Source organism: Citrobacter sp. wls711 (genome assembly GCF_005281055.1).
Lineage (GTDB): Bacteria > Pseudomonadota > Gammaproteobacteria > Enterobacterales > Enterobacteriaceae > Citrobacter > Citrobacter gillenii.
In genome coordinates this window covers 230,180-287,505 of the sequence record NZ_SZXC01000027.1, presented here as the reverse complement: position 1 = coordinate 287,505, position 57,326 = coordinate 230,180, and the positions used below count along the sequence as shown (strand labels likewise).

Annotated in this window: 56 protein-coding genes, 1 pseudogene and 1 other annotated feature (1 of these 58 cut by a window edge); of the genes and pseudogenes, 28 read left to right on the top strand and 29 right to left on the bottom strand. The window is 51.8% G+C overall.

Going from position 1 to position 57,326, the window contains the following annotated elements; translation table 11 throughout:
* Positions 1–45 precede the first annotated feature (45 nt).
* The 7 genes from FDW98_RS13880 (at position 46) to FDW98_RS13850 (ending at position 7,963) form a co-directional block, all read left to right on the top strand.
* A complete protein-coding gene (locus FDW98_RS13880) occupies positions 46–693 on the top strand; it encodes a YchE family NAAT transporter (protein WP_096759382.1) in 648 nt (215 codons plus the stop codon).
* A 760-nt stretch (positions 694–1,453) separates the two neighbouring features.
* Complete coding sequence (oppA, locus tag FDW98_RS13875) at positions 1,454–3,085, top strand: oligopeptide ABC transporter substrate-binding protein OppA (RefSeq protein WP_096756797.1); 1,632 nt, start codon at positions 1,454–1,456, stop codon at positions 3,083–3,085.
* 121 nt (positions 3,086–3,206) lie between these two features.
* Complete coding sequence (oppB, locus tag FDW98_RS13870) at positions 3,207–4,127, top strand: oligopeptide ABC transporter permease OppB (protein WP_096756798.1); 921 nt, start codon at positions 3,207–3,209, stop codon at positions 4,125–4,127.
* Between the two features lie 18 nt (positions 4,128–4,145).
* Positions 4,146–5,054: an oligopeptide ABC transporter permease OppC gene (oppC, locus tag FDW98_RS13865; protein WP_096756799.1), complete on the top strand. Its 909-nt coding sequence runs from the start codon at positions 4,146–4,148 to the stop codon at positions 5,052–5,054.
* Positions 5,055–5,065: 11 nt separating this feature from the next.
* Positions 5,066–6,079, top strand: coding sequence for a murein tripeptide/oligopeptide ABC transporter ATP-binding protein OppD (gene oppD, locus FDW98_RS13860; RefSeq protein ID WP_096756800.1), 1,014 nt, complete (start codon positions 5,066–5,068; stop codon positions 6,077–6,079).
* Positions 6,076–7,080: a murein tripeptide/oligopeptide ABC transporter ATP-binding protein OppF gene (gene oppF / locus FDW98_RS13855; protein WP_096756801.1), complete on the top strand. Its 1,005-nt coding sequence runs from the start codon at positions 6,076–6,078 to the stop codon at positions 7,078–7,080. Before oppD ends, oppF begins: the two co-directional genes overlap by 4 nt.
* Before the next feature lie 46 nt (positions 7,081–7,126).
* Positions 7,127–7,963 (top strand): ion transporter, encoded by an 837-nt coding sequence (locus FDW98_RS13850; RefSeq protein WP_096756802.1) that lies wholly within the window; start codon positions 7,127–7,129, stop codon positions 7,961–7,963.
* A 35-nt stretch (positions 7,964–7,998) separates the two neighbouring features.
* On the opposite strand, the gene FDW98_RS13845 is transcribed toward FDW98_RS13850, so the two are convergent.
* Complete coding sequence (locus tag FDW98_RS13845; protein WP_096756803.1) at positions 7,999–8,328, bottom strand: HI1450 family dsDNA-mimic protein; 330 nt, start codon at positions 8,326–8,328, stop codon at positions 7,999–8,001.
* Between the two features lie 34 nt (positions 8,329–8,362).
* On the bottom strand, positions 8,363–9,823 hold the full coding sequence (gene cls, locus FDW98_RS13840; protein ID WP_096756804.1) for a cardiolipin synthase: 1,461 nt from the start codon (positions 9,821–9,823) through the stop codon (positions 8,363–8,365).
* A 142-nt stretch (positions 9,824–9,965) separates the two neighbouring features.
* Between cls and FDW98_RS13835 the strand changes: the two genes are divergently transcribed.
* Positions 9,966–10,139 carry a YciY family protein gene (locus tag FDW98_RS13835; protein ID WP_096756805.1) on the top strand — a complete coding sequence of 58 codons (174 nt, stop codon included), beginning with the start codon at positions 9,966–9,968 and terminating at the stop codon, positions 10,137–10,139.
* A 207-nt stretch (positions 10,140–10,346) separates the two neighbouring features.
* Positions 10,347–10,508 carry a hypothetical protein gene (locus FDW98_RS23430; protein ID WP_170975216.1) on the top strand — a complete coding sequence of 54 codons (162 nt, stop codon included), beginning with the start codon at positions 10,347–10,349 and terminating at the stop codon, positions 10,506–10,508.
* Positions 10,509–10,953: 445 nt separating this feature from the next.
* On the opposite strand, the gene FDW98_RS13830 is transcribed toward FDW98_RS23430, so the two are convergent.
* Positions 10,954–11,250 (bottom strand): YciI family protein, encoded by a 297-nt coding sequence (locus FDW98_RS13830; protein WP_003020675.1) that lies wholly within the window; start codon positions 11,248–11,250, stop codon positions 10,954–10,956.
* Positions 11,251–11,465: 215 nt separating this feature from the next.
* Between FDW98_RS13830 and tonB the strand changes: the two genes are divergently transcribed.
* Positions 11,466–12,191, top strand: a complete 726-nt coding sequence (gene tonB / locus FDW98_RS13825; RefSeq protein ID WP_197737703.1) for a TonB system transport protein TonB — start codon at positions 11,466–11,468, stop codon at positions 12,189–12,191.
* Between the two features lie 80 nt (positions 12,192–12,271).
* Here the strand turns inward: tonB and yciA are convergent, their stop codons facing one another.
* From yciA to FDW98_RS23660, 4 genes and pseudogenes are all read right to left on the bottom strand, one after another.
* Positions 12,272–12,673 carry an acyl-CoA thioester hydrolase YciA gene (gene yciA, locus FDW98_RS13820; protein WP_096756806.1) on the bottom strand — a complete coding sequence of 134 codons (402 nt, stop codon included), beginning with the start codon at positions 12,671–12,673 and terminating at the stop codon, positions 12,272–12,274.
* Positions 12,674–12,828: 155 nt separating this feature from the next.
* A complete protein-coding gene (locus FDW98_RS13815) occupies positions 12,829–13,368 on the bottom strand; it encodes a septation protein A (protein WP_096756807.1) in 540 nt (179 codons plus the stop codon).
* A 55-nt stretch (positions 13,369–13,423) separates the two neighbouring features.
* Positions 13,424–14,167 (bottom strand): YciC family protein, encoded by a 744-nt coding sequence (locus FDW98_RS13810; RefSeq protein ID WP_096756808.1) that lies wholly within the window; start codon positions 14,165–14,167, stop codon positions 13,424–13,426.
* Between the two features lie 28 nt (positions 14,168–14,195).
* Positions 14,196–14,282, bottom strand: a pseudogene (locus FDW98_RS23660) (YkgJ family cysteine cluster protein); the annotation flags it as partial.
* 281 nt (positions 14,283–14,563) lie between these two features.
* Between FDW98_RS23660 and ompW the strand changes: the two are divergent.
* The 3 genes from ompW (at position 14,564) to FDW98_RS13795 (ending at position 17,183) form a co-directional block, all read left to right on the top strand.
* Positions 14,564–15,202 carry an outer membrane protein OmpW gene (ompW, locus tag FDW98_RS13805; RefSeq protein WP_096756809.1) on the top strand — a complete coding sequence of 213 codons (639 nt, stop codon included), beginning with the start codon at positions 14,564–14,566 and terminating at the stop codon, positions 15,200–15,202.
* Between the two features lie 131 nt (positions 15,203–15,333).
* Positions 15,334–15,609 (top strand): hypothetical protein, encoded by a 276-nt coding sequence (locus FDW98_RS13800; protein WP_096756810.1) that lies wholly within the window; start codon positions 15,334–15,336, stop codon positions 15,607–15,609.
* A 101-nt stretch (positions 15,610–15,710) separates the two neighbouring features.
* Complete coding sequence (locus FDW98_RS13795; protein ID WP_096756811.1) at positions 15,711–17,183, top strand: GGDEF domain-containing protein; 1,473 nt, start codon at positions 15,711–15,713, stop codon at positions 17,181–17,183.
* A 33-nt stretch (positions 17,184–17,216) separates the two neighbouring features.
* Here the strand turns inward: FDW98_RS13795 and trpA are convergent, their stop codons facing one another.
* Genes trpA through FDW98_RS13770 form a run of 5 tightly spaced genes read right to left on the bottom strand, consistent with a single transcriptional unit; the run spans position 17,217 to position 23,746 of the window.
* Entirely contained in the window at positions 17,217–18,023 is an 807-nt protein-coding gene (gene trpA / locus FDW98_RS13790) for a tryptophan synthase subunit alpha (RefSeq protein ID WP_096756812.1), read from the bottom strand.
* Complete coding sequence (gene trpB / locus FDW98_RS13785) at positions 18,023–19,216, bottom strand: tryptophan synthase subunit beta (protein WP_096756813.1); 1,194 nt, start codon at positions 19,214–19,216, stop codon at positions 18,023–18,025. The genes trpA and trpB overlap by 1 nt, the downstream gene beginning before the upstream one ends.
* Before the next feature lie 10 nt (positions 19,217–19,226).
* A complete protein-coding gene (trpCF, locus tag FDW98_RS13780) occupies positions 19,227–20,588 on the bottom strand; it encodes a bifunctional indole-3-glycerol-phosphate synthase TrpC/phosphoribosylanthranilate isomerase TrpF (RefSeq protein WP_226794623.1) in 1,362 nt (453 codons plus the stop codon).
* The gene (gene trpD, locus FDW98_RS13775) at positions 20,589–22,184 is read right to left on the bottom strand and encodes a bifunctional anthranilate synthase glutamate amidotransferase component TrpG/anthranilate phosphoribosyltransferase TrpD (RefSeq protein WP_096756814.1); all 1,596 of its coding nucleotides are present in this window, start codon (positions 22,182–22,184) and stop codon (positions 20,589–20,591) included.
* The gene (locus tag FDW98_RS13770; protein ID WP_096756815.1) at positions 22,184–23,746 is read right to left on the bottom strand and encodes an anthranilate synthase component 1; all 1,563 of its coding nucleotides are present in this window, start codon (positions 23,744–23,746) and stop codon (positions 22,184–22,186) included. Before FDW98_RS13770 ends, trpD begins: the two co-directional genes overlap by 1 nt.
* Positions 23,747–23,769: 23 nt before the next feature.
* Positions 23,770–23,864: a sequence feature (Trp leader region), on the bottom strand.
* Between the two features lie 160 nt (positions 23,865–24,024).
* Here FDW98_RS13770 and rnm point away from each other — a divergent pair.
* From rnm to rluB, 3 genes are all read left to right on the top strand, one after another.
* Positions 24,025–24,903 (top strand): RNase AM, encoded by an 879-nt coding sequence (rnm, locus tag FDW98_RS13765; protein WP_096756816.1) that lies wholly within the window; start codon positions 24,025–24,027, stop codon positions 24,901–24,903.
* A complete protein-coding gene (locus FDW98_RS13760) occupies positions 24,900–25,520 on the top strand; it encodes an L-threonylcarbamoyladenylate synthase (protein WP_096756817.1) in 621 nt (206 codons plus the stop codon). Before rnm ends, FDW98_RS13760 begins: the two co-directional genes overlap by 4 nt.
* A gap of 100 nt (positions 25,521–25,620) precedes the next feature.
* On the top strand, positions 25,621–26,496 hold the full coding sequence (gene rluB, locus FDW98_RS13755; protein WP_096756818.1) for a 23S rRNA pseudouridine(2605) synthase RluB: 876 nt from the start codon (positions 25,621–25,623) through the stop codon (positions 26,494–26,496).
* Positions 26,497–26,579: 83 nt separating this feature from the next.
* Here rluB and cobO read toward each other — a convergent pair whose 3' ends face one another.
* On the bottom strand, positions 26,580–27,170 hold the full coding sequence (gene cobO, locus FDW98_RS13750) for a cob(I)yrinic acid a,c-diamide adenosyltransferase (RefSeq protein ID WP_096756819.1): 591 nt from the start codon (positions 27,168–27,170) through the stop codon (positions 26,580–26,582).
* The gene (locus FDW98_RS13745; protein ID WP_096756820.1) at positions 27,167–27,928 is read right to left on the bottom strand and encodes a YciK family oxidoreductase; all 762 of its coding nucleotides are present in this window, start codon (positions 27,926–27,928) and stop codon (positions 27,167–27,169) included. The genes cobO and FDW98_RS13745 overlap by 4 nt, the downstream gene beginning before the upstream one ends.
* A gap of 221 nt (positions 27,929–28,149) precedes the next feature.
* On the opposite strand from FDW98_RS13745, the gene sohB reads away from it, so the two are divergent.
* A complete protein-coding gene (gene sohB / locus FDW98_RS13740; RefSeq protein WP_096756821.1) occupies positions 28,150–29,196 on the top strand; it encodes a protease SohB in 1,047 nt (348 codons plus the stop codon).
* Between the two features lie 108 nt (positions 29,197–29,304).
* Here sohB and FDW98_RS13735 read toward each other — a convergent pair whose 3' ends face one another.
* Positions 29,305–29,556, bottom strand: coding sequence for a YciN family protein (locus tag FDW98_RS13735; RefSeq protein ID WP_003020616.1), 252 nt, complete (start codon positions 29,554–29,556; stop codon positions 29,305–29,307).
* A gap of 399 nt (positions 29,557–29,955) precedes the next feature.
* Between FDW98_RS13735 and topA the strand changes: the two genes are divergently transcribed.
* From topA to acnA, 5 genes are all read left to right on the top strand, one after another.
* Positions 29,956–32,553, top strand: a complete 2,598-nt coding sequence (gene topA, locus FDW98_RS13730) for a type I DNA topoisomerase (RefSeq protein WP_096756822.1) — start codon at positions 29,956–29,958, stop codon at positions 32,551–32,553.
* Between the two features lie 195 nt (positions 32,554–32,748).
* Entirely contained in the window at positions 32,749–33,723 is a 975-nt protein-coding gene (gene cysB, locus FDW98_RS13725; RefSeq protein WP_115258322.1) for an HTH-type transcriptional regulator CysB, read from the top strand.
* Between the two features lie 296 nt (positions 33,724–34,019).
* Positions 34,020–34,160 (top strand): YmiA family putative membrane protein, encoded by a 141-nt coding sequence (locus FDW98_RS13720; RefSeq protein ID WP_213083822.1) that lies wholly within the window; start codon positions 34,020–34,022, stop codon positions 34,158–34,160.
* A 2-nt stretch (positions 34,161–34,162) separates the two neighbouring features.
* Positions 34,163–34,333, top strand: a complete 171-nt coding sequence (locus FDW98_RS23425; RefSeq protein ID WP_170974142.1) for a hypothetical protein — start codon at positions 34,163–34,165, stop codon at positions 34,331–34,333.
* Positions 34,334–34,676: 343 nt separating this feature from the next.
* Positions 34,677–37,352, top strand: coding sequence for an aconitate hydratase AcnA (acnA, locus tag FDW98_RS13715; protein ID WP_096756825.1), 2,676 nt, complete (start codon positions 34,677–34,679; stop codon positions 37,350–37,352).
* A 457-nt stretch (positions 37,353–37,809) separates the two neighbouring features.
* On the opposite strand, the gene ribA is transcribed toward acnA, so the two are convergent.
* The gene (gene ribA / locus FDW98_RS13705) at positions 37,810–38,400 is read right to left on the bottom strand and encodes a GTP cyclohydrolase II (RefSeq protein ID WP_096756827.1); all 591 of its coding nucleotides are present in this window, start codon (positions 38,398–38,400) and stop codon (positions 37,810–37,812) included.
* 197 nt (positions 38,401–38,597) lie between these two features.
* On the opposite strand from ribA, the gene pgpB reads away from it, so the two are divergent.
* The 5 genes from pgpB to yciH all read left to right on the top strand — a co-directional run bounded on the left by pgpB (position 38,598) and on the right by yciH (position 42,247).
* Positions 38,598–39,362 (top strand): phosphatidylglycerophosphatase B, encoded by a 765-nt coding sequence (pgpB, locus tag FDW98_RS13700; protein ID WP_096756828.1) that lies wholly within the window; start codon positions 38,598–38,600, stop codon positions 39,360–39,362.
* Positions 39,363–39,511: 149 nt separating this feature from the next.
* The gene (locus FDW98_RS13695) at positions 39,512–39,820 is read left to right on the top strand and encodes a LapA family protein (RefSeq protein WP_096756830.1); all 309 of its coding nucleotides are present in this window, start codon (positions 39,512–39,514) and stop codon (positions 39,818–39,820) included.
* A 6-nt stretch (positions 39,821–39,826) separates the two neighbouring features.
* Positions 39,827–40,996 carry a lipopolysaccharide assembly protein LapB gene (gene lapB, locus FDW98_RS13690; protein WP_096756831.1) on the top strand — a complete coding sequence of 390 codons (1,170 nt, stop codon included), beginning with the start codon at positions 39,827–39,829 and terminating at the stop codon, positions 40,994–40,996.
* Positions 40,997–41,182: 186 nt separating this feature from the next.
* Positions 41,183–41,920, top strand: coding sequence for an orotidine-5'-phosphate decarboxylase (pyrF, locus tag FDW98_RS13685; protein ID WP_096756832.1), 738 nt, complete (start codon positions 41,183–41,185; stop codon positions 41,918–41,920).
* The gene (gene yciH, locus FDW98_RS13680) at positions 41,921–42,247 is read left to right on the top strand and encodes a stress response translation initiation inhibitor YciH (RefSeq protein ID WP_096756833.1); all 327 of its coding nucleotides are present in this window, start codon (positions 41,921–41,923) and stop codon (positions 42,245–42,247) included.
* Between the two features lie 103 nt (positions 42,248–42,350).
* On the opposite strand, the gene osmB is transcribed toward yciH, so the two are convergent.
* From osmB to fabI, 7 genes are all read right to left on the bottom strand, one after another.
* A complete protein-coding gene (gene osmB, locus FDW98_RS13675; RefSeq protein WP_096756834.1) occupies positions 42,351–42,569 on the bottom strand; it encodes an osmotically-inducible lipoprotein OsmB in 219 nt (72 codons plus the stop codon).
* 267 nt (positions 42,570–42,836) lie between these two features.
* Complete coding sequence (locus FDW98_RS13670; protein WP_096756835.1) at positions 42,837–43,589, bottom strand: DNA-binding transcriptional regulator YciT; 753 nt, start codon at positions 43,587–43,589, stop codon at positions 42,837–42,839.
* A gap of 96 nt (positions 43,590–43,685) precedes the next feature.
* The gene (locus tag FDW98_RS13665) at positions 43,686–43,868 is read right to left on the bottom strand and encodes a hypothetical protein (protein ID WP_096756836.1); all 183 of its coding nucleotides are present in this window, start codon (positions 43,866–43,868) and stop codon (positions 43,686–43,688) included.
* Positions 43,869–44,051: 183 nt separating this feature from the next.
* Positions 44,052–46,043: a cyclic di-GMP phosphodiesterase gene (gene pdeR / locus FDW98_RS13655; RefSeq protein ID WP_096756837.1), complete on the bottom strand. Its 1,992-nt coding sequence runs from the start codon at positions 46,041–46,043 to the stop codon at positions 44,052–44,054.
* A 261-nt stretch (positions 46,044–46,304) separates the two neighbouring features.
* Positions 46,305–48,239 carry an exoribonuclease II gene (locus FDW98_RS13650; RefSeq protein ID WP_096756838.1) on the bottom strand — a complete coding sequence of 645 codons (1,935 nt, stop codon included), beginning with the start codon at positions 48,237–48,239 and terminating at the stop codon, positions 46,305–46,307.
* An 89-nt stretch (positions 48,240–48,328) separates the two neighbouring features.
* Positions 48,329–49,486, bottom strand: a complete 1,158-nt coding sequence (locus FDW98_RS13645; protein WP_096756839.1) for a carboxymuconolactone decarboxylase family protein — start codon at positions 49,484–49,486, stop codon at positions 48,329–48,331.
* 217 nt (positions 49,487–49,703) lie between these two features.
* Positions 49,704–50,492 carry an enoyl-ACP reductase FabI gene (gene fabI, locus FDW98_RS13640; RefSeq protein WP_096756840.1) on the bottom strand — a complete coding sequence of 263 codons (789 nt, stop codon included), beginning with the start codon at positions 50,490–50,492 and terminating at the stop codon, positions 49,704–49,706.
* A 509-nt stretch (positions 50,493–51,001) separates the two neighbouring features.
* Between fabI and FDW98_RS13635 the strand changes: the two genes are divergently transcribed.
* Positions 51,002–51,691 (top strand): EAL domain-containing protein, encoded by a 690-nt coding sequence (locus tag FDW98_RS13635; RefSeq protein WP_096756841.1) that lies wholly within the window; start codon positions 51,002–51,004, stop codon positions 51,689–51,691.
* A gap of 43 nt (positions 51,692–51,734) precedes the next feature.
* On the opposite strand, the gene sapF is transcribed toward FDW98_RS13635, so the two are convergent.
* From sapF to pspF, 6 genes are all read right to left on the bottom strand, one after another.
* Positions 51,735–52,541 (bottom strand): peptide ABC transporter ATP-binding protein SapF, encoded by an 807-nt coding sequence (sapF, locus tag FDW98_RS13630; protein ID WP_096756842.1) that lies wholly within the window; start codon positions 52,539–52,541, stop codon positions 51,735–51,737.
* A 1-nt stretch (position 52,542) separates the two neighbouring features.
* Positions 52,543–53,535 carry a peptide ABC transporter ATP-binding protein SapD gene (gene sapD / locus FDW98_RS13625; RefSeq protein ID WP_096756843.1) on the bottom strand — a complete coding sequence of 331 codons (993 nt, stop codon included), beginning with the start codon at positions 53,533–53,535 and terminating at the stop codon, positions 52,543–52,545.
* Positions 53,535–54,425, bottom strand: a complete 891-nt coding sequence (gene sapC / locus FDW98_RS13620) for a peptide ABC transporter permease SapC (RefSeq protein WP_096756844.1) — start codon at positions 54,423–54,425, stop codon at positions 53,535–53,537. The genes sapD and sapC overlap by 1 nt, the downstream gene beginning before the upstream one ends.
* A complete protein-coding gene (sapB, locus tag FDW98_RS13615; protein WP_096756886.1) occupies positions 54,412–55,377 on the bottom strand; it encodes a peptide ABC transporter permease SapB in 966 nt (321 codons plus the stop codon). Before sapB ends, sapC begins: the two co-directional genes overlap by 14 nt.
* On the bottom strand, positions 55,374–57,017 hold the full coding sequence (gene sapA / locus FDW98_RS13610; protein ID WP_096756887.1) for an ABC transporter substrate-binding protein SapA: 1,644 nt from the start codon (positions 57,015–57,017) through the stop codon (positions 55,374–55,376). The genes sapB and sapA overlap by 4 nt, the downstream gene beginning before the upstream one ends.
* 112 nt (positions 57,018–57,129) lie before the next feature.
* Positions 57,130–57,326, bottom strand: partial view of a phage shock protein operon transcriptional activator gene (gene pspF, locus FDW98_RS13605; protein ID WP_096756888.1) — the end only. Its footprint extends 778 nt past the window's final position; the window shows 197 of its 975 coding nt (coding positions 779–975); its start codon lies off the right edge, out of view; the stop codon is at positions 57,130–57,132.

Genomic DNA, 57,326 nt, shown 5'->3' with positions numbered 1-57,326 from the left:
ATTTTTTATGACTCATTTTATCCGGCTAACGCTTCGGAGCTAACCGTGATCCAAACGCTATTTGATTTTTCTCTTTACTTTAAGTTTTTCATTGGGTTATTTGCGTTGGTCAACCCCGTCGGGATCATCCCGGTCTTTATCAGTATGACCAGCTACCAAACCGCAGCGGCGCGTAACAAAACCAATCTGACGGCAAACCTGTCGGTGGCGATTATTTTGTGGACCTCGTTGTTTCTTGGTGATGCGATCCTGCAACTCTTCGGTATCTCGATTGATTCGTTCAGAATTGCCGGCGGGATTCTGGTGGTAACCATTGCAATGTCGATGATCAGTGGGAAACTCGGGGAAGATAAACAAAACAAACAGGAAAAGTCAGAGACTGCCATACGCGAGAATGTTGGTGTTGTTCCGTTGGCATTGCCGTTGATGGCGGGGCCGGGGGCGATAAGTTCAACCATCGTCTGGGGGACTCGCTATCACAGCGCATTTAACCTGTTCGGATTCTTTGTGGCGATTGCACTGTTTGCCTTATGCTGTTGGGGACTGTTTCGTATGGCTCCTTGGCTGGTACGCCTGTTGGGGCAAACGGGTATTAACGTTATTACGCGTATTATGGGCTTACTGCTCATGGCGTTGGGGATTGAATTCATCGTCACCGGCATCAAATCTATTTTCCCGGGCTTACTGGCCTGACGGGACTGTTTTCAGTAAACGGAGCTGGCCCTCAGCTCCGTTCTTTTCATTATCAGTAAAACGTCTCACTAAAGTTGAAAATTAGCATTGAAATTGTAAAACATGCTGATTGCCAATCCATCTGTTAGGTATTGATTTAAAAGATAATAATTTTTATGGCTACGTTCCTGAATAGGGGGCTTACTGTTATTTTTCTAACATTATACTCTGGGGCTTGCTGAAGGATTATCGAAATGTTATTAGTTATTTCAGTGTCTATTTTAGAGTAATGTGCTAATTAATAACCAATTGTTAATTTTATGTAAATTATATCGGCATATTGCTACCGGACAGGGTAATCAACCGCTCAATGGGTTTAACTCGTTATCTATCATGGTCTTATGGTTATGATCTCTCTTTTTGAGGACCATTAGTGTGCGATTTTTTTTCGATAAAAGCGAATTGGTTAACAAATCTGTAAAATGTATTGGCGGTTAAGAAAGGCATTTGATACTTTCCGACCAGGTATTTTGCAGAAGATTTTACGTTGATGAGAACTGTTTTCAGTTAGTTTCTCTCAATAGAGTAACCGCGTGTTTCCGACAGGGGAGACACGTAGAAAATCGACGCAAGGCGGTCGCTCGAATCGCCAGAATAAATAAAGTCGGTGATAGCAAGCAGTAAAACAATAAATCACCTGACGGCAGAAAATCTCCGGTGCCGTACAGGATTAACAGTCTGGTTAAAAAACCAGCCATAATAATGAGGGAGTACAAACACAATGACTAACATCACTAAGAAAAGTTTAGTAGCGGCGGGGATTCTATCTGCGCTTATCGCAGGAAATGTTGCCACGGCGGCAGAAGTACCTGCCGGTGTTCAACTTGCTGAGAAACAAACGCTGGTACGCAATAATGGTTCAGAAGTTCAGTCTCTCGATCCGCACAAGATCGAAGGTGTACCAGAATCCAACATTAACCGTGACCTGTTTGAAGGTTTATTAATCAGCGATGTTGATGGCAAGCCATCACCGGGCGTGGCGGAAAAATGGGAAAATAAAGATTTTAAAGTCTGGACGTTCCATCTGCGTAAAGACGCGAAATGGTCCGATGGCTCGCCCGTGACCGCGCAAGATTTTGTGTATAGCTGGCAACGTTTGGCGAATCCAAATACCGCTTCACCATACTCCAGCTATTTACAGTATGGGCACATCGTTAATATTGACGACATTATCGCCGGTAAAAAACCGGTCACCGATCTCGGTGTAAAAGCCATTGATGACCATACTTTTGAAGTTACCCTCAGTGAACCCGTTCCGTATTTCTACAAACTGCTTGTTCACTCATCCGTTTCCCCAGTGCCTAAAGCCGTGGTGGAAAAATTTGGTGATAAATGGACCCAGCCCGCGAACATCGTTTCTAACGGCTCCTATAAATTAAAAGATTGGGTCGTCAACGAGCGCATCGTTCTTGAGCGTAATACTAACTACTGGGATAACGCCAAAACGGTGATTAACCAGGTAACTTATCTGCCAATTTCTTCTGAAGTGACTGATGTTAACCGCTACCGCAGTGGTGAAATCGACATGACCTACAACAACATGCCGATTGAGTTATTCCAGAAACTGAAAAAAGAGATCCCGAACGAAGTCCACGTTGACCCGTATCTGTGTACCTACTATTACGAAATTAATAACCAGAAACCACCGTTCAACGATGTGCGTGTACGTACCGCCCTGAAGATGGCACTGGATCGTGACATTATCGTCAACAAAGTGAAGAACCAGGGCGACCTGCCAGCGTATAGCTTCACGCCGCCGTATACCGATGGCGCAAAACTGGTTGAGCCAGAGTGGTTCAAGTGGTCACAGGAAAAACGTAACGAAGAAGCGAAAAAACTGTTGGCTGAGGCTGGCTTTACCGCAGAAAAACCACTGACCTTCGACCTGTTGTATAACACCTCCGATCTGCACAAGAAGCTGGCTATTGCAGCCGCCTCTATCTGGAAGAAAAATCTGGGTGCCAACGTTAAGCTGGAAAACCAGGAGTGGAAGACCTTCCTCGATACCCGTCATCAGGGTAACTATGATGTTTCTCGTGCTGGCTGGTGTGCGGATTACAACGAACCGACCTCTTTCCTTAACATGGTGCTGTCAGACAGCTCTAACAACACCGTTCACTATAAGAGCGCGGCATTTGATAAGTTGATTGCCGATACGCTGAAAGCGACTGACGAAGCGCAGCGCAGCGAGCTGTATTCGAAAGCTGAGCAGCAGTTGGATAAAGACTCTGCGATTGTACCGGTGTATTACTACGTCAACGCCCGTTTGGTGAAACCATGGGTAGGCGGATACTCCGGTAAAGACCCGATGGATAATATCCACGTTAAAGACTTGTATATTATCAAGCATTAATGGCAAGACGTGGGGCGACCATCGTTGCCCCACAGTGTCTTTTTCTTCGAACTATAAATACCTCTCTGGCCCCATAAATGGCTTAAAGAGGTATAAAGGCACACGCCAGAAGGTACGGGCAATGTTAAAATTCATATTACGTCGCTGTCTGGAAGCGATTCCGACGCTATTTATTCTTATTACGATCTCATTCTTTATGATGCGCCTTGCGCCGGGGAGTCCTTTCACCGGTGAGCGCGCGTTACCGCCAGAGGTACTGGCGAATATTGAAGCGAAATACCATCTTAATGACCCTATCACCACGCAGTACTTCAGCTACCTGAAGCAACTGGCGCATGGCGATTTTGGACCTTCCTTTAAATATAAAGACTATACCGTTAACGATCTGGTTGCCTCGAGCTTCCCGGTTTCGGCGAAGCTGGGTGCAGCTGCCTTTATCCTGGCGGTACTCGTTGGCGTCAGTGCTGGCGTCATTGCTGCGTTGAAGCAAAATACGCGCTGGGATTATACGGTGATGGGGGTGGCGATGACCGGGGTGGTTATCCCAAGCTTTGTGGTGGCCCCCTTGTTAGTGATGATATTTGCAATAACGCTGAAATGGTTGCCCGGTGGCGGCTGGAACGGCGGGGCGCTGAAATTTATGATCTTGCCGATGGTGGCGTTGTCGCTGGCTTATATCGCCAGTATCGCCCGTATCACCCGTGGGTCGATGATTGAAGTGCTGCACTCCAACTTTATTCGTACCGCACGGGCGAAAGGTCTGCCAATGCGGCGGATTATTTTCCGTCACGCGTTAAAGCCCGCTTTGCTGCCGGTGTTGTCTTATATGGGCCCGGCGTTCGTCGGCATTATTACCGGTTCGATGGTGATTGAAACTATCTACGGCTTGCCGGGTATTGGTCAACTGTTCGTTAACGGCGCGCTGAACCGCGACTACTCGCTGGTATTGAGCCTGACCATTCTGGTCGGCGCACTGACAATTGTATTTAATGCGATTGTTGATGTGCTGTATGCCGTTATCGATCCGAAAATCCGTTACTGATACTGGAGCTCGCTATCTATGATGTTAAGTAAGAAAAACAGCGAGACGCTGGAGAATTTCAGTGAAAAGCTGGAAGTCGAAGGCCGCAGTTTGTGGCAGGATGCGCGTCGACGCTTTATGCATAACCGCGCGGCGGTAGCCAGTCTGGTTGTGCTGGTGATTATCGCGCTGTTTGTGACCCTTGCGCCGATGCTATCGCAATTTACCTACTTCGATACCGACTGGGGAATGATGTCCAGCGCGCCGGACAGTGAGTCCGGTCACTACTTCGGTACTGATTCTTCGGGGCGTGACCTGCTGGTACGCGTGGCGATTGGTGGACGTATTTCGCTGATGGTCGGGATTGCCGCGGCGCTGGTGGCGGTGATTGTCGGCACGTTGTACGGATCGTTGTCAGGTTACCTGGGCGGCAAAATTGACTCCGTGATGATGCGCCTGCTGGAAATCCTCAACTCCTTCCCGTTCATGTTCTTCGTCATTCTGCTGGTGACCTTTTTTGGGCAAAACATCCTGCTGATCTTTGTGGCGATCGGTATGGTCTCCTGGCTGGATATGGCACGTATCGTGCGTGGCCAGACGCTGAGCCTGAAGCGCAAAGAGTTTATTGAGGCTGCGCAGGTGGGTGGGGTTTCGACCGTGCGCATTGTTATCCGCCATATTGTCCCGAACGTTCTGGGCGTGGTAGTTGTGTACGCATCGCTACTGGTACCGAGCATGATCCTGTTCGAATCCTTCCTGAGCTTCCTTGGCTTAGGGACCCAGGAGCCGTTAAGCAGTTGGGGGGCGTTGTTAAGTGATGGTGCTAACTCAATGGAAGTCTCACCGTGGCTGCTGCTGTTTCCGGCAGGTTTCCTGGTGGTGACGTTGTTCTGTTTCAACTTTATTGGCGATGGCCTGCGTGATGCCCTCGACCCGAAAGACCGTTAAGGAGTGCAGCCATGAGCGTAATTGAAACCTCAACCGCGCCGCTCGCGCAACAACAGGCTAACGCACTGCTGGACGTGAAAGATCTGCGCGTGACGTTTGCCACCCCTGATGGGGATGTCACCGCGGTAAACGATCTGAACTTTTCGCTGCGAGCCGGTGAAACGCTGGGTATTGTCGGTGAATCTGGATCGGGGAAATCGCAAACGGCGTTTGCCCTGATGGGACTGTTGGCGGCCAATGGTCGCATCGGCGGTTCTGCGACGTTCAACGGACGTGAAATTCTTAATTTACCGGAACGCGAGCTGAACAAACTGCGCGCCGAACAAATTTCAATGATCTTTCAGGACCCCATGACCTCCCTGAACCCGTATATGCGGGTCGGAGAGCAGTTAATGGAAGTGCTGATGCTGCATAAAGGCATGAGTAAAGCCGAAGCGTTTGAAGAATCCGTCAGAATGCTGGATGCGGTCAAAATGCCGGAAGCGCGCAAGCGTATGAAGATGTATCCACATGAATTTTCAGGCGGGATGCGCCAGCGTGTGATGATCGCCATGGCGTTACAGTGTCGGCCAAAGTTACTGATCGCCGATGAGCCGACAACCGCGCTCGATGTTACGGTTCAGGCGCAAATTATGACGCTCCTGAATGAACTGAAGAGCGAATTCAATACCGCGATTATTATGATCACCCACGACCTCGGTGTGGTTGCCGGGATATGTGACAAGGTTCTGGTGATGTATGCCGGGCGCACCATGGAATATGGCAGCGCGCGCGATGTCTTTTATAAACCCGTTCATCCGTATTCTATTGGTTTGCTTAACGCGGTGCCGCGTCTGGATGCTGAAGGGGAAGAGATGCTGACCATCCCGGGTAACCCGCCAAACCTGCTGCGTTTGCCAAAAGGATGCCCGTTCCAGCCTCGTTGTCCGCATGCGATGGAAATTTGTAGCAGCGCTCCGCCGCTGGAAGAGTTTAGCCCAGGCCGTCTGCGTGCTTGCTTTAAACCGGTGGAGGAACTGGTATGACAACGGCAACTGAACAACGAAAAGTCTTGCTTGAGATAGCCGATCTTAAAGTCCATTTCGATATCAAAGACGGCAAGCAGTGGTTCTGGCAACCCTCACAAACACTGAAAGCTGTTGATGGCGTGACCCTGCGACTGTACGAAGGTGAAACGTTAGGGGTAGTGGGCGAGTCTGGCTGCGGTAAGTCTACCTTTGCCCGCGCCATTATTGGTCTGGTGAAAGCCACCGATGGCAAAGTGGCCTGGCTGGGTAAAGATTTGCTGGGTATGAAACCCGATGAGTGGCGCGCGGTGCGCAGCGATATTCAGATGATTTTCCAGGATCCGCTGGCTTCATTAAACCCGCGTATGACCATCGGTGAAATTATCGCAGAACCGCTGCGCACTTATCATCCCAGCCTGCCAGGGCAGGAAGTGCGCGATCGCGTGAAGGCAATGATGATGAAAGTCGGGCTGTTGCCAAACTTGATCAACCGCTATCCGCACGAATTTTCAGGCGGACAGTGTCAGCGTATCGGGATTGCTCGCGCGCTGATCCTCGAGCCGAAGTTGATTATTTGCGATGAGCCGGTTTCGGCGCTGGACGTGTCGATTCAGGCGCAGGTAGTGAACCTGTTGCAACAACTGCAGCGTGAAATGGGATTATCGTTAATCTTTATTGCCCATGATCTGGCGGTGGTTAAACATATCTCCGATCGCGTGCTGGTAATGTACCTGGGGCATGCGGTGGAACTGGGCACTTACGACGAGGTGTACCATAACCCGCTGCATCCTTATACCAAAGCGCTGATGTCGGCGGTGCCGATCCCCGATCCCGATCAGGAGAGGAATAAAACCATCCAACTGTTGGAAGGCGAATTACCGTCACCGATCAATCCGCCGTCTGGTTGTGTGTTCCGTACCCGTTGTCCGATTGCCGGACCGGAATGTGCAAAAACTCGACCGGTTCTGGAAGGAAGTTTCCGCCACGCTGTTTCCTGCCTGAAAGTAGACCCGCTATAATCGTGAGGGCTGACAAAGGTCAGCCCTTCTTATAGGTGAGGTGAATGTGTCTGGCTTTGTGTCCTCTGTCCGCCGCGCTGTCTATCGTAAATTATTCGATTTAAACACGCGCTCAGGTCGTCGTTTTGAAGGTCTGTGCGCGCTGTTTGCGTTGCTTAGCGTCATTGTCATCTTCGTTGAGTCGGGCGTCGGTACGCAATATCATTTAACGTATGATGAATGGCGTTCTTTTGTCTGGCTGGAGATCTTTATTACTCTGGTCTTCACCGCCGAATACTTGCTGCGATTATGCTGTTGGGCCAATCCGGCAAAATATGTGTTTAGTTTTTGGGGTATTATCGATTTGGCCACCATTTTGCCGCTGTATGTCATGTGGCTATGGCCAGAAATGAGTCTGAACTATGTGTTTGCCTGGCGAGCGATGCGGGCGATTCGTGTACTGCGGATCCTCAAGTTGCTGCGCTTTATGCCTTCGTTGATGGTGTTTTGGGGCGCCATAAAAAGTGCACGTCACCAGTTGATTCTGTTCTATTCGTTTATCGCCATTTTAATGATTATTTTCGGCGCGCTGATGTATCTCATTGAAGGGCCGAAGTATGGATTTGATACGCTGAATGCGTCGGTGTACTGGGCCATTGTGACGGTAACGACGGTTGGATATGGGGATATCGCGCCGCACACGCCGTTAGGGCGTATGGTGGCGTCAGTGCTTATTCTGATCGGTTATTCAGTAATTGCAATACCCACGGGCTTGATTACTACGCACATGAGCAGCGCGTTTCAGCATCGGCAGAATCAACGTCAATGCCCTCAGTGTCAGCAGCATCAGCACGAGCACAGCGCGCAATTTTGTAACCGCTGTGGAACTAAGCTTCCGAATTAAATAAAAAAAGCTGCCTGGGCAGCTTTTCTTTTGACTCATTCGCGCCAGAGAATATGGCAGAGCTTGTGATCTTTTTCACGGCATAACAAAACGCGTGCGAAAATATCGTTAATCTCGCCATCTTCTGAGTCGGCCAGACCAATCACCACTTCGGCAAAAAAGTCAGGATTCAGGTCAAAGTCGACGTGCTCCTGCCAGTCTTCTGCCGGGTCAAATAACTCTGCGCCGCCGCGTTCTTCAAACTGTAAATTGAAGAGAAGAACGTCAGCGGGGTCGAGATTGTCTGTCGCTAGTTCGAGAAAAATGTCATAAGCCTGCTCAAGCGTTTCGTCTTCAGTCAGGCGATTGTTCAAATCCATATCCATAATGACTACCTGTTTACCGTCTCTTGGGCACGTTTTACAGCAACGGGCTAAAGAAGTAAAACAGTCGCTCGGTGATCCGTTGCCAGAGTGGCCTTTTTAGCCACAAACGCGCATCAAGCAGGCGCGAACGGGAGATGTAATCGTCCTGTACTGCCGCGAGATCGGCACCAAACCCGGCATCGTCAATCACCAGCGTGATCTCAAAATTCAGCCACAAGCTGCGCATATCCAGGTTTACGGTACCCACCAGACTCAGCTCACCATCGACCAGCACGCTCTTGGTGTGCAACAGACCCCCTTCAAACTGGTAAATTTTCACGCCAGCCGCCAGCAGCTCGGTGAAAAAGGCCCGACTTGCCCAGCCAACCAGCATAGAGTCATTTTTGCGGGGAAGAATAATGCTCACATCCACCCCACGCTGCGCCGCCGTACAGATGGCATGCAGCAGATCGTCGCTGGGGACGAAGTAGGGCGTGGTCATGATTAAATATTCACGCGCAGAATATGCCGCGGTCAGTAACGCCTGATGGATCAAATCCTCAGGAAAACCCGGGCCGGAGGCTATGGTATGAATGGTGTGCCCACTGGCCTGCTCAAATGGCATGATATTGGCATCCGGTGGCGGCGGTAAAATGCGCTTACCGGTCTCAATCTCCCAGTCACAGGAATAGACAATCCCCATCGCGGTGGCGACCGGACCTTCCATTCTTGCCATCAGATCAACCCATTGCCCGACGCCAGCATCCTGTTTAAAGAAGCGCGGGTCAACCATGTTCATACTGCCGGTGTAAGCAATATAATTGTCGATCATTATCATCTTACGGTGCTGGCGCAGGTCCATGCGGCGTAAGAAGACACGCATCAAGTTAACCTTCAGTGCCTCAACGACTTCAATACCTGCATTACGCATCATCGCGGCCCACGGGCTGCGGAAGAACGCCACGCTGCCTGCGGAGTCCAGCATCAAGCGACAGTGAATACCGCGTCGTGCCGCGGCCATTAATGATTCTGCGACCTGGTCGGCCATGCCGCCGGGTTGCCAGATATAAAACACCATCTCAATGTTATGCCGCGCCAGTTGAATGTCGCGGATCAACGCCTGCATCACGTCATCGGAACTGGTGAGCAACTGAAGCTGGTTTCCTTTAACGCCGCCGATACCCTGGCGACGTTCGCACAGCTTAAATAAAGACGAGGCGACGCTGCTGTTCTCCTGAGCAAAAATATGGTTACAGGCTTTTAGGTCGTTGAGCCACTTGGCCGTTGAAGGCCACATCGCTCTGGCGCGCTCGGCGCGACGTTTGCCCAAATGAAGTTCACCAAAAGACAGATAAGCAATGATCCCGACCAATGGCAGAATATAGATGATCAAAAGCCAGGCCATTGCAGAGGGCACTGCGCGTCGCTTCATCAGAATGCGTAATGTTACGCCAGCGATGAGTACCCAGTATCCCAGAATGACCAGCCAACTCACCACGGTGTAGAAGGTTGTCATAAATTTAAAAATCCTTTTGAAAGCGTATTGTTAAGAGTTTACGCATCAGGATTCATCTGGCAAATAAAAACACGGGAAAACTGCTGGTCTGCATTCGGTCAGGCGGTATAATGTCCGCTCTGTGACGGTAAGAGTGGTTAACATGAAGCGTAGTAGAACGGAAGTGGGGCGCTGGCGGATGCAGCGTCAGGCCAGTCGCCGTAAAGCGCGTTGGCTTGAAGGACAATCGCGCCGCAATATGCGCATCCATACCATCAGAAAGTGCATTCTCAACCATCAACGTAACTCGTTGTTGTTTGCAATCCACAGCGTCTGATCAAAAAAGGGCATCGCTGGCGGTGCCCAATGACCACAGCACAACCCGCCATCTTTTATCCTCCCGGTTAATATTCTGCGCTATTCAATCAGCCCCCTTATTTATTGATTGCTCGTGTCGGATATGTTTGTAACAATGCGCCGGTAATAACTAATTATATAAATTTTCACCAATATTTTTGTACGGTAATTGAAAAACGGAGTTTAGATGAAGTATTTAATGGCGCTCATGCTGAGTGTGACGTTGTCTGGTTGCACGGCAAGCGACTGGATTGATGCTGCCGGTGGCATCATTCAGGCAACAGATAAAAATCAAAAAGACGCCAGGACTAAGCGAATCAATGCGGCTAATAAAGCTGCTGGATATTAAAGACCCTGTGAGTTAATGCCACTTCTGATGGCGTAATGCAGAAGTGGCATCGGGTGTCTCAGATGGGTGTGGTGATGTATCTTGTTGTTTTAAAAGTGATAAATTAGTGAGTTGGAATTTTATTGTGCTTGATGTATCACTTTTCAGAAGTGAAATACATAATAAATTGATAACGAGAAAAAGTTATTTAATGGGAAAGTGACAGCATCCCTCTACCTTATTATACGGCTATCGAAAAGACCGTCATTATTCATAAAAAGATTCCCTGCATAACATTTTGCCAGATGCTTTAGTTTTCTAACCACTAAGTGTTATATGCCATGGCGAGTATTGAAATAGCAATAATACAGGTGCATTGAATATTATCTATTCAGATGCACCCTTGTGAATATTATAAGCGGGTAGATAATCACTCTGCTTATTAATGTTAGTATGACGTTGTTGCTTAAAATACTTTCTTATACGGTTTTACTGAAACTTGCGCATAAACGCCTGCCGCTACATACGGGTCAGCTTCAGCCCATGCTTGTGCAGCTTCGAGTGATTCAAATTCGGCAATGACGGTTGATCCGGTAAATCCGGCCGCACCCGGGTCGTTGCTATCCACGGCGGGCATAGGACCTGCGGTCAACAGGCGACCTTCGTCATGGAGAAGTTGCAGACGTGCCAGATGTGCCGGGCGCACGGAAAGGCGTTTTTCGAGAGAATCAGCGATATCTTGAGCATAAATAACGTACAGCACGGGAAGAGCTCCTTGATCGGTAAAAGTCGTTAATTACGTTATTGGAAAGGCCTAACAACTGCAACGGAAAGATAACGGATTTGTTAAGCCCCTACTTTAGAAGTGGGTTATTATCATAAAATCGCGTTTTAAATGCCGCTTACCGCCATGGGCTTATTGAATATGATTGCTATTTGCATTTAAAATCAGGGCCTGGTTTTTTAACTGAAACGATTATGACTTCAATGACCCTTGATTTACCTCGTCGCTTTCCCTGGCCGACGTTACTTTCTGTCGGCGTTCATGGTGCTGTAGTGGCAGGACTGCTGTATACCTCGGTACATCAGGTTATTGAACTGCCTGCGCCCGCGCAGCCGATTTCTATCACGATGGTCGCGCCAGCTGACCTCGAACCGCCGCAGGTTGTTCAGCCGCCTCCGGAGCCCGTCGTCGAGCCAGAACCGGAACCCGAACCGATTCCTGAGCCGCCAAAGGAGGCACCGGTCGTTATTGAGAAACCGAAGCCAAAGCCAAAACCGAAGCCAAAACCGGTGAAAAAGGTGCAAGAACAGCCGAAACGTGACGTTAAACCGGTTGAATCACGCCCGGCCGCGCCAGTTGAAAACACCGCGCCTGCGCGCCCGACCACCAGTACCGCCCCGGCCACCAGCAAGCAGACCGTCAGTGCGCCTGCTGGCCCGCGTGCGCTGAGTCGTAATCAGCCACAGTATCCGGCACGTGCGCAGGCGCTGCGTATTGAAGGTCGTGTAAAAGTGAAATTTGACGTGACGTCAGATGGCCGGGTTGAGAACGTGGAGGTGCTTTCCGCACAGCCTGCCAATATGTTTGAGCGTGAAGTGAAGAATGCCATGCGCAAATGGCGCTACGAGGCGGGCAAACCTGGCTCCGGACTGGTGGTGAATATTGTTTTCCGTCTGAACGGTACTGCGCAGATCGAGTAAGAAGTTGGCCGGATGAGGCGCTACGCCATCATCCGGCAACTAGCATAATGCTTGTCTGATTTCGACGTTAACGTGTCGTATCAGGCAGAGGCGGGGATCGGACGGGGTTTCCCGTCTTTATCCACGGCCACGTAGATAAACAACGCTTCGGTGGCTTTGTAGCGTTGCCCAATTGGCTCAGATGCCACTTTCTTAACCCAGACTTCAATATTAATGCTGATGGATGTGGTACCGCGCTTTACACAGCGCGCATAGCAACAGACCACATCACCGACGGCAACCGGGCGTAAAAAACTCATTCCTTCCACTCGCACCGTGACCACACGACCGTGCGCGATTTCCTTGGCCTGAATAGCGCCACCGATATCCATTTGCGACATCAGCCAACCGCCAAAAATATCGCCGTTAGCATTGGTATCGGCTGGCATGGCCAGAGTACGTAAAACCAGCTCACCTTGAGGGGTGTTATTCGTTGTTGTCATTGTAGAACCGACTGTAGAGAAAGATTACAGGCGCGATGCTACTAGAATTTGTGGGCTGAGAACAGAGGGGATGCGGTGTGCAACGCGGTGTTAAAGTGAGAGAAAGGTATAGTGGGTTAAAAATTCGCCAGATCCGCAGATCTGGCGAATGCGCATTATGACTTATCTTCCTGCGGCAGATGACGGTAAATATACACCCCGCTCAGCAGCGTGAAGACCAACGTCAGGGCGGTTAAGCCAAACACTTTGAAGTTAACCCAGATATTTTGCGGCAGCCAAAACGCGATGTAGATATTCGCCAGACCGCACAGGATGAAAAAGACGGCCCAGGCCAGGTTCAGTTTCGACCATACCTGCTGTGGCAGCGTTAGTTCTTTACCTAACATGCGCTGAATCAGCGGTTTTTTCATCACCCACTGGCTGACCAGTAAGGCACCCGCAAACAGCCCATATATCACCGTTACCTTCCACTTAATGAATTCATCGTTGTGGAAGAAAACGGTCAGGCCGCCAAAAACAGCCACCAGAATAAAGGTGATCAACGCCATCTTCTCGACCTTGCGATAGCGAACCCAGCTGTAAATCAACACAATGGCCGTTGCGACAATCAGTGCCGAGGTCGCCGCATAGATGTCATAAAGCTTATAAAAAGCGAAAAAGACCACCAGCGGTAAAAAATCAAGAAACTGCTTCATTCTTCGATTCCGTAATCAAAAAGCATCGACCAAGAGGCCGGGATGCGTTCAGGGTTTATTGGCGAATCAGCATATACAGGCGGAACAAATAGATCAGTAAAACGGCAGAAATCATATTGCTCAGCGTATTCGCCACTACCGCGCCAACATTTGGCGTTAATACAGCAAAAGTGGGGGCGAGCAGCAACAGTGACGTTTTTGCCAGCAGCCAACCGATCACCGCGGGCGCAACCAGTCGCATATTAGACCACGCCAAACGCATACTGTTGCGCATGGCTGCAAAGACACCCATCTTATCCTGAACCATCATCACTGGCGCAAGCGACAGCAGAATGGCCAGCACAATACCGGGTACAACGACCAGCATAATCCCGATTTGCACCAGCAGGGTAGTCAGAAAAATCAGAATAAACAGCTTAGGCAATACCGGTGCACTGGCGCCAATCGCCCGCAACGCGCTGACACGATGGCCTGCTGAAATTAACTGGATCATCAGAATAATACCGCCCGCGAGGATGGCATTGCCGATAAGTCCAGAAAATGTCGATGCCGCTGACGCACGTAGCAGGATTTGCTGCTGTTCTGGTGTCATGTTCTGCACCAGGTCGAACAGTCCCACGCTGTTGGTTATCTGATCCCCTTCACTGAGTTGCGCAATCTGCGCGTCGCTGGGGGAAAAAGCATGCCCGAACACCACTGTGATAAACGCGCACAACAGCGATACCAGCAAGATGGTAATGAATTGATTACGGAAAAAGTTTCCCGTGTCACGGTAAACGGACTTCGCCGTGATTGACATGCACTCTCCTTGAGTTTTGCAGGTGTTCATTTGCGGGCAATTGTACCCTGGATAACTCAACAGTGGCAGCATCGCGAGGTGTATGGAAAAGCATATCTTTGTAAAGCGGCGGTAATTTTTGGCTATGACTTCAGCATTATGCAACAACGCTGTTTGTTCTGTGTACACCATGGCGTCATTACGTCCGTATACCATTGAAGGGAAAAATGCTCACAGGGTGGAAATATATCAAAATTGATCTGAATTAAGTTAACCAGGATTTTGAATGCAAGTTCTAACTTAATCTGGATCAATAAATGTTAAATTACAGGCGTCAATGTGATCTGTGTTAGATCATTTATTACTCCATTGTAGGTATATTCGTTCCGCTTTTATAACCATAACGATGGAGCGGACATGAAAAAATTAACAGTGGCAGCATTGGCATTAACAACTCTACTTTCCGGGAACGCATTTGCGCATGAAGCGGGAGAGTTCTTTATTCGCGCAGGTTCTGCAACCGTAAGACCGACGGAAGGTGCAGGCGGTACGCTGGGAAGTTTAGGCGGTTTTGACGTCAGCAATAACACGCAACTGGGGCTGACATTCACCTATATGGCGACCGACAATATTGGTGTCGAATTACTGGCCGCAACGCCGTTTCGTCATAAAATCGGCACCTCAACTACCGGGGATATCGCGACCGTTCACCATTTACCGCCAACGCTAATGGCGCAGTGGTACTTTGGCGACTCCAGCAGCAAGTTGCGTCCTTACGTTGGCGTCGGCGTTAACTACACCACGTTCTTCGACGAAGGATTTAACGATAACGGCAAAGAAACCGGATTATCTGACCTGAGCCTGAAAGACTCCTGGGGTGCGGCGGGACAGGTGGGGATGGACTACTTAATCAACCGCGACTGGCTGATTAACATGTCGGTCTGGTACATGGATATCGACACCACCGCGAGCTACAAACTGGCTGGCGCACAGCAGCACGACAACGTACGCCTCGATCCGTGGGTGTTTATGTTCTCTGCGGGTTATCGCTTCTAACGCTGTGATTCAAATGTGAAAAGACGGGGCGAGCGTTGTCCCGTCTTTTTGGCCCTGTTTTTTCCCTCCCGCCTTTTCACCCTTCGATCAAATGCTACTCTTTAAGCAAACCTGCTTTGAGGGCATTGACGATGGAATTGTCCCGCCAACAGCTGCAACAAAAAATTTCACTTCTGGAATCATCACCCAACGATGACATAGCAGAATTCGCCCTGTATGCTGCGCGCGCACTGCTGGCGTATATGACTCGGGTGGAGAGCCTTGAACACGCTCTGGCCGTACCGATCAAATTACCTTATTGCAGTGCCAGACCGGTTTGCGAAATTGAAGCGGGCTATGCCGCCGGCGTCAGCGACTGCCGTGAGGCCATTCGCCGGGCGGGCTATCTGCTCGAAGGTGATGATTAGTTTGCTTATTTGTTAATAAATATATGCTTTTTATGGGTAAATCTGTAACTTAGCGCTCAAGTAACTGATTTGGCAATGCGGGTAACTATCAGGGTGGACGCGTGAAGATTGTGCAGGATAAGCTCAGAAACAGGCAGGCGTTGCTGGTCTCTGGTCTCATTACACTGATATTTACATCACTGTTCCTGTTCATCATTTACGAGCAGCGTACGACCACCGCGAGTGAAGGTATCAACCGTCTCCAAACGCGTCTCATGGACATCTTTAACGACAATGAACTGATCGCGGACGCCATCGGTGAGCGTTATCACCACACCATTAATGGTGGACGATGTGGCAGCAAGTCGCGCTTTGTTCCGCGCGAGGAGGGGGAGTGGGGAATCAACGCCGATCGAAAGCGGATACATTCGGCATCTGGAGCCATTATCGCTAAGCAGCCCAGCCAGCAGGCCCTGTGTATGTTTACCGCCGCAGAGTTTATCCGCGGAATGGTGAATGAGCTCAATCCGGGCACTTTCGACGCGCATCGTTATATTATCGCCAAAGACGCAGATTATTTTTACTGGTTTACTCCTGCCGACTCTCACAATTTTTCTTTCGCTGACTCTGAGATGGCGCTCGATATTTCCAATTTTTTCTACCCGCCGGTCGATTTTTATACCCGACTACTGCAAAAAAACGTCAAAAACAAAGCCCTTAGTTCGACCGATTTTTATACCGATAAAATCACCGGAGATAAGGCGTACAGTGTCGTGAGCTATATTTACGATCTGTCAGGCGATGATATCTCCGATCATATCGTGGCGTACCTGGTTTATGACCATTCGAAACCGGAATTGCAAGATGAGTTGGCAAACGCGTTTGAAAACCAGCTTCCGCTGGGTCTTAATGTGGCATTGGTTAATGTACTCAACAACGAGAGTCTCTGTTTAGCGGGGAAATGCGCAAACCTGAACAACGCCCATATCAGGATGTTGTCAGAAAAGTATGCGCTGCACTATTCGATCTCTTTAGGTCGTTTTATGGTACACGATGCGCATGCCGGGATTGTGATTCTTTTGGCGCCGTTCTTCTTTATTATCATTAGCTTTTCGTTGAAATCGTGGCTGAATGAAAGCGATCTAAAGGTGTATATTGATTCGCTGACCGGTTGTTTTAACCGCAGGATCCTCGACATTATTAAACGCCGGGATTTATCCCATTGTTCGGTGGTACTTCTGGACTGTAATAAGTTTAAGGCCGTCAACGACACCTGGGGCCACGCGGCCGGGGATCGCGCACTGCAAACCATTGCCAACAGAATGCTGTCTAATACCCGAACCAGTCACGATCTGGTGATTCGTACCGGCGGGGATGAGTTTATGATCTTGCTGTTTCGCTCTCAGGCGAGTGACGCTATCGCCATCGCTGAGCGTATTAGCGGTCAGGTCAATAATCACGTATTTGTGGTGGAGGGGCACACTGTGCCGCTGTCGGTGTCATGGGGAATTGCGGAAGTGAACGGTGAACTGGATGCGGCTATTCAGAACGCAGATAACGCTATGTACAAAATGAAGCAGACGAAAGAAGGATAAAACCGCCAGATTTAGGCTGGCGGTTGTGGCTTGTTACTGATGCGTGGCGGCTTTCATCGCGCTGACAAAGGCCCTTAGCTCTGTCAGCATCTGTTCTGGTGCGGCGACATTTCTCTCAATAATTTTCACAATCGCCGAGCCCGAAATCGCCCCGGCAGCACCCGCTTCAATCGCCCCCGCGACCTGCTCAGGCGCTGAGATACCGAAGCCTTGCAGCGACGGCGGTGCATTGTATTGTTTCAGCTTCTCGACCAGATGATGCAGCGGTAGCGCGGCACGATTTTCAGCGCCAGTCACGCCAGCACGAGACAACAGATAGGTATAACCGCGACCATGGGACGCAATCTGGCGCAGCAGGTCGTCATCAGCGTTCGGCGGGCAGATGAAAATCGGTGCCACGTTGTGGCGCAGTGCCGCTGTCCGGAATGGCGCAGACTCCTCAACCGGCACATCGGCGACTAACACGGAATCCACGCCGACTTTTTCACACTGGGCGTAAAATTCGTCAATGCCTTTACTGAATACCAGATTGGCGTACATCAGCAGGCCAACAGGAATATTGGGATGTTTTTGACGGATCAACGCCAGCATTTCGAAGCATTGCGACGGCGTGACGCCTGCGGCAAAAGCACGTAAGGTCGCATCCTGAATGGTCGGGCCATCAGCCAGCGGGTCGGAGAAGGGGATCCCGAGTTCGAGCGCATCGGCTCCGGCGTCGATCAGCGTATCAATAATCTTCAGCGACTGCTCAACAGAAGGGTCGCCGAGGGTGACGAAGGGGACAAATGCACCTTCTTTGCGGTCCTTCAGCTGTGCAAACAGGTTTTCATAACGTTCCATCAGATTTCCCCTCGTGCTTTCAGAATATCGTGTACGGTGAAGATGTCTTTGTCGCCGCGACCGGAGAGATTAACCACCAGCAGCTGCTCTTTGTCCGGATCCTCACGCATCATTTTCAACGCGTGCGCCAGGGCATGTGATGACTCCAGGGCCGGAATGATCCCTTCATGCAGGCACAGGGTTTTAAAGGCTTCCAGCGCTTCGTCATCGGTAATCGATACGTAATCGGCACGGCCAATACTGTTCAGGTAAGCATGCTGTGGCCCGACGGACGGGAAATCCAGACCCGCTGAAATCGAATAGGACTCTTCGATTTGCCCCTCTTCGGTTTGCATCATCGGTGATTTCATGCCGAAGTAAATCCCGACGCGACCATGCTTCAACGGCGCGCCGTGTTCACCGGATTCAATCCCGTGACCGCCCGGCTCAACGCCAATCAACCCGACGCTGGTGTCATTAATAAAATCAGCAAACATACCGATAGCATTCGACCCACCACCCACGCAGGCGATAACGGCATCCGGCAGACGACCTTCTTTTTCGAGGATCTGCACTTTGGTTTCTTCGCCGATCATGCGCTGGAACTCACGCACAATAGTCGGGAAAGGATGCGGGCCTGCCGCCGTACCAAGCATATAGTGCGCGGTATCGTAGCTGCCAGACCAGTCGCGCAGCGCTTCATTACAGGCATCTTTCAGCGTTGCGGAGCCGCTGTGTACCGGGATCACCTCGGCGCCCATCAGCCGCATACGGAACACGTTGGGAGACTGACGTTCGATGTCTTTCGCACCCATATAGATGCGACACTTCAGGCCAAGCAAGGCACAGGCGAGCGCGGAAGCTACGCCGTGTTGACCGGCACCTGTTTCAGCGATGATCTCGGTTTTACCCATACGTTTTGCCAGCAGCGCCTGACCCAACACCTGGTTAGTCTTGTGCGCACCGCCGTGCAGCAAGTCTTCACGCTTCAGATACAGGGTGGTGCGAGTACCCGCGGTGATGTTCTGGCATTTGGTCAGCGCGGTAGGGCGGCCTGCATAGTTTTTCAGCAGGTCGGTAAACTGCGCCTGAAACTCAGGATCTTTCTGCGCGCTGACGAAGGCTTCTTCCAGCTGGCGCAGGGCAGGCATCAGAATCTGTGGCACATACATGCCGCCAAATTCACCAAAATAGGGGTTGAGTAATGTTGTCATGTCCTTTTCCTTAATATGCGCGCAGTGTTTGAAAGACCGAGGTCAGCAGACGCGCATCTTTGATGCCCGGCTGCGACTCTACGCCAGAATTGAAATCGAGACCGGCACAGCCGGTTTTAGCCGCGTCGACGCAGTTATCTGCACCGAGTCCGCCAGCCAGTAAAACGTTATCCAGTGATTGCCCACCCAACAGCGACCAGTCAAAGCGCTGTCCGCTGCCGCCCTGGCCGTTGTCGAAAACGTATCTATCAACATGCTGATAGCTGCGGGCTGGCAGTGACTCGCCCACGCTCAGCGCTTTCCAGATTTGCACCTGTTGCGGTAATGCCGCACGCAGCGTATCGATATAAGTCTGATCTTCGTTCCCGTGCAGTTGCACGGCTGTCAGTGATAAATGCCCGACGGTGGAGCACACGTCATCAATATTGCTGTCGCGAAACACGCCAACGTACTGTAGCGGCGCACCGGTCATGACCTCACGCGCCTGATCAACACTGACTGCACGTGGTGACGAAGGAACAAAAATCAGGCCACCATAAATTGCGCCGGATTCATACGCCGTGTGGGCATCCTGCGCGCGCGTCAGGCCGCAGACTTTATTCTCGCCGAGCAAAACGCGACGCACCGCGGCATGCAGGTCCTGATGCGACATCAGCGCGGAGCCAATCAGAAAACCGTTGGCGAAGTGGCTGAGTTCGCGCACCTGGCCGTAGGTATTAATGCCGGACTCGCTGATGACGGTCACGCCGTGGCCCAGTCGTGGTGCCAGTTGGCGGGTGCGATTGAGGTCAATCGACAGGTCACGCAGGTCGCGGTTGTTTATGCCCACGACTTTTGCGCCAAGCGCAATGGCACGTTCCAGCTCTTCTTCGTTGCTGACCTCGGTCAGTACGCCCATTTTCAGGCTGTGCGCCACGGCGGCAAGCTGACGATATTGTTCGTCATCCAGCACGGACAGCATCAGTAAACAAGCGTCAGCCTGGTAGTGACGGGCCAGGTAAATCTGGTAAGGATCGATAATAAAGTCTTTACACAGAATCGGCTGTGGTGCGATGCGGCTGACGATGGGCAGGAAATCAAAGCTTCCCTGGAAATATTTCTCGTCGGTCAGCACAGAAATCGCCGAGGCATAATGTTTATACACACCCGCAATATGTGCCGGGTCAAAGTCATCACGGATCACGCCTTTTGACGGAGAGGCTTTTTTGCACTCCAGAATAAACGCGGTCCGCGCGCCTTGCAGCGCATCATAAAAATGTCGCGAGCTGGGCTGAACATCATTTTGAAAGCTGGCCAGCGGTTGTTGTTGTTTGCGGGCTTCTACCCAAATCGCCTTGTCTGCGACAATTTTCGCTAAAACGGTTTGCATCATTTACCCTCTTGCTGCCAGGGCGGTGACCCGGTCATAGGCCGCACCGCTACGCAGGACATTAATCACGATTTGTGCGTTGGCTTTTAAATCTTCTTCGCCGTGCAGGCGCATTAACATGGCGACATTCGCCGCCACGGCGGCCTCGTGCGCGGCTTCACCTTTACCTTGTAACAAGCGACTGAGAATGTCACGGTTTTCTTCCGGCGTGCCGCCCGCCAGCTGTTCCTGGTGATATGGCGTCAGGCCAAAGTCGTCTGCCGTTAGCTGATAACTCTTGATTTCGCCGTCATGCAATTCGGCCACAATGGTCGGTGCATGCAGCGAAACTTCATCCATTCCGCCGCTGTGCACCACGGCTGCACGCTGATATCCCAGCACGCGCAGGGTTTCGGCAATGGGCAGTACCAGTTCCGGGCTGTAGACGCCGATCAGCGCCAGCGGCGGATGTGCAGGGTTAATCAGCGGCCCGAGCACGTTAAACAGCGTGCGGGTTTTGAGCTGCTGACGAACCGGCATGGCGTGACGAAAACCGGTGTGATATTTCGGTGCAAACAGGAAACATACGCCCAGTTCGTCAAGCGCCAGGCGCGACTTATCGGCATTCATATCCAGGTTGATGCCAAAGGCCGCCAGCAGATCGGACGAGCCTGATTTACTGGAGACGCTACGGTTACCGTGCTTCGCTACCTTTAACCCACAGGCCGCGGCGACAAACGCGCTGGCGGTGGAAATGTTGATGCTGTTGCTGCCGTCACCGCCGGTCCCGACAATGTCGGCAAACAGATAGTCCGGACGTGGGAACGGCGCGGCGTTCTCCAGCAGGGCCGTCGCCGCCCCGGCAATTTCATTCGGATGCTCACCGCGCACTTTCATGCTGACCAGTGCGGCAGCCAGCTGCTCCGGCTTCAATTCACCGCGCACGACTGCAGAGAACAATTGGTGGCTCTCCTGCTGGGACAGCGTCTGGGCCTGATACAGTTTTTCGAGAATAGGCTGCAGCGTGTTGGTTTGTTCAAGCTTCTGCTGTGCCCAGGCCAGCGTTTGCTCCAGCAGACGCGCGCCCTGAGTGGTGAGAATTGATTCCGGATGGAACTGGAATCCGCACACGCGGTCGGTGTCGTGGCGAACCGCCATCACCATGCCGTTGAAGTGGGCGTTAATGGTTAGTCCCGCCGGGACGTTGCTGCCGACCAGTGAATGATAACGCGCCACAGGCAAGGGATTAGCCAGACCGGCGAACATTTCCTGACCGTCGTGTTCAATACTGGAGGCTTTGCCGTGCAGGATTTCTCCCGCCTGACCTACATATCCGCCGTAAGCTTCGACAATCGCCTGATGCCCAAGGCAAATACCGATAATCGGCAATTTGCCGCGCAGGCGAGTCAACAACTCCGGCATGCAGCCGGCTTCGCTTGGCGCGCCCGGACCTGGCGAAAGCATCAGTACCGGGTTTTTCATGGTCGCTAAGCGGTCAATTAAGGTCTGCGCCGGGATATGGTTGCGATAAATCACCACGTTGTGGCCGTTGGTACGCAGCTGATCTGCCAGGTTATAGGTAAAAGAGTCAATGTTATCGAGCAGCAGAATATCAGCCATTAGAAAATCTCCTGTGCGTGGTGTGCTGTGGCGATAGCACGCAGAACCGCACGCGCTTTATTACGGGTTTCATCGGCTTCAGACTGTGGTACAGAGTCCAGAACAATCCCGGCACCCGCCTGCACGGTGGCGATACCGTCTTCTACCAGGGCAGAACGAATCACAATGCACGTGTCCAGATCACCGTGGGCGGTGAAGTAACCGACCGCGCCGCCATAGCTACCGCGGCGGCGACCTTCAGCCTCGGCGATAAGCTGCATGGCGCGCACTTTCGGCGCACCGCTCAGCGTGCCCATGTTCATACAGGCACGGTATGCATGCAGGACGTCCAGGTCATGACGCAGTTCGCCGACCACGCGGGAAACCAGGTGCATCACGAAGGAATACCGGTCAACTTTGGTCAGGTCGGCCACGTAGCGACTGCCCGGGGTACAGATACGTGCCAGGTCATTACGCGCCAGGTCCACCAGCATCAGGTGCTCGGAAAGTTCTTTATGGTCAGTGCGCATTTCCAGCTCAATACGGCTGTCGAGATCGCGGTCCAGCGAGCCGTCAGCACGACGGCCGCGTGGGCGAGTCCCGGCAATGGGGTAGATCTCAATCTGACGGCTGGTGGCGTCGTATTTCAGCGAACTTTCCGGGGAGGCGCCGAACAACGTGAAATCGTTATCCTGCATAAAGAACATGTACGGGCTGGGGTTGCTCTTTTTCAGAACATAATAGGCAGCAAGTGGTGACGGGCAGGGCAGTGAAAAACGGCGGGAAGGCACCACCTGGAAAATCTCACCGGCACGAATAGCTTTTTGCAAACCGCGCACGACGGTACCGAACTCTTCATCGCTCTGATTACACTCGCAGCGCATTTCTGGTACTTCAATAACGGGCAGCGGCGGCGCGGGTTCGGTTAACTGCTGGCTCAAATGCGCCAGTCGGTGGGCCAGACGCTGTTTTTCTTCCTCGCAGGGCGTGAACACGCTGGCCTGAATACGGGTGCTTTTTTTCTGGTGGTCAATGACCATCAGGGTTTCGGCCAGGTAGAAGCAGTAATCAGGGCAGCGGTTGCCGGCGTCAAGCTGGGGTAAATCTTCGAATCCAGCGACCAGATCGTAGGAAAACAGACCGCCGAAGAACATGGCTTCACGCTCCTGCTCCGGCAGATTAACCAGTTCCTGCATTAAACGGAACGTGTCAAAGACCGACAGGGAACATAAGCGGGCATCTTCATCCAGCAGTGGGCTGACGGCCGGAAAACGCAACTGGCGGGCATTCGGCTGTTGTTGGTTTTCAACACCCGTTGGCAAGGCGGCATCCAGCAACGGGAGCAGGGAGGCACCATTCGCCGACAACGCCTGAATGGTAACGGTGTCACCTAAGGCGGTAATACGCAGCGCGCTGTCGACCAACAGCAGACTCTTCAGGTCGTCCTTGCTGTCGATATCGGCGGATTCCAGTAACAATGTCGCCGGGCGCGCGCCGCAGACCTGATGAAACAGCTCGGTCGGGTTGTTACGGTAGGCGGCGTCACAGGCCAGCAGTTCGAGTGTCGGTTTTTGTGTTTGCATCGTTATTCTCATTAATTTTGTTCAAAAAAAAGCCCGCTTAGTTGGCGGGCCGGGTATCTGGTTGCATATTGCAGACGTAAGACACTGCCCGAAATCAGGAAGTGCGCCACCCACCGTGCAGGACATATGTTGCTTTCATCTCAGATACCTTCTTTCTTCATGTGAACTTGCGTACTAGTTAACTAGTTCGATGGAATAAAGTCAACACCTGATTTCAGTAAATTTGTCTAAAACGCTATGATGAGCGTGATACGACATTTATTGAAACGGGAGCCGCCTTGAGCGACACGAATTACGCAGTGATTTACGACCTGCACAGTCATACAACGGCGTCCGATGGACGATTGACGCCTGAAGCATTGGTACACCGTGCGGTAGAGATGCGAGTCGGGACACTGGCGATTACCGATCATGACACCACGGCAGCGATTCCGGCGGCAAGAGAAGAAATTTCACGTTCAGGTTTAGCCTTGAAGTTGATAGCGGGCGTTGAAATTTCCACGGTCTGGGAAAACCACGAGATCCATATCGTCGGCCTGAATATCGATATCGACCACCCCATGATGCGTGCGTTTCTGGCAGAACAAATCGCGCGTCGTCAGCTGCGTGCGCAGCTAATTGCTGAGCGACTGGACAAAGCACATATTCCGGGCGCGTGGGAAGGCGCGTTACGTCTGGCTGACGGCGGGGCCGTCACGAGAGGTCATTTTGCGCGTTTCCTGGTCGAGAGTGGCAAAGCCACGACCATGGCTGACGTGTTTAAAAAATACCTTGCCCGCGGGAAAACCGGTTACGTTCCGCCACAGTGGTGTACAATAGAACAAGCTATTGATGTCATTCATCATTCTGGCGGTAAGGCGGTACTGGCTCATCCTGGTCGGTACGATCTTAGCGCTAAGTGGCTGAAAAGACTGGTTGCCTGGTTTGCCGAACATCATGGTGATGCGATGGAAGTGGCACAGTGTCAACAGTCTCCCAATGAGCGTACCCATCTGGCGACGCTGGCGCGTCAGCATCAGCTGTGGGCATCACAAGGGTCTGATTTTCATCAGCCGTGCCCGTGGATTGAATTGGGTCGTAAGCTCTGGTTGCCCGCAGGCGTTGAAGGCGTCTGGCAGCTTTGGGAACAGCCCGAGACCACTGAGAGGAAAGTATGAGTCAGTTTTTTTATATCCATCCTGATAACCCACAGCAACGCCTGATCAATCAGGCCGTTGAAATTGTGCGTAAAGGTGGGGTGATCGTTTATCCCACTGATTCCGGCTATGCGTTAGGCTGCAAAATCGAAGACAAAGGGGCGATGGAGCGTATTTGCCGTATCCGTCATCTGCCCGATGGACACAACTTCACGTTGATGTGCCGTGACCTGTCCGAACTGTCGACGTATTCATTCGTGGACAACGTTGCTTTTCGTTTAATTAAAAACAATACGCCGGGCAACTACACCTTCATCCTGAAAGGGACGAAAGAAGTGCCGCGCCGATTGCTGCAGGAAAAACGTAAAACCATCGGTCTGCGCGTACCGTCCAATCCGATTGCGCTGGCGTTGCTGGAAGCGTTGGGCGAGCCCATGCTCTCAACATCGCTGATGCTGCCGGGTAGCGAATTTACCGAGTCCGATCCGGAAGAGATTAAAGATCGTCTGGAGAAGCAGGTGGATTTGATTATCCACGGCGGGTATCTCGGTCAGCAGCCCACCACGGTTATCGATTTAACCGATGACTCGCCGGTGGTGTTGCGTGAAGGCGTCGGCGACGTTAAACCTTTCTTATAAGGGCGCAACTCGGTATACTACGCGGCCTTAAAATGGCGCTAACTGGCGCCGTTGATTCTCCTGTTCGACGCCTGTGAAGGCGACACCTAAAGGAAGCTCTATGAGCGAAAAGTTACAAAAAGTGCTGGCGCGCGCTGGCCACGGTTCTCGCCGTGAAATTGAAACCATTATTGCAGCAGGTCGCGTGAGCGTTGACGGCAAAATTGCCACGCTTGGCGATCGCGTTGACGTAACACCGGGTCTGAAAATCCGTATCGACGGTCATCTGATTTCGGTTAAAGAATCTGCGGAACAAATCTGCCGCGTTCTGGCGTATTACAAGCCGGAAGGTGAATTGTGTACCCGTAACGACCCGGAAGGTCGTCCGACCGTCTTTGACCGTCTACCAAAACTGCGCGATGCGCGCTGGATTGCGGTGGGTCGTCTGGACGTGAATACCTGTGGTTTACTGCTGTTCACCACCGATGGTGAACTGGCGAACCGTCTGATGCACCCGAGCCGTGAAGTTGAGCGTGAATACGCGGTGCGTGTGTTTGGCCAGGTGGATGAAACGAAACTGCGTGACCTGAGCCGTGGCGTGCAACTCGAAGATGGTCCGGCCGCATTTAAAACCATCAAGTTCAGCGGTGGTGAAGGGATTAACCAGTGGTATAACGTCACCTTGACCGAAGGGCGCAACCGCGAAGTGCGTCGCCTGTGGGAAGCCGTTGGCGTGCAGGTGAGCCGTTTGATCCGCGTACGTTACGGTGATATTCCGCTGCCGAAAGGTCTGCCGCGTGGTGGCTGGACGGAGCTTGACCTCGCCCAGACAAACTATCTGCGTCAACTGGTGGAACTGCAGCCGGAAACCAGCTCGAAGGTTGCTGTTGAGAAAGACCGTCGTCGCATGAAAGCGAACCAGATCCGCCGTGCAGTTAAACGTCACACCCAGGTCGGCGGTAGCCGTCGTCCGGGCGGTCGTAACAACAACGGTTAATCATGACCAGGCCTGATAAGCAAAGCGCCATCTGGCGTTAGCGTGGAGCCGGATGCGGCGCAAACGCCTTATCCGGCCTACACTCAATAATCGATCCCTATTTGGGCTTTCACCCCCGCCTCAAAGGCGTGCTTGACCGGGCGCAACTCGCTGACCGTATCAGCTAATTCCAGAATATCGCGATGGCATCCTCGACCAGTGATAATCACCGTCTGGTGAGAAGGGCGCGCGCTTAAGGCGTCGAGCACCTCTTCCAGCGGTAGATAGTCATACGCCACCATGTACGTCAACTCATCCAGCACCACCATATCGAGCTCAGGATCGGCCAGCATCCGTTTACCGTGCTCCCACACGGCCAGACAGGCAGCGGTGTCAGAATCTCGGTTTTGCGTCTCCCAGGTAAATCCTGTCGCCATGACCTGAAACTCCACGCCGTGGGGTTCCAGTAAGTTTCGTTCGCCGTTGGGCCACGTGCCTTTAATGAACTGCACCACGCCGACTTTTTTACCGTGACCGACCGCGCGCGTGGCGGTACCAAATGCAGCGGTGGTTTTCCCTTTACCGTTGCCGGTAAAGACGATGATGATACCGCGCTCGTCCTTTGCGGCGGCAACGCGTGCGTCAACACGGTCTTTTACGCGCTGCTGGCGCTGCTGATAGCGTTCTTCACTCATTGGGCAATTCCTGGTTTACGGCCCGGTTGGGCGTCGAAGGTCATACCGGTTTTACGCCGGCTGTCGTCGCCCATCAGCCACAGGTACAGCGGCATAATGTCGGCGGGTGTTTTTAATTTTTGTGGATCTTCTGTCGGGAATGCGCTGGCACGCATGCCGGTACGCGTGCCGCCAGGATTAATACAGTTTACGCGCAAATGATGGTTTTGATACTCGTCTGCCAGCACCTGCATCATGCCTTCGGTGGCAAACTTCGAGGTTGCATAGGCCCCCCAGTTGGCGCGTCCCTGACGACCAACGCTGGATGAGGTAAAGACCAACGATCCAGAATCAGACTTAAGCAACAAAGGGAGCAGCGCCTGGGTCAGCATAAAGGTGGCATTGACGTTTACCTGCATGACCTCCTGCCAGACCTGCGGAGTTTGTTCGATCATCGGACCGATTTCACCCAGTAACCCGGCATTATGCAACACACCATCCAGACGCGGGTAATGGGCGTTGATTCGCTGCGCCAGTTCATGGCACTCAGTGGAAGTACAGGTCAGCAGATCCAGCGTAAACCACTGCGCGGGCGCGCTGTTTTCTGCGGCAACGGCCTGGGCGACCTGACGAAGTTTCTCTTCATTGCGCCCGAGCAGAATCACGGTTGCACCGTAGCGGGCATAGGTCAGCGCAGCTTCTCGACCGATGCCATCGCTGGCTCCGGTGACCAGAATAATGCGATCCTGTAACAGATCTTGTTTGGGTTGGTAATGCACGGTTACTCCTCGGCGACGCTCTGGCCATCCCGTTTTCTATAACTTGTCGGTTTTATGCCTTAAACCCTGCTATTTTTCAATCAGCCAAAGGTAATAACACCGTAAAATGAACACTTTGTCATGCTTTTTACCGATTACCATGCGGATGGATGAAGCAAGACGGGTTAACACACCTGTTGTACACTGAGCGAAAGTTGCGTTGTTTAACCAAGGTGGGATTCGTGGAATTGTTGTCTGAATATGGGCTGTTTTTGGCAAAAATCGTCACAGTGGTAGTGGCGATTGCGGTGATTGTTATGCTGATCGTCAATGCGACACAACGCAAGCGTCAGCGCGGTGAACTCCGGGTCATTAATCTCAGTGAACAATATAAAGAGATGAAAGAAGACCTGGCGATGTCTTTACTGGACAGCCACCAACAAAAGCTCTGGCATAAAGCGCAGAAAAAAAAGCACAAGCTGGAAGCGAAGGCGGCCAAAGCCAAAGCAAAATTGGGAGAGAATACATCGTCGGGTAAACCGCGTGTCTGGGTGCTTGATTTCAAAGGCAGTATGGATGCCCATGAAGTCAGCGCGCTGCGTGAAGAGGTGACGGCGGTACTGGCGGTAGTAAAACCACAAGATCAGGTGGTTATTCGCCTGGAAAGCCCCGGCGGTGTGGTGCATGGCTATGGGCTGGCGGCATCACAATTGCAGCGTCTGCGCGATAAGCAGATCCCATTAACGGTGACGGTCGATAAAGTTGCCGCCAGCGGCGGATACATGATGGCCTGCGTGGCAGATAAAATTGTTTCGGCACCGTTTGCTATTGTGGGCTCAATTGGCGTGGTGGCGCAGATCCCTAACTTTAACCGTTTCCTGAAAGGCAAAGACATTGATATTGAGTTGCACACTGCCGGGCAATACAAACGGACGCTGACGCTGCTTGGTGAGAACACGGAAGAGGGGCGGCAGAAATTCCGCGAAGATCTGAACGAAACGCATCACCTGTTTAAAGATTTTGTGCACCGCATGCGTCCGACTCTGGACATTGAACAGGTTGCCACCGGGGAACACTGGTTCGGTCAACAGGCGCTGGAAAATGGGCTGGTGGATGAGATCAATACCAGCGATGAGGTGATCCTGAGTTTGATGGAGGGTCGCGAAGTGCTTAACGTACGCTATCTGCAGCGCAAAAAACTGATGGACCGTTTCACTGGTAGTGCAGCGGAAAGTGCGGATCGCTTGCTGCTGCGCTGGTGGCAGCGTGGTCAAAAACCGTTGATGTAAAATTGTCATTGCCGGATGGCGATGCTAAAGCATCTTATCCGGCCTACAGGATCGTCGCATCGTAGGCCGGATAAGGCGGAGCCGCCATCCGGCAAATCATTTCTTGTATTAATCGATCAGGTGATACTTTTCAGAAAGGACATGCGCCAGGTGTTTAAACATATTAAACACTGCGGTGCTTTTTGGCGTAGGAAGCCCTTGTTCATCTAAAAAGTAATCTCCGCTGAAAACCAGCACGCCATTACGCTGTGTGACGCCGGTGGCGACAATCCCCGCCAGCGTGTCCTCATGCTCACGAATGATTTTGTTGGCTTCAATCAGCAGAGTTTCGCGATCGATGGGTTGAGTGTCTTTATGCATTATTTACTCCTTAAACAAGGACATTAGTCTACGCCGAGCCCGCCTTATGGGCAAATATTCCCTGATAAAAGAGCGGGTCTTACGATAGTGTGCCTACTGGCGAGATTTGTTTTTGCATGCTAATAAAGTTGCGTAACGCATTTTATCAGGTACAGTGTGACGCTTTCGTCAATCTGGCAACAGATTTGCTTGACATTCGACCAATATTCCGTCGTGCTTTAGCGAATTCGTGAAAAAAATCCTGTTAACTCAGTTAGATGGGAGTTACATTACGAACCCGTGACCGGTACCAGGGTTGATATCCGCCGACGCAGAGACCATATCGATGTCTCGTCGCCAGTGGAAGGTGAATCAACGCGCGACGCATTCCTGGAAGAATCAAATTAGGTAAAGGTGAATATGGGTAAAGCTCTTGTCATCGTTGAGTCCCCGGCAAAAGCCAAAACGATCAACAAATATCTGGGTAATGACTACGTGGTGAAATCCAGCGTCGGTCATATCCGTGATTTGCCGACCAGTGGCTCAGCAACTAAAAAGAGCGCCGACTCAACCGCCACCAAAACGGCTAAAAAGCCCAAAAAGGATGAACGTGGCGCTCTCGTCAACCGTATGGGGGTTGACCCTTGGCACAACTGGGATGCGCGCTATGAAGTGCTGCCCGGTAAAGAGAAGGTCGTCTCTGAACTGAAACAATTGGCTGAAAAGGCCGACCACATCTATCTCGCAACCGACCTTGACCGCGAAGGGGAAGCCATTGCATGGCACCTGCGGGAAGTGATCGGGGGCGACGACACCCGCTACAGTCGCGTGGTGTTTAATGAAATTACCAAAAATGCCATTCAGCAGGCGTTTGAAAAGCCGGGCGAACTGAACATCGACCGTGTCAATGCGCAACAGGCACGCCGCTTTATGGACCGCGTTGTGGGCTATATGGTGTCGCCGCTGCTGTGGAAAAAGATTGCTCGTGGCCTGTCTGCCGGTCGCGTACAGTCGGTCGCCGTGCGCCTGGTTGTAGAGCGTGAACGTGAGATCAAGGCATTCGTTCCGGAAGAATTCTGGGAAATAGATGCCAGCACCACGACGCCTTCCGGTGACGCGCTGCCACTGGAAGTCACGCACCACAACGAGAAGCCGTTCCGTCCGGTTAACCGCGAACAGACACTTGCTGCGGTAAGCCTGCTGGAAAAAGCACGTTACAGCGTGCTGGAGCGTGAAGATAAGCCGACCAGCAGCAAACCTGGCGCGCCGTTCATCACCTCTACGTTGCAACAGGCTGCCAGCACCCGTTTGGGCTTTGGCGTGAAGAAAACCATGATGATGGCGCAGCGCTTGTATGAAGCGGGCTACATCACCTATATGCGTACTGACTCAACCAACCTGAGCCAGGATGCGGTTTCTATGGTCCGCGATTACATTGGCGAAAACTTTGGTAAAAAGTATTTGCCGGAGAGTGCAAACCAGTACGCCAGTAAAGAAAACTCGCAGGAAGCGCACGAAGCCATCCGTCCTTCAGACGTCGCCGTCCTGGCTGAATCGCTGAAAGATATGGAAGCTGATGCGCAAAAACTGTATCAGCTGATCTGGCGTCAGTTTGTCGCCTGTCAGATGACGCCAGCTAAATATGACTCCACCACGCTGACCGTTGGCGCAGGTGATTACCGCCTGAAGGCGCGCGGTCGTATTCTGCGGTTTGATGGCTGGACTAAGGTCATGCCAGCCCTGCGTAAAGGCGATGAAGATCGTATCTTACCGGCGGTGGATAAAGGCGATGTGCTGACATTGGTTGAACTGACCCCCGCACAGCACTTTACCAAACCGCCTGCGCGCTTCAGCGAAGCGTCACTGGTTAAAGAGCTTGAAAAGCGCGGTATCGGTCGTCCATCTACTTATGCGTCGATCATCTCTACGATTCAGGACCGCGGCTATGTCCGTGTTGAGAACCGTCGTTTCTACGCAGAAAAAATGGGTGAAATCGTCACCGACCGCCTGGAAGAAAACTTCCGCGAATTGATGAACTACGATTTCACCGCGCAGATGGAAAACAGTCTCGACCAGGTGGCGAAACACGAAGCCGAATGGAAGGGCGTGCTCGACAACTTCTTCAGTGATTTTACTCAGCAACTCGATAAAGCCGAGAAAGATCCTGAAGAGGGCGGTATGCGTCCAAACCAGATGGTTCTGACCTGTATCGACTGTCCAACCTGTAGTCGTCAGATGGGTATCCGTACCGCCAGTACCGGTGTATTCCTCGGTTGTTCCGGTTACGCGCTGCCACCAAAAGAGCGCTGCAAAACCACCATTAACCTGGTGCCGGAAAACGAAGTGCTGAACGTGCTGGAAGGCGATGACGCGGAAACTAACGCGTTACGCGCGAAGCGCCGTTGCCAGAAGTGCGGCACGGCGATGGACAGCTACCTCATCGATCCAAAACGTAAGCTGCATGTGTGTGGTAACAACCCAACCTGCGACGGTTACGAAATCGAAGAAGGCGAGTTCCGCATCAAGGGCTACGACGGTCCGATCGTCGAGTGCGAGAAATGTGGTTCTGAAATGCACCTGAAAATGGGGCGTTTCGGTAAATACATGGCGTGTACTAACGACGAGTGTAAAAACACCCGTAAGATCCTGCGTAATGGCGAAGTTGCGCCACCGAAGGAAGATCCGGTTCCGCTGCCGGAATTGCCGTGTGAAAAATCGGACGCGTATTTCGTGTTACGTGATGGCGCAGCAGGTATCTTCCTGGCGGCGAATACCTTCCCGAAATCGCGTGAGACGCGTGCGCCGTTAGTGGAAGAGCTGTACCGCTTCCGCGATCGTCTGCCGGAAAAACTGCGCTACCTTGCCGATGCGCCGCAGACCGATCCGGATGGCAACAAAGCGATGGTGCGTTTTAGCCGTAAAACCAAGCAGCAGTATGTGTCTGCCGAGAAAGACGGTAAGGCGACCGGCTGGTCCGCATTCTTTGTTGACGGTAAGTGGGTAGAAGGCAAGAAGTAACAGCCTGACAGTTTGACATCGCCTTAAAGGGTCGCGTAAGCGGCCCTTTTTTATAGGTGACGGTATCTATACAGCTCTGATTAAAATGATATAGTGGTTATAGTTAACAAACTTTTTATTATTAAATCGTATTAGCAGCGCGGTTCAGCCTGCTTATAAACGATGGTCTGATGCCGCTAATCTGGATGGTCTAACATGAAATTACAGCAGCTTCGCTATATTGTTGAGGTGGTTAACCACAACCTTAATGTCTCCTCAACGGCCGAAGGGCTCTATACCTCTCAACCGGGTATCAGTAAGCAAGTTCGTATGCTGGAAGACGAGCTGGGTATCCAGATTTTTGCCCGTAGCGGTAAACACCTTACGCAGGTTACCCCGGCAGGGCAGGAAGTCATTCGTATTGCGCGCGAAGTTCTGTCTAAGGTAGATGCCATTAAGTCGGTTGCCGGTGAACATACCTGGCCGGACAAAGGCTCGCTGTATATTGCGACCACCCACACCCAGGCCCGCTATGCGCTGCCTAATGTGATTAAAGGCTTTATTGAGCGTTATCCTCGCGTCTCTTTGCATATGCATCAGGGCTCGCCGACCCAAATTGCGGAAGCCGTGTCGAAAGGCAACGCAGATTTTGCCATTGCAACCGAAGCGCTGCACCTGTACGACGATCTGGTGATGCTGCCGTGCTACCACTGGAATCGTTCGATTGTTGTCACGCCTGACCATCCGCTGGCGGGTAAATCCTCCGTGTCGATTGAAGAACTGGCGCAATACCCGCTGGTGACGTACACCTTTGGCTTTACCGGACGTTCAGAACTCGACACCGCGTTTAACCGCGCGGGTCTGGAGCCGCGTATTGTCTTTACCGCGACCGACGCGGATGTTATTAAAACCTATGTGCGACTCGGACTGGGCGTGGGCGTGATTGCCAGCATGGCGGTCGACCCGATTTCCGATCCGGATTTGGTACGGGTTGATGCGCATGATGTCTTTAGCCATAGCACCACCAAAATCGGTTTTCGTCGTAGTACGTTCCTGCGCAGTTACATGTATGATTTTATTCAGCGTTTTGCGCCGCATCTGACGCGCGATGTGGTGGATACGGCGGTCGCGTTACGTTCTAACGATGATATTGAAGCAATGTTTAAAGATATTAAATTGCCGGAAAAATAATAACGGGCCAGCGCTCGTCGGTATCTCAGTATGAAAAACGCTACCGACGGGCAAGTCTGAATTAGTTACATTAACCGCATATTATTTAAGGGGAATGTTCGCCAAAGTAGTTTTAAATTAGAAAATCTGCTCAAAACCCTGTCAAATATTTAAATCGGATCAAACAATTGATTTATTCACGGCCCAGGATTCGAAAATTAACTGGCTTTTTCACGCCTTTTTCTTTAGGATTTCTCTTATCTGATGATTAATTGTACCAATCGTTTGGTGCCAATATGATAAGTGATTTCGATAGTATGAGGTTAGCGATGCCTTCTGGAAACCAGCCAGCACGCCGGGATCCCGCGCTGAAACGTAAAGCATGGTTCACGGTCTTTCTCGGTTCAGTCCTGTTCTGGATTGTTGTTGCGCTCGTGGTTTGGAATGTGTGGAGTTAGTCATGTCCGTGCAACAGCAGCAACCCACGTCTACACCTTCTCAGCAAGACAATGAGCCAGCGCAGGAGGCGACTACTGAATGTAGAAAGAATATTCCTGACGCGTGGCAACTTTCCCCAGCACAGCAGGCTTTTATTGATCTATTTGATGAAGACGAAGAACAGAAACAATAATTAACCCGCGTTTTATAGCCGTCATACTTAAAGCAGCATGTGCGTTATTTCCGTTCGTTCACCCCAGTCACATAGTTATCTATGCTCCTGGCGATTCACTCACTTGCCGCCTTCATGCCGCTCTAATTATTTTGGCTATATCTTCATTAGAATTAGTTCACCGTATTGAAGAGTGAATGACGTAATTCCACCTTCACGCCGTAATCCCCTTGTATCGCCATTTATGCTACTCCGCTTTTATCAATTTGAGTTGTTATCAAAGCGTTACATTTTGTTTGTGTTATCTTTAATACTAACCCTGAGAAAAGTCAGGGGATGCCACCCTGTCATTTAAGGAGGAGCTATGTCGTCGACCCTACGCGAAGCCAGTAAGGACACATTGCAGGTTAAAGATAAAACCTACCGCTACTACAGTTTGCCGCTGGCTGCCAAATCATTGGGTGATATCACCCGTCTGCCTAAATCGCTAAAAGTCTTGCTGGAAAACCTGCTGCGCTGGCAGGACGGTGATTCAGTTACTGAAGAAGATATTCATTCTCTGGCTCGATGGCTGGACAATGCCCATGCCGATCGCGAGATTGCCTATCGACCCGCCCGTGTACTGATGCAGGATTTTACCGGCGTTCCGGCGGTGGTCGATCTGGCGGCCATGCGCGAAGCGGTTAAACGCCTCGGCGGTGATACGGCTAAAGTGAACCCGCTTTCACCTGTTGATCTGGTGATTGACCACTCGGTGACGGTAGACCACTTCGGTGATGATGATGCGTTCGAAGAGAACGTTCGCCTGGAAATGGAGCGTAACCACGAGCGCTATGTGTTTCTGAAATGGGGGCAGCAGGCATTCAGCCGCTTCAGCGTTGTGCCGCCGGGGACGGGGATCTGCCACCAGGTTAACCTTGAATACCTGGGAAAAGCGGTGTGGAGTGAATTGCAGGATGGCGAGTGGGTGGCTTACCCGGACACGCTGGTTGGTACCGACTCCCACACTACGATGATTAACGGCCTTGGTGTACTGGGGTGGGGCGTGGGCGGAATTGAAGCAGAAGCCGCGATGCTGGGGCAACCGGTCTCGATGCTGATCCCGGATGTCGTGGGCTTCAAGCTGGATGGAAAACTACGTGAGGGGATCACCGCCACCGATCTGGTCCTGACCGTGACCCAGATGCTGCGTAAGCACGGTGTGGTCGGTAAATTTGTTGAATTCTATGGTGATGGCCTCGACACGCTGCCGCTGGCAGACCGTGCCACCATTGCCAATATGGCACCGGAGTATGGTGCGACCTGCGGTTTTTTCCCCATTGATGGCGTCACGCTCGAATACATGCGCCTGAGCGGTCGCAGCGAAGAGCAAGTTGAGCTGGTTGAGTCCTACGCCAAAGCGCAGGGAATGTGGCGTAATACGGGCGATGCGCCGATCTTTACCAGTTCCCTGGAACTGGACATGGCCGATGTGGAAGCCAGTCTGGCCGGACCGAAGCGTCCGCAGGATCGCGTCGCGCTGGGGGATGTCCCGAAAGCATTTGCGGCAAGCAATGAGCTTGAGCTGAACAGTTCGCACAAAGACAGTCAGCCGGTCGACTATGTTCTGAACGGTCATCAATACCAGCTGCCAGACGGTGCGGTGGTGATTGCGGCTATTACCTCCTGTACCAACACCTCAAACCCGAGCGTGCTGATGGCGGCGGGCTTACTGGCGAAAAAAGCGGTCACTCTTGGTCTGAAACGTCAACCATGGGTCAAAGCCTCGCTAGCACCGGGATCAAAAGTGGTGTCTGACTATCTGGCGCAGGCCCGGCTGACCCCGTACCTTGATGAACTGGGGTTCAATCTGGTTGGTTATGGTTGTACCACCTGTATTGGTAACTCTGGGCCGTTACCCGATCCAATTGAAACGGCGATTAAAAAAGGTGACCTGACGGTGGGGGCGGTACTTTCCGGTAACCGTAACTTTGAAGGACGCATTCATCCGTTAGTGAAAACGAACTGGCTGGCCTCTCCGCCACTGGTGGTCGCATACGCGCTGGCGGGCAATATGAACATTAACCTGACCAAAGATCCGCTCGGACACGATAAAAAAGGTGACCCCGTATATCTGAAAGATATCTGGCCTTCTGCACGGGAAATTGCCCGCGCCGTCGAGCAGGTATCCACGGAGATGTTCCACAAAGAGTATGCGGGAGTGTTTGAAGGCACGCCGGAATGGAAATCGATCCATGTTGATCGTGTCGACACCTACGGCTGGCAGTCTGACTCGACCTATATTCGCCTGTCACCGTTCTTCGAGGGCATGCAGGCTACGCCGGCTCCGGTAAACGATATTCATGGGGCACGTATATTGGCGATGCTGGGTGACTCGGTGACTACAGATCATATTTCCCCCGCTGGCAGTATTAAGGCGGACAGCCCGGCAGGACGCTATTTGCAGAGCCACGGCGTTGAGCGCCGGGATTTTAACTCCTATGGTTCACGACGTGGAAATCATGAAGTGATGATGCGCGGTACTTTTGCCAACATTCGTATCCGTAATGAAATGGTGCCGGGGATTGAAGGTGGGATGACTCGCCATTTACCGGGGACGGAAGTGGTGGCGATTTACGATGCGGCCATGCGTTATCAGCAGGAGAGCGTGCCGCTGGCGGTGATTGCCGGTAAGGAATACGGATCAGGCTCCAGTCGCGACTGGGCAGCGAAAGGCCCACGTTTGCTGGGTATTCGCGTGGTCATCGCAGAATCGTTTGAGCGAATTCACCGTTCCAACCTGATTGGTATGGGGATCCTGCCGCTGGAGTTCCCGCAAGGGGTGACGCGTAAAACGTTGGGACTCACCGGTGAGGAAGTGATTGATATTACGGATTTACAAACAATTCAACCGGGCGCCACAATTGCGGTAAATATGGTGCGCGCAGATGGCAGCAAAGAGGTGATTATGTGCCGCTGTCGTATCGATACTGCGACGGAGTTAACCTACTACCAGAACGACGGTATTTTGCACTATGTGATTCGTAATATGCTGAAGTAAAAAGTGAAAAAGCCTACGCATTTTGCTATTCAGAGATCTTCAAATAAAAGCGCAGGTGATCAGGTGTGGGCTGGTCCGGCTGAAAATTGCCGACGTGTTTCCGTAAGGCCAGGAGAGCCAGCATGGATGCTGGCTCAGGGTGCGTTTTACAGGGAGGTTTCCTCGCGCCCGACCCGGTAGCCTGGAGGAATAAGCGGAGGGGATTGCGAAGCAACAATTTTCCGCGCCGGGAGCCGGGATTGTAAAGGGCGTGGCGGAGAACGCCCTTTACACGTTCACAGGAATCGGTGCTTCAGAAAAACGATGAGCATGAGGTGAACGGAACCTTTCTCTGAGATAGCATGTTCATTACCTCCCCAACACATGTTGATGCTTTCTGAAACTGAGTCGTTAACTGGACGACATTATGCGTAAGCAGGCTTTTCATGCGGCAGGCGCATGTGCAATTACCGGGCGATTATTCGCTCAATAAGTGGCCCATTTTGGCGGCTTTGGTATCCAGATAATGCGCATTTTTCGGGTTCCGGCCCACGATCAGCGGCACGCGTTCGACAATATTGATCCCAGCTTCGGTCAGAATCTCAACTTTCTTCGGATTATTGGTCAGCAGTCGTACAGCATCTACGCCCAGCAGCTTAAACATATCTGCGCACAGGGTGAAGTCGCGCTCATCGGCAGCAAAACCTAACTGGTGGTTGGCTTCAACGGTATCGTAGCCTTGATCTTGCAACGCATAGGCGCGGATCTTATTCAGCAGGCCGATGTTGCGACCTTCCTGACGATGGTAAAGCAGGATACCGCGTCCCTCTTCAGCAATGTGCGTGAGCGCTGCTTCCAGTTGGAAACCGCAGTCGCAACGCAGGCTGAACAGCGCATCGCCAGTCAGACATTCGGAATGGACGCGTGCCAGGACCGGTGTTTGACCCGAAATATCGCCAAATACCAGCGCGACATGATCGTGCCCGGTTGCCAGTTCTTCAAATCCCACCATCAGGAAATCACCCCAGGGGGTCGGCAGTTTGGCTTCTGCCACACGTTTAAGCTGCATGTATTTCTCCAGATTACGCTGGCACTCGCCGTGCCGTCGCCTATTGGCTTCTGTATGGCGCTATTTTGCCATAAGGCGACGGCGTTCGCCTAATGGCGACAGCGCATTCGTATTTGCAATGGCACAAAATTGTCAATTTTCCCGGCGCGCAATTTTTTCAGTTATGATTGTGAGACTTATCGACGAAAGGAGATGCAATGCTTTCTATCGCAAAGCGAACCGGCGTAGGTGCTGTTCTGTTGTTGATTATGCCAGTGTCCATGTGGGTGTCTGACTGGAGTTGGCAGCCAGGGAACAATGTCTGGTGGTTAAAATCCTTATACTGGATAACGGAAACGGTGACGCAACCCTGGGGAATCATTACTCATGTGTCCCTGTGTGTGTGGTTTTTGTGGTGTCTGAGATTTCGTCTGAAAGCCGCGATGATGCTGTTCGCCATCCTTGCTGCGGCAATTTTGATCGGCCAGGGGGTCAAGTCATGGGTAAAAGAAAGGGTGCAGGAGCCACGACCTTTTGTGGTTTGGCTGGAAAAAACGCACCATGTCCCTGTTGATGAGTTCTACACTTTAAAGCGTAAAGAGCGCGGACACTTAGTCAAAGAGCAATTATCAGGACAGCAGGATATCCCGACCTTTTTACGTAAACACTGGCAAAAAGAGACGGGTTTCGCATTTCCCTCTGGTCATACGATGTTTGCCGCCAGTTGGGCGTTACTGGCCGTGGGGCTATTATGGCCGCGTAGACGTACGCTGACGATTGTTTTCTTGCTGGTCTGGGCGACGGGTGTAATGGGCAGCCGTTTGTTACTGGGCATGCACTGGCCGCGAGATTTAGTCGTGGCGACGTTGATATCATGGCTGCTGGTTACGTTGGCGACATGGCTTGCACAACGGGTCTGTGGGCCATTAACACCGCCGGGTCAGGAGCAACAAGAAATCGCGCAGCGTGAACAAGAAAGCTGACCGTGATTGATTTTTCGCGTTTTGCCCTTAAATCATAAAGACTAAAGCGCTTTTCCATTTCGCACTCGTCGTGAAAATGGTAATTTAAAGGGCTCAACGCGGTAAGTTGTACACGATTTATTCGCTCAAACCACATAACGGGAAGTAATGTGAAATATTTACTCATTTTCTTACTGGTGTTGGCGATTTTTGTTATTTCGGTGACATTAGGTGCGCAAAACGATCAACAGGTAACGTTTAACTACCTGCTGGCCCAAGGTGAATATCGTATTTCTACGCTGCTTGCTGTGTTGTTTGCTGCAGGATTTGCGATTGGTTGGTTAATTTGCGGCCTTTTCTGGCTGAGGGTTCGCGTGTCTCTTGTGCGTGCCGAACGTAAAATCAAACGACTGGAAAACCAGCTTGCGCCTGCGACCGACGTTGCGGTCTCTGCCGATTCGTCGGTTGTGAAGGAATAATTATTTATGCTGGAGTTGTTGTTTCTGCTGTTACCTGTAGCCGCTGCCTATGGGTGGTATATGGGTCGCAGAAGTGCGCAACAAACAAAACAGGACGAAGCTAACCGTCTGTCGCGTGATTATGTCGCCGGGGTTAACTTCCTTCTGAGCAACCAACAAGATAAAGCGGTGGATCTGTTCCTCGATATGTTGAAAGAGGATACCGGCACCGTTGAGGCTCATCTCACCCTCGGAAACCTGTTCCGCTCGCGCGGTGAAGTCGATCGCGCTATCCGCATCCATCAAACGTTGATGGAAAGTGCGTCATTGACCTACGAACAGCGTTTGCTGGCGGTTCAACAACTCGGTCGCGATTACATGGCCGCAGGTCTGTATGACCGTGCTGAAGACATGTTCAATCAGCTTACCGATGAAACCGATTTCCGCGTGGGTGCGTTGCAACAGCTGTTGCAGATCTATCAGGCAACCAGTGAGTGGCAAAAAGCCATTGACGTTGCGGAACGCCTGGTGAAGCTCGGTAAAGATAAGCAGCGAATTGAGATCGCACACTTCTACTGCGAACTGGCCCTTCAGCAACTGGGCAGCGACGACATGGACCGCGCCATGACGTTGTTAAAAAAAGGGGCTGCCGCCGACAAAAACAGTGCGCGGGTTTCCATCATGATGGGACGCGTGTACATGATGAAAGGGGACTATGCGAAGGCGGTCGAAAGCCTGCAGCGCGTAATTTCCCAGGACAAAGAACTGGTCAGCGAAACGCTGGACATGCTACAGAGTTGCTACCAGCAACTTGGTAAGAACGATGAATGGGCGGAGTTCTTACGCCGCGCCGTAGAGGAAAATACCGGTGCCGCCGCTGAGCTGATGTTGGCGGATATCCTCGAAGCGCGTGAGGGCAGCGATACCGCGCAGGTTTATATCACCCGTCAGTTGCAGCGTCATCCGACGATGCGCGTCTTCCACAAACTAATGGACTATCACCTCAATGAGGCCGAGGAAGGGCGTGCTAAAGAGAGTCTGATGGTGTTACGGGATATGGTCGGCGAACAGGTTCGCAGTAAGCCGCGCTACCGCTGCCAGAAATGCGGATTTACCGCCTACACGCTGTACTGGCATTGCCCATCGTGCCGTTCATGGTCAACCATTAAGCCAATTCGCGGTCTTGACGGTTTGTAATTAAAAAAATACCGACTTTAGTTACAACATCCTTATTGTTTAATAACATCCTGCACATTTAGCCTCCGTGCCACATCGCCAGGCAGCGATGTAATCGAATCTGTTAATTTCCTATGACCACAGGTAGAATGCACGCCGTTTACCCATTTTGTGCCGAAAGGTGCCCATCTTCAGGAAGGTCTGGTTATGACGTTTACTGCTTCATCTTCTCCCCGTGCTGTTACTGATTCTCCTGTCGTTGTCGCTCTGGACTACAATAATCGCGATAAAGCATTGGCATTTGTCGACAGAATTGATCCCCGTGATTGCCGTTTGAAAGTGGGCAAAGAGATGTTCACGCTTTTTGGGCCTCAATTGGTGCGTGACCTGCAGCAGCGGGGATTTGATGTATTTCTGGACCTGAAATTCCACGACATCCCCAATACCACGGCACATGCCGTAGCGGCTGCGGCAGACCTTGGCGTGTGGATGGTTAACGTTCATGCCTCGGGTGGGGCACGGATGATGACGGCGGCTCGTGAAGCCTTGATACCCTTTGGTAACGATGCGCCGTTGTTAATTGCCGTGACGGTGCTGACCAGCATGGAAGCCAGCGACCTTGCCGATCTTGGCGTGACGTTGTCACCTGCGGAGCATGCAGAAAGACTGGCACGGTTAACGCAAAACTGCGGGCTGGACGGCGTTGTCTGTTCTGCACAGGAAGCGGTACGATTCAAACAAGAGTTTGGTCAGGCGTTTAAGCTGGTAACGCCTGGTATTCGTCCTGAAGGCAGTGAAGCGGGCGATCAGCGCCGCATTATGACGCCACAGCAGGCACTGTCAGCGGGTGTGGATTATATGGTGATTGGTCGTCCGGTCACGCAGTCGGCGGATCCGGCCCAGACGCTGAAGGCGATCAACACCTCACTGAAACGAGGAGCGTAAATGAGCGACGCTAACTCTCGTCTGGTCTACTCGACTGAGTCCGGACGAATTGACGAACCTAAAGTGGTGACAGAACGTCCAAAAGGCGATGGTATTGTGCGAATTCAACGCCAGACCAGCGGTCGAAAAGGAAAGGGCGTTTGCCTGATTACCGGTATTGATCTGGACGACTCAGAGCTAACCAAATTAGCAGCCGAGTTGAAGAAAAAATGTGGCTGTGGTGGGGCGGTGAAAGAGGGCGTCATTGAAATACAAGGCGATAAACGCGACCTGATTAAATCCTTGCTGGAAGCCAAAGGCTTGAAAGTTAAACTGGCTGGCGGCTAATAAAAAAAGCCACGAAAATATTCGTGGCTTTATTATTAGTAATGTAAATAGTACGGTCGCGAAAAAGTAAACGTATTATTATATCGAGCCGGTCAACCGTAGATTATTTACCCACCTGGTGGCCGATAATACCACCTACTGCAGCACCACCCAGCGTACCCAGCGTACTGCCGTCCGTCAGGACTGCACCACCAATGGCACCTGCACCCGCACCAATGGCGGTGTTACGGTCTTGTTTAGACCAGTTAGAGCAGGCACTCAAAGACATAGCCAGAGTAATCGCCAGAATGGCAGCGGTCATTTTTTTGCTCGTTACTAACATAATACTTTCTCCTGAATGATTGATTCACGGAATCCAGTCTCTTTAATGATAGCGTTAAATTAAGGTCATTAAAGGTATTTCCGTGAAACCGTTTAGCGCAGGGCATGACCATCAATCATCTGTTGATGAGAGTGTGTTCCTGTTATATCGCTAACATTAATTTTACGACATTACCCTGTTAACAACAGGTAAAAAGTCTTAATTGGACGGTCGGATAAGTCTCAGAGAGAAGATGATTTGCCGACAGGCAAATCATCAGGTGCTGTATTATGCGTGGGTATTGATGATGTTAACGGTTAATCCTGAATGCTCTAGCTGCATTTGCACGCTGGCGCTGAGTTTTGCATCAGTGACGACACGATTGAATCGCTCCAACGGACCGAGTGTGTACGGATGAATGGCGTCAAACTTCGAGCTGTCGGTGAGCACAATCACCTCTGCGCCTTTTTCCAGCACTGCATTGACCACGTCTGAACGCATCATGTCACGGCCGGTGAAGCCGGTTTCAGGCTGCCAGCCATCGATTCCAATAAAAGCCTTACTAAAGTGAACCTGCTGGATAAACTGACGCGTTAACGGCCCAACCATGCTTTCGCTTTTTTTCTGATAGATCCCGCCGAGGAGGATCACTTCGCAGGGTGTTTCTTTCAGCAGGTGAGCGATATAGCTGCTGACCGTAATGATAGTGACGTCTTTTTGTTCCGCCAGCGTTCTGGCCAGCAGTGCATTACTGCTACCGTTCTCAATAAATACGGATTCACCAGGATTGACCAGTGAGGCGGCAAACTCAGCCAGTTCACGTTTCAGGGTGAAGTTGGTCATCATACGCGTTTCAACATCGTCGCTATTCAGTGACACTGCGAAACCGTGTGCACGACGTAAATAGCTCTGTTTTTCCAGCGTGTTCAGATCCTGTCGAATCGTCACTTCAGAGACACCGGTGATTTTGGCAAGCTCAGATACGCTCATCTGGCCTTTATCGGTCACCATCTGCAAAATAGATTGTTGTCGGGAATTCATAGTATTAATTTTTATAGCGGTATCGTATCGGACATTAAACGGAGGTTACGTTATCAACAGTCTGATATCAGCAACCACATAACAAGAACAAAGCCGTCAGATCTCCCACGGGGCTTTGTGCTTTTTTGACAAAGACGCAGTTTCTTCGCTGACCGCGTTTAACAGTTCAGCCTTGAGGATTTCGAGATTGTGGATGGCTGAATGAGTGTCACCTGCAACAAGGATATCCAGTACGGTATCAATGCGTTCGGCCAGTCGTTTTGCGTCGATATCAGACATGGTCATCATCCTGGTGTCAAAGAATTTAGAATTTCATGATGCAGAAAATCATCACAAAAGAGAAGGGAAAAATAGTATTAACCGACATGATCGGAGAATATTATATATTCCGTGATTACAGACAGATACGATAGTCACGGAATGTACATTCTTCGCTATTTCTCGACGAGTATTCCTGCATGGTTAGCGCATTTTTTTATTCAGATGTCGCTTATACCAACGTTCAAACGCGGCAGCTGGCATTGGCTTAGCGAACAAAAATCCCTGACGCTCATTGACACCATTCTTGGTCAGAAAGGCATCCTCTTTCGCACTTTCCACGCCTTCCGCAATCACCTGTAGATTTAGCGCTTGCGCCACCGCAACAATGGCGCGTACCAGCGACTGTGAAATTGATTGTTTGTGGATATCCCTGACGAAGGTCTGGTCCAGTTTAATCGCATCGAGCGGGAAGCGGGCAAGCTGGGAAAGTGAAGAGTATCCGGTGCCAAAATCATCCAAATGGATCTGGGCGCCAAGCTGACTAAACTGCTGAATAACGGACAGTGCCAGCTGTTCATTCTCAATTAAACTGCTTTCCGTTAACTCGACGTCAATGGGGCAATACTCAAAATTCAGATCGTGGAGAACCTGCTTCAGATCGGTGAACAGTGTTTGATCGGCCAGTTGACGCGCCGAGACGTTTACCGCCACGCGCAAATTGATTCCCTTATCGCGCCACTTCGCCACCTGGCGCACAACGTCCAGAATCACCCAGCGCCCCAGCGGGACGATAAGCCCTGATTCTTCGGCGTAAGAGATAAATTCCAGCGGCGGAATTAACCCACGCTCCGGCGACTGCCAGCGGACCAGCGCCTCCACGCTGCGGACTTCACCCCGCCAGGTTATTTTGGGCTGGTAGTGGATCAGCAACTGATCGTTTTCCAGCGCCTTACGCAAGTTGGTATCGAGCCACAGATACTCGAACACCCGCTGATTCATTTCAGGGGAGAACACGCAAAACTGCCCGCGACCGCCTTCTTTGGCGGTATACATGGCGGTATCCGCGTTGCGAATGACGTTTTCGCTGTCATTACCATGCTGGGGTGCCAGGGAAATGCCGATAGAACAGCCGGTATATATTTCAATCAGGCCAATACGGAATGGTAGCCGCAGACGGGTCAGAATGCGCGAGGCCGTGGCCTCCAGTGCCCCCTGGGAGGTTCCCGTCGCGAGGACGATAAACTCATCACCACCGAAGCGCGCCAGTAACTGGTTATCTTCGAGGCAACTTAGGATGGCCAGCGAGACACTCTGTAAAAGCTGGTCGCCAAACATATGCCCGTAGGCATCGTTGACCTTTTTGAAGTTATCGAGGTCGAGATAAATAATGCCAACCTGCGTGTCGCCCGCGTTATCAATCGCCTCGCTAATCAACTCATGAATGGCGTTACGGTTGGGTAACCCGGTGATGGAGTCGGTGTTCGCCAACACGCGAAGTCGCTCCTGGGCGCGCCGCTCTTCGGTAATATCGGTCCCGGAACAGATCAGAAATATTTCGTTCTTACCGCTGCCGTTATGCACAAATTTATTACGAAACAGGAACAGGCGCTGACCCTTACAGGTGTTAACCCAGCGCTCGACTTCATACGAGTTGCCTTCACGAAAAAAAACGTCAATATTGCGTCTTGATACCGCAGCTTCACGACGGCTCATAAACAGCGTGAAGACGCTTTGCCCGATCACTTCACGTTCTCTTAGCCCGGTATATTCTTCGCATAACCGATTAAAACGTTGAATGTTACCCTGTCGGTCAAGTATCACGATAACTGAATTGGCTTCCGATACGACCTGTTCGGCAAAGGATAATCCTTGTGCCAGATCGCGTGCCACAGAAGGGGTGTCGTCCCAGGCTGATGCGCTACCAGCCCATTCACGTTTATTAATTTTTCGCCCGACAAGGTGCACGGGAATGTCATCCGTATCGATGGGAAGGGTCATCAGCAGACTGGATGTAATCACCGTCATTTCCCGAATGCGATCGGCTTGTTCCGGTGATAATTCGATGGTTTGTTCTGCTGCGGCCGCTTCGTCAATAGAGAAATGCAGGATGTTACACTCCTCTGACAAACGCCAGTAGGGGCTGTGAGAACCCACGTAGCTATACAACGTAACCAACTCCCGAGCGTCTTTCATGATGTGTACTATCCCGTTTAAAGCGCATAGAGCCTCAAAAGTAAGGGTAGCCATGATTCATACAGGGTAATTATGGCTGAACATATTGTTTTATTTATATATTTATGTGTAATCCAGATTCAGAAAAAAGCAAAGATGCAGAACTGAAAATAGTAAAAATAATTTGGACTGGATGAAGGAAGTGTAGTGCGTGGCGGCGTTTCAGGGGGGAAAAGAAAACGACCTTTCACAAAAAGAGAAAGGCCGTTGAGTTTAGTGGTGCTACGCGGCTGGACGTGCGATAACGCTGCGGGTTTCCATTCGCACTTCGGCGATGGTCACGTCGATCACGTCAGTGACCTTGTAAACCACATCACCTTTGATCTGTACCGTGCCGTTTTCCTGGCTGCACACCAGTTCATCACGGACCGCGTGCAGGAACGGGGCCGGGATAAACGCGACGGCGCCATTGTCGACTAAGCGCACCCGCATACCGCCGCGGCTGATATCGATGATTTCAGCCGCAAAACGGGTGTCAGTCCCGGCTTTGTCACTCAGGAAGCGGGCGTATAACCAGTCACCGACGTCACGTTCGGCCATCCGGTTCAGGCGACGGCGTTCTGTCATCTGTATCGTGATGTCGTCCTGTGGTCGAGCGATGGTTTCGCCTTTAATTACCGCTTTTAACAGGCGATGGTTGATCATATCGCCATACTTACGGATAGGTGAGGTCCAGGTGGCGTATGCCTCCAGGCCCAGCCCAAAGTGCGGACCTGGCTCGACGCTGATTTCAGCGTAGGACTGGAAACGGCGAATACGGCTATCGAGGAAACCAGAGGGTTGAGCATCCAGTTCACGACGCAGTTTGCAGAAGCCTTCCAGCGTCAACACCTCTTCGGCATCCACGTGCATACCATGGGTTTTCAGCAGGGCGGCCAACGCTTCAGCATTCGCCGGATCGAACCCCATGTGTACGTTATAAATCCCGAAGCCTAGTTTGTCGCGAAGAACGCGCGCGGCGCAGATGTTTGCCGCAATCATCGACTCTTCCACGATACGATTAGCAATGCGACGCGGTTCCGCCACGATATCCAGCACTTCACCTTTTTCACCCAGTACAAAGCGGTAATCCGGGCGATCTTTAAACACCAGGGCGTGGTTATGACGCCACTCGCCACGGCTCATGCAGATACGCTGCAGCAGACGGATCTGCTCGGCAATTTCGTCGTTTTCAGGCTGCCAGCCATTATTCCCTTCCAGCCAGTCAGACACGTTGTCATAGGCCAGTTTCGCTTTGGATTCGATGGTCGCCGTGAAGAAGGTGATGTCGTCTTCAATAGCGCCGTCAGCCGCGATGGTCATGCGGCAAGCGAGCACCGGACGGACTTCGTTAGCCCGCAGCGAGCACAGGTCGTCTGACAGTTCACGCGGTAACATCGGGATATTGAAGCCCGGGAGATAGTTGGTGAACGCGCGAATTTTAGCCGTGTTATCCAGCTTGCTGCCTTCGGCAATCCAGGCGGTAGGATCGGCAATGGCGACGGTTAATTGCAGTTTGCCATCTGCCAGTTCCTCGACGTACAGCGCATCGTCCATATCTTCGGTGCTGGCACTGTCAATGGTGACGAAGTTCAGTGCGGTAAGATCCTGACGTTCCAGACCTTCATCCAGCATTTCGGTAGCTACGCCGTTCGGTGCTTCTTTTTCAAGATTGTGGCGCGCCAGCGTGACCCACCAGGGGACGAAATGATCGTCAGCAAAGGTGATGAACTGGGTTAATTCAGCGTAGAAGGTGCGGTCGCCTTTCAGCGGATGGCGACGCATTTCTGCGACGGCCCAGTCACCTTCCTTAAATTCATGATCCACACCGCGAGCAGCGCGGCAGGGGATAGCGTCTTTCAGTAACGGATGATCTGGCACAATGGACAGACGATCGTTCTTACCCTGAACTTTACCCACGAAACGCGTCAGGAACGGTTCAACCAGTTCTTCCGGCTCGGCAGATTCGCGATCTTTTTCGCTATGGATCACCGCGACAATGCGGTCACCATGCATCACTTTTTTCATCTGCGGCGGTGGAATGAAATAGCTTTTTTGTGCATCGACTTCCAGGAAGCCAAAGCCTTTTTCCGTGGCTTTTACCACCCCTTCAGCACGTGGCGTCTGGGAATGTAGTTGCTGTTTAAGCTGCGCTAGCAGCGGGTTGTCCTGAAGCATAATTGTCTATTTTCGTGGCCAAAAGAGCGGCTGACAGTTTTACGCGAAACTGCCAGTCGCAGCAAGCGCTCTTTCAATGAGCGGAGTGGTTAGTGAGTATCGCCCAGCGCGATTTTCAAGCGATTCAACCATCCGCACAATCCACTCCAGGCCAGTAAGTTAATAGCCTGTTCCGATGAGGTACCCTGTTCAAATAACGGGGTTAACAGTGCGGCGTTAAAACGGTCGGGCGCCCGGGTTAACCATTGTACCGCTTGCAGGGTAGCGCGCTCAACCGGATGTCGTTGTTCCCAGCGCTGCAATTCGCGTTCATCCAGACGCAGTATCGTGATGAAGTCCGCCAGTTGATGAACTGTGCGAGCCTGTTCATTAAAGCATGCCACGCTGCCGTTAATGCGAGATGTCAGCAGCGTGGCGAGAGAAAATGCCCTCGACGGTGTATCTGTACATAGCGTACTGGTCAGTAATGATCTGAGTAAAGCCAGGATCGTCGGTGAATGTGCCAGCAGCGGCGCGAGCGTTTGTAAATCCGGGATGCGCCCGTTTTGGTCAACGCTGCCTGGAAAAGCCTCGCGAGGCGGGATGACGTCAATCGGGAATGCGGCTATATGCCATTGTGCATCGGCGTTGTTAAAAATAGCGGCCTGCGCGTATTGCTGAACATCAAGGCCCGGTATGCGACGCAAAGGATGGCCAAAATAAGCCTGAAGGACCGCCACGACACGGGCCTGAAAACCGACAAAGCCGATGACCTGATTAATCAAGATGATATCGCAGGTTGTTAATCCAACATCATCAAGATGCTGGCGATCGCGTGCGCCAATCACGGCGGGAGAACTGGCAAGTTGGCGAGCATACTGGGTAATTTGTGCCAGCCGGTGATTACTCTCACGGGAGGAGTCCGGGCCTGGTAGCGGGGTCAAACGCGCTGCGTAGTGGTTACACAATCGTTGGATGCCGTAAACCTGAGCGACAGTTAAGGCGGTACTCATTCGTTCATAGGCGCTGAACGTATGTAACGGATTTAGGGCAACATCAGCAGGGAAGAGAAGGTGAGCAAGTTCACGGGCAGGTTCTAACCAGGACTGAAAGGGTAACAGCGCGACTTCCGGTATCGCCAGGTCCAGCAAAAAACTGTCTTCGACGTTTGCTGCTTCTGGCACCAGCGGGAGAACATCTTGCGGATAGGTGCTGGACTGCGTTTCATGATACCAGTGGCTTTTGCCTTCAATTCGGCGTTGTTCCATGGGCGTTCCTTGGTCAAAAAAGTGGTGACCCGGATACGTCGTTATGTTCGTCCGCCGGATCGTTTGCGCTGCAATATCCTGGCGTAAGCTGATGAGGGGATGAAAGATTGTTACGTGATAATAAATATCAGAAAAGTATATATGACAGGGAGTAGCTGACGGGAGGGGGAAAAAATCATGGGCGACATCGCGCCGCCCACAGAGGAGGTCTGAAAGATTATTTCAGTTCCAGCTCGTTCATTGCTGCGATGCTGAAGCCACCGTCAACGTGAACGACTTCACCAGAGATACCGGCAGACAGGTCAGAGCACAGGAATGCTGCTGAGTTGCCCACATCTTCAATGGTCACGGTACGACGAATCGGGGTCACTGCTTCGCAATGAGCCAGCATTTTACGGAAATCTTTGATGCCAGAAGCCGCCAGAGTACGGATTGGACCTGCGGAGATTGCGTTGACACGCACACCTTCCGGACCCATCGCGTTAGCCATATAGCGGACGTTTGCTTCCAGAGACGCTTTCGCCAGACCCATTACGTTGTAGTTCGGGATAGCGCGCTCTGCGCCCAGGTAGGACAGCGTCAGCAGTGCAGAGCCTGGATTCAGCATCGAGCGGCAGGCTTTTGCCATCGCTACAAAGCTGTAGGCGCTGATGTCATGAGCGATTTTAAAGCCTTCGCGGGTTACCGCATTCACATAGTCGCCATCCAGCTGGTCTGCCGGTGCGAAACCGATGGAGTGTACGAAACCGTCGAATTTATCCCAGGTTTTGCCCAGTTCAGCGAACATGGTGTCGATGCTGGCGTCTTCAGCCACATCGCACTGCAGGACGATGTTGGAACCCAGTTGAGCTGCAAATTCTTCCACGCGGCCTTTCAGTTTGTCGTTCTGGTAGGTGAACGCCAGTTCAGCCCCCTCGCGGTGCATCGCTTGAGCGATACCGTAGGCGATGGACAATTTACTGGCAAGACCGGTCACCAGAATGCGCTTACCGGAAAGAAAACCCATAGCTTTAATCCTTATAGTCATTACTTATTTTTTTAGCAATCAATGCGTTATGATTGCAATTTCAAGGTCACTCGAAATTGGTCTGAAATTATATCCCACTCTCTGCCCCTTGTGTCACGATCTTTCTCTGCGAGTCACCATACGGTTAACGACAGTAAAAGGTATTTCGGGAGCCGTGGCATCGTTGTCAGTATCAGTGGCCTGTCACTATTCGTTGCACGTGAGGAGTATATCACTCCCCCCAGGTTCTGCCTCATCCAACCAGACCGGAGCAAGGGCGAGGGCAGAAAACACGAGGACTCAACGGCGTAAAATGGTATGATTTGCCTTTAGTCGATATCCGCAAACATATCAAGGTAGGAAGATTCTTAAAACAAAAAAGTCGACAATATTCATCTTGTTAATATATATTGTTTTTATCGATCAATAATCAATCATTGATCGATATTATTGATTGATTATAATTAGAAGCGCATTATCAGTATGTTATGATCAATTGGAGTGGTCTTATGCGCTATCATTTCATCGCGGAACCGATGAGAGACACAACGGAAAAGTTGCTGGGTGTTGAGATGATCGCCCGGTTTACCTCAGAGACGGTTCACCCGTTACATTCAGATTTCATCATTGCCGCGTGGAATAGTGCACAAAAACGCCATTTCATGCTTGAACAAATCGCGTTAATCACCCGAAAGCGCGCCTGGTTTGAGAGCAATAACCTTTTTTGTACACTTAATCTGATTGATGAAATGGCGCTTCTCGCGATAGGCGACCCTGCCATAACCTCAGCCTTACACGCTGTGCCGTGTATTGCCCTTCAACTCTCAGAACGTTTCCTGTCGAATACCGCTTGCCTGAATAACCTGCTGATTAATTCTCTGCGTGACGGGCCTAATGCCTTGTGGTTGAGCAATCTTGGCTCAGGTAGCGTGGGGGCGAGCCCGCTGGTTAGCGGTCATTTTGACGTGGTGAAAATAGATCGCGCCTTCTTTTTTTCGCAGGTCGAAAAGCCGATGTTTCCGGTTCTGATTAAGAACATCAGGGAATATTGTGACCGTGTGGTCGTCGAGGGGCTGGAGAACGCGCGGCTTATTGATGAGCTAAGCCATGCGGGTATCTGGGCCGTACAGGGTGATATTTTTCCGCCGGTTGCATTTAGCGACATTGAAGCATTGCTACCTGCAGATATTGTTCACTGACGATATAAAAAAGCCCTCCATCAGAGGAGGGCGTCAATAACAGTTAGCGATCTTTGCGCCAGGCATCGGCGGTCAGCGCCTCACCGAAATGCCCGGAAATCAGGCGGCGGGTCAGTTCATGCAGCGGCGAGGCCAGCACATCCGCTGTACTGCCGCGCTCGACGACTTCGCCCTGGTGCATCACCAACACCTGATCGCTGATGTGTTTCATCATCCCAATATGCTGCGTCACATAGATGTACGAAATACCCTGTTTCTCCTGTAACTCCAGCATCAGGTTAATCAGCTGCGAACGCATCGACATATCCAGCGAGGCCAGCGCTTCGTCTGCGATAATCACTTTGGGACGTAAAATCAGGGCGCGAGCTAACCCCAAGCGCTGTTTTTGTCCTGGCGCCAACATATGCGGGTAGTAGCTAACGTGATCGGGCAGCAGACCGACCATGCGCATGGTTTCGACGATCTGCTTGCGGCGTTGCTCCGGCTCAAGGTCGGTATTCAGACGTAGCGGAAAATCGAGGATCTGCGAGATACGTTGACGCGGGTTCAACGATGTTGACGGATCCTGGAAAATCATACGAATGCGCTGGCTGCGAAAAGAATAATCACCGTATTTTAACGGATGATCGTCAATCAGCAGCTCACCGCTGGTCGGCTCAACCATTCCGGCCAGCATTTTCGCCAGCGTCGATTTACCGGAGCCGTTTTCGCCAATGACGGCAAGCGTCTGGCGCTCACGCAGCGTAAAACTCAGTGGCTTGACGGCTTCTACCGTCTGGCGACGAAACAAGCCCGTCCGGTAGCGAAAGGTTTTGCTCAGGTTACGTACTTCGAGCAGTGTTTCTACCATCTCACTCTCTCTCCATGTTCAGCGGGAAATGACAGGCATAGAGATGATTCTTTGCTCCGGTCAGTCGTGGGGTTTCAATGCACTCACGTTGAGCGTAAGGGCAGCGCGGCCCCAAACGGCACCCCATAGGTAACTGTTCCAATAACGGGATCGCACCAGGCATCGTATTCAGGCGGCTTTTATGCGGCATTGGGCTACCAAAATCAGGAATGGCGCGGATCAACGCTTGTGTATAAGGATGGTGAGGAATCGTCACCAAATCTTTACTTGGTGCGGTTTCCACCGTTTGTCCGCAGTACATTACGTTGATTTTATCCGCCCACTGGCTGAGCATTTGCAGGTCATGGCTGATCAGCAAAATGGTGGTATTGCTGTTTTGATTGAGCCGGGTTAGCAGACGGAAAATTTGCGCCTGAGTGGTGGGCTCCATCGCATTGGTCGGCTCATCGGCAATCAGCAAACGTGGCTGATTCGCCAGGGCAATGGCAATCATGACTTTCTGGCACTCGCCGTCCGTCAACTCATACGGGAAGCTGCGCATCGCATCTTTATGGTCTTTTATCCCGACGCGGTGCAGCAGTTCAATCGCGCGGCGTTTGCGCCAGCCAATGCGTTGCCACCAGCGCCCTTTATAGGTCCAGGCGGGAATGTTTTGCATCAGTTGTCGTCCGACGCGCTCAGACGGATCGAGACAGGACTGCGGTTCCTGAAAGATCATGGACACATTATGCCCGACCAGTTTGCGCCGCTCGCGGGCAGACAGTCGTAGCAGATCGATATCATCAAAGCGCATGCGGTCTGCGGTCACGCGCCAGTTGTCCTTCGCCACGCCGCAAATGGCCTTGGCGATCAGACTTTTACCGGAGCCAGATTCACCGACCAGCCCACGGATCTCGCCTTCATTGAGGGTCATACTGACGCGATCAACGGCCTTTACCCAGTCGTCACCGGTCCTGAACTCGATGGTCAGGTTACGAATATCCAGTAATGGCATTATTCCACCCCCGCGATAATTGCGCGGCGTACACCGTCACCTAACAGGTTTACCAGCAGCACGCTAATCATGATCGCCGCCCCGGGCAACATCACGGTCCATGGGGCAACGTAAATTAACTCCAGCGCGTCGCCCAGCATGGCTCCCCATTCCGGCGACGGAAGCTGTGCGCCGAGGTCGAGAAAGCCCAGTGCGGCAATATCCAGAATCGCCATCGACAAAGCGCGGGTGATCTCAGTGATAAGCCCAGCGGTAATATTGGGCAAAATCGCAAACCACAGAATGTTGAGCGTGGAGGCACCATCCAGACGGGCAGCAATGACATACTCTTTTTCCAGCTCGTCATGCACCATGCTATAGACAGAGCGCACCATGCGTGGCAACAGCGCCAGCCAGACGGCAAACATCGCGTGCGTCAGATGGGGGCCAGCAAACGCCACCACAATGATCGCCAGCAGCAGCGACGGGATCGAGAGCAGTGTATCGAGAATATGGTTCAACACTGCCGAGCGTAAACCGTGGGTTGCCCCGGCTAAAACCCCCAATACCAGACCACATATCGTGGCGGCGAGCGTGACAACAAATGCGCCGCCGACAGTGGGAGCTGCACCGCTCAGCAGGCGGCTTAATACGTCACGTCCCAGATCGTCGGTCCCAAGGAAGAATGACACCTCGCCATAGCGCGACCAGGAAGGCGGGAGCAGTTGATACCCCAGAAATTGCTGATCGATACCATAAGGCGCAAACCAGCCACCGAAAACACACAGTATGGCCAGTCCCGCACAGCCATACAGACCGACCATTGCAGACGCATCGCCATAAAAATTGCGCCACGCGGTACGCAGCGTGCCAGGCGGGCGCTTTTCGCTGTATACGCTATCGTAAGGCATACCATTCCTTATGTTTCAGAGGGTTAGCCATAGCACCCAAAATATCAGAAATCACGTTAACGATAATGACCAGTGAGCCAATCACCATCACGCCGGCTGAAATTGCGGCGTAATCCTGCTGGCGAATGGCGTTGATCAGCCAGCGGCCAAGGCCTGGCCAGCTAAAGACCATCTCGGTGATCATCGCCAGCGTCAGCATGGTGGAAAACTGGAGACCAAGTCGCGGGATCACCGGCGGCAGGGCATTATGCAGTACGTGGCGACGCAAAATGGTCAGCCGTGACAGGCCGCGAGTGGCCGCCGCTTTTACGTAATTTTGATCGAACACCTCGATGGTACTGATACGCATCAGGCGAATGACTTCGGTCGTTGGCGCAACGGAGAGCGTTAACACCGGCAGCACCATGTGGCGTATTGCGCTGACCAGCATTTCATCGCGCCACGGCGAGTCGGAAAGCCACGCGTCGACGATAGCAAGACCGGTGACGGGTTTGACTTCATAAAGCAGATCAAAACGACCAGACACGGGCAGCCACCCGAGCGTTAGCGAGAAGAACAGCGTCAGCAACAGTGCTAACCAAAAAACCGGGATGGAAAAACCCATCAGGGCAAAGGCACTAATGCATCGATCCGGCCATTTATTGCGTGTGATCCCCGCCAGCATGCCAATCGGGATACCGACCATTAGCGCAAAACCGAAGGCGAGAACGCACAATTCCATTGTGGCCGGGAACACTTCTTTCAACTGTTCCGAGATCAGTTGTCCGTTAATGCTGGATACACCGAAATCCCAGTGGATGAGGCCATTGAACCAGAATACCCACGCATTCCACAGCGACGCACCCTGCAGAGGAGCATGGGGGGTAAAATAACTCAGGCTGAACCCGATAAACGTCAGGAAGAACAGGGTGACCAGGAGCAGTAGAAAGCGACGCAGGGTAAAGATAATCATGGTTTTTTCACCTCATCTTTCTTTTCCCTGGATACGCCGGCAAAGGAGGCATTACCGAATGGGCTGAGTACCAGACCTTTGATGTCATAGCGATAGGCCTGCAAACGCAGTGAAGAGGCCAGCGGCAGGATGGGTAGCTCTCGTGCCAGGATCGTTTGCGCTTCGTCATAGGCATCAATGCGCGACGAGAGCTGCTGCGATGACAGCGCTTTGCGCAGAACGCTGTCAAACTCCGGATCACACCAATGGGCAAAGTTGGTCTGCGAGTTGATGGCGGCACAGCTAAGCAGCGGACGGAAAAAACTGTCAGGATCGTTACTGTCTGTCGCCCAACCGGACAACGTCAGATCATGGTTCATATCCATTAATCTCGCCTCCTGAAAACGACCTTCCACCGGAATAATCTTCACTTTCACGCCAACCTGCGCCATGTCCGCTTGAATAAGCTCGGCGGTTTTCAGCGGGCTGGGGTTCCAGGCCTGGGAGCTGGTTGGTACCCAAAGTTGTAACGTCAGATTCTCCAGCCCCAGCGCTTTTAACTGCTCGCGAGATTTTGCCGGATTGTATTCTGTAATTTTAGCTTCGTTGTCATACGCCCACGAGGCGCGCGGCAAAATAGATGCGGCGGTTTCTGCTGTACCGTAATAGATCGACTGCATCAGCCGCTGGTTGTTGATTGCCAGCGCCAGTGCATGACGCACGGCCGGGTTGTTCAACGGGGGTTTATTGGTATTGAAAGCCAGGTAAGCAATGTTCATCCCAGGGCGCAGCGTCAGGCGCAAACGTGGGTCATCACGTAAGATGCTGAGCTGACTGGCAGCAGGCCAGGCCAGCACGTCGCATTCACCGGTGAGCAGTTTCGATAAGCGCCCGGTTCCACCAGAACCGAGATCAACGACGACCTGCGGCATTAAGGGTTTCCCGCGCCAGAACGCGTCGTGACGCTGCAGGCGAATATATTGCCCGCCACGATTTTCCGAAAGCTGATACGGACCGGTACCGACAGGCTGTCGGTCCAGTAATTCCTTGCGATCCTGTTTTGCCAACTGAGAGGCATATTCTGCTGACATTACTGACGCATAATGCGTGGCCAGATGCCACAGGAAAGACGCATCCGGTTGAATCAGGCGAAATTCAACGGTATGGCTGTCCAGCTTGCGTACGCTTTGCACGTTATCGGCGAACTGGAGGCTATCAAAGTAGGGGAAGCTACTGCCGTTAACATTGTGCCACGGATGCTGGCGGTCAAAGATTCGCTCGAAGGTAAACACCACATCGTCTGCATTCAGTTTACGAGTAGGGGTGAACCAGGTGGTTTTTTGAAATGGCACGTCACGACGCAGGTGGAAGCGGTACGTTGCGCCGTTATCCAGCACTTCCCAGCTTTCGGCCAGTTCTGGCACCAGGCGATAGGTGTAAGGATCCACATCAAGCAGACGGTCATAAAGTTGGGCGGCAAGCGTGTCGACGATCAGTCCACTGCTCGCTTTTTGTGGGTTGAACGTATTGACCTGTCCGCTGACGCAATAGACAAAGCCGCTGTCACGAATATCAGCGTGCGTGGTCTGCTCAGGCGCGGCAGCAGCCTGACCACTCAGAAGTCCAGCCATCACAATCAGAGATGATAAAACCAGGCGCATAATTTTTAAGGTTTTTAGAGTCGATCTGCAAAGTGTATCGCACAACGGCCCGTCAGGTAAAAATGTCTGCAGGTAACTGGCGTAAATGTGTGCGATTCAGGTCAAGGAACCGCTAAATCTGATGTTTTTTGAGCAATGCCCGCAGCTGGTGGTAGGTCAGCCCGAGTAATTCTGCCGCCTTTTTCTGATTAAACTTTGCCTGCTGCAAGCTGGTTTGCAGAAATGCTTTTTCTTGTTGCTGCTGGAATTCACGTAGATCCAGCGGCAGTGTCACCGGCGCGGAGTGAGTTTCCTGCTCTTGAGGTTGTA

What these genes read in the sequence shown, in the direction of transcription:
- oppA (WP_096756797.1), top strand. Translation starts at nt 1,454, where the DNA reads ATGACTAACATCACTAAGAAAAGTTTAGTAGCGGCGGGGATTCTATCT.
- oppB (WP_096756798.1), top strand. Translation starts at nt 3,207, where the DNA reads ATGTTAAAATTCATATTACGTCGCTGTCTGGAAGCGATTCCGACGCTA.
- oppC (WP_096756799.1), top strand. Translation starts at nt 4,146, where the DNA reads ATGATGTTAAGTAAGAAAAACAGCGAGACGCTGGAGAATTTCAGTGAA.
- oppD (WP_096756800.1), top strand. Translation starts at nt 5,066, where the DNA reads ATGAGCGTAATTGAAACCTCAACCGCGCCGCTCGCGCAACAACAGGCT.
- oppF (WP_096756801.1), top strand. Translation starts at nt 6,076, where the DNA reads ATGACAACGGCAACTGAACAACGAAAAGTCTTGCTTGAGATAGCCGAT.
- FDW98_RS13845 (WP_096756803.1), bottom strand. Translation starts at nt 8,328, where the DNA reads ATGGATATGGATTTGAACAATCGCCTGACTGAAGACGAAACGCTTGAG.
- cls (WP_096756804.1), bottom strand. Translation starts at nt 9,823, where the DNA reads ATGACAACCTTCTACACCGTGGTGAGTTGGCTGGTCATTCTGGGATAC.
- FDW98_RS13835 (WP_096756805.1), top strand. Translation starts at nt 9,966, where the DNA reads ATGAAGCGTAGTAGAACGGAAGTGGGGCGCTGGCGGATGCAGCGTCAG.
- FDW98_RS23430 (WP_170975216.1), top strand. Translation starts at nt 10,347, where the DNA reads ATGAAGTATTTAATGGCGCTCATGCTGAGTGTGACGTTGTCTGGTTGC.
- tonB (WP_197737703.1), top strand. Translation starts at nt 11,466, where the DNA reads ATGACTTCAATGACCCTTGATTTACCTCGTCGCTTTCCCTGGCCGACG.
- yciA (WP_096756806.1), bottom strand. Translation starts at nt 12,673, where the DNA reads ATGACAACAACGAATAACACCCCTCAAGGTGAGCTGGTTTTACGTACT.
- FDW98_RS13815 (WP_096756807.1), bottom strand. Translation starts at nt 13,368, where the DNA reads ATGAAGCAGTTTCTTGATTTTTTACCGCTGGTGGTCTTTTTCGCTTTT.
- FDW98_RS13810 (WP_096756808.1), bottom strand. Translation starts at nt 14,167, where the DNA reads ATGTCAATCACGGCGAAGTCCGTTTACCGTGACACGGGAAACTTTTTC.
- ompW (WP_096756809.1), top strand. Translation starts at nt 14,564, where the DNA reads ATGAAAAAATTAACAGTGGCAGCATTGGCATTAACAACTCTACTTTCC.
- FDW98_RS13800 (WP_096756810.1), top strand. Translation starts at nt 15,334, where the DNA reads ATGGAATTGTCCCGCCAACAGCTGCAACAAAAAATTTCACTTCTGGAA.
- trpA (WP_096756812.1), bottom strand. Translation starts at nt 18,023, where the DNA reads ATGGAACGTTATGAAAACCTGTTTGCACAGCTGAAGGACCGCAAAGAA.
- trpB (WP_096756813.1), bottom strand. Translation starts at nt 19,216, where the DNA reads ATGACAACATTACTCAACCCCTATTTTGGTGAATTTGGCGGCATGTAT.
- trpCF (WP_226794623.1), bottom strand. Translation starts at nt 20,588, where the DNA reads ATGATGCAAACCGTTTTAGCGAAAATTGTCGCAGACAAGGCGATTTGG.
- trpD (WP_096756814.1), bottom strand. Translation starts at nt 22,184, where the DNA reads ATGGCTGATATTCTGCTGCTCGATAACATTGACTCTTTTACCTATAAC.
- FDW98_RS13770 (WP_096756815.1), bottom strand. Translation starts at nt 23,746, where the DNA reads ATGCAAACACAAAAACCGACACTCGAACTGCTGGCCTGTGACGCCGCC.
- FDW98_RS13760 (WP_096756817.1), top strand. Translation starts at nt 24,900, where the DNA reads ATGAGTCAGTTTTTTTATATCCATCCTGATAACCCACAGCAACGCCTG.
- rluB (WP_096756818.1), top strand. Translation starts at nt 25,621, where the DNA reads ATGAGCGAAAAGTTACAAAAAGTGCTGGCGCGCGCTGGCCACGGTTCT.
- cobO (WP_096756819.1), bottom strand. Translation starts at nt 27,170, where the DNA reads ATGAGTGAAGAACGCTATCAGCAGCGCCAGCAGCGCGTAAAAGACCGT.
- FDW98_RS13735 (WP_003020616.1), bottom strand. Translation starts at nt 29,556, where the DNA reads ATGCATAAAGACACTCAACCCATCGATCGCGAAACTCTGCTGATTGAA.
- topA (WP_096756822.1), top strand. Translation starts at nt 29,956, where the DNA reads ATGGGTAAAGCTCTTGTCATCGTTGAGTCCCCGGCAAAAGCCAAAACG.
- cysB (WP_115258322.1), top strand. Translation starts at nt 32,749, where the DNA reads ATGAAATTACAGCAGCTTCGCTATATTGTTGAGGTGGTTAACCACAAC.
- FDW98_RS13720 (WP_213083822.1), top strand. Translation starts at nt 34,020, where the DNA reads ATGAGGTTAGCGATGCCTTCTGGAAACCAGCCAGCACGCCGGGATCCC.
- FDW98_RS23425 (WP_170974142.1), top strand. Translation starts at nt 34,163, where the DNA reads ATGTCCGTGCAACAGCAGCAACCCACGTCTACACCTTCTCAGCAAGAC.
- acnA (WP_096756825.1), top strand. Translation starts at nt 34,677, where the DNA reads ATGTCGTCGACCCTACGCGAAGCCAGTAAGGACACATTGCAGGTTAAA.
- ribA (WP_096756827.1), bottom strand. Translation starts at nt 38,400, where the DNA reads ATGCAGCTTAAACGTGTGGCAGAAGCCAAACTGCCGACCCCCTGGGGT.
- pgpB (WP_096756828.1), top strand. Translation starts at nt 38,598, where the DNA reads ATGCTTTCTATCGCAAAGCGAACCGGCGTAGGTGCTGTTCTGTTGTTG.
- lapB (WP_096756831.1), top strand. Translation starts at nt 39,827, where the DNA reads ATGCTGGAGTTGTTGTTTCTGCTGTTACCTGTAGCCGCTGCCTATGGG.
- pyrF (WP_096756832.1), top strand. Translation starts at nt 41,183, where the DNA reads ATGACGTTTACTGCTTCATCTTCTCCCCGTGCTGTTACTGATTCTCCT.
- yciH (WP_096756833.1), top strand. Translation starts at nt 41,921, where the DNA reads ATGAGCGACGCTAACTCTCGTCTGGTCTACTCGACTGAGTCCGGACGA.
- osmB (WP_096756834.1), bottom strand. Translation starts at nt 42,569, where the DNA reads ATGTTAGTAACGAGCAAAAAAATGACCGCTGCCATTCTGGCGATTACT.
- FDW98_RS13670 (WP_096756835.1), bottom strand. Translation starts at nt 43,589, where the DNA reads ATGAATTCCCGACAACAATCTATTTTGCAGATGGTGACCGATAAAGGC.
- FDW98_RS13665 (WP_096756836.1), bottom strand. Translation starts at nt 43,868, where the DNA reads ATGTCTGATATCGACGCAAAACGACTGGCCGAACGCATTGATACCGTA.
- pdeR (WP_096756837.1), bottom strand. Translation starts at nt 46,043, where the DNA reads ATGAAAGACGCTCGGGAGTTGGTTACGTTGTATAGCTACGTGGGTTCT.
- FDW98_RS13650 (WP_096756838.1), bottom strand. Translation starts at nt 48,239, where the DNA reads ATGCTTCAGGACAACCCGCTGCTAGCGCAGCTTAAACAGCAACTACAT.
- FDW98_RS13645 (WP_096756839.1), bottom strand. Translation starts at nt 49,486, where the DNA reads ATGGAACAACGCCGAATTGAAGGCAAAAGCCACTGGTATCATGAAACG.
- fabI (WP_096756840.1), bottom strand. Translation starts at nt 50,492, where the DNA reads ATGGGTTTTCTTTCCGGTAAGCGCATTCTGGTGACCGGTCTTGCCAGT.
- FDW98_RS13635 (WP_096756841.1), top strand. Translation starts at nt 51,002, where the DNA reads ATGCGCTATCATTTCATCGCGGAACCGATGAGAGACACAACGGAAAAG.
- sapF (WP_096756842.1), bottom strand. Translation starts at nt 52,541, where the DNA reads ATGGTAGAAACACTGCTCGAAGTACGTAACCTGAGCAAAACCTTTCGC.
- sapD (WP_096756843.1), bottom strand. Translation starts at nt 53,535, where the DNA reads ATGCCATTACTGGATATTCGTAACCTGACCATCGAGTTCAGGACCGGT.
- sapC (WP_096756844.1), bottom strand. Translation starts at nt 54,425, where the DNA reads ATGCCTTACGATAGCGTATACAGCGAAAAGCGCCCGCCTGGCACGCTG.
- sapB (WP_096756886.1), bottom strand. Translation starts at nt 55,377, where the DNA reads ATGATTATCTTTACCCTGCGTCGCTTTCTACTGCTCCTGGTCACCCTG.
- sapA (WP_096756887.1), bottom strand. Translation starts at nt 57,017, where the DNA reads ATGCGCCTGGTTTTATCATCTCTGATTGTGATGGCTGGACTTCTGAGT.